Origin of the sequence: Nocardia sp. CY41, from assembly GCF_009829325.1 — a bacterium.
Lineage (GTDB): Bacteria > Actinomycetota > Actinomycetes > Mycobacteriales > Mycobacteriaceae > Nocardia.
In genome coordinates this window covers 1-48,742 of sequence record NZ_VUOS01000011.1, presented here as the reverse complement: position 1 = coordinate 48,742, position 48,742 = coordinate 1, and the positions used below count along the sequence as shown (strand labels likewise).

46 protein-coding genes are annotated in these 48,742 nt (G+C 68.1%); 28 read left to right on the top strand and 18 right to left on the bottom strand.

What is annotated here, in order from left to right; genetic code table 11:
• Positions 1-133: transposase (locus GVY64_RS13650; protein WP_442939577.1), on the bottom strand; the 133-nt coding region annotated here is incomplete at its 3' end.
• A gap of 112 nt (positions 134-245) precedes the next feature.
• On the opposite strand from GVY64_RS13650, the gene GVY64_RS13645 reads away from it, so the two are divergent.
• Together GVY64_RS13645 and GVY64_RS13640 are read left to right on the top strand one after the other, a co-directional pair.
• Complete coding sequence (locus tag GVY64_RS13645) at positions 246-497, top strand: hypothetical protein (RefSeq protein WP_159841255.1); 252 nt, start codon at positions 246-248, stop codon at positions 495-497.
• 241 nt (positions 498-738) lie between these two features.
• Positions 739-1,143: a hypothetical protein gene (locus GVY64_RS13640; protein ID WP_159841253.1), complete on the top strand. Its 405-nt coding sequence runs from the start codon at positions 739-741 to the stop codon at positions 1,141-1,143.
• Between the two features lie 186 nt (positions 1,144-1,329).
• Here the strand turns inward: GVY64_RS13640 and GVY64_RS13635 are convergent, their stop codons facing one another.
• Positions 1,330-1,842, bottom strand: coding sequence for a TIGR04338 family metallohydrolase (locus GVY64_RS13635; protein ID WP_159841251.1), 513 nt, complete (start codon positions 1,840-1,842; stop codon positions 1,330-1,332).
• 106 nt (positions 1,843-1,948) lie between these two features.
• Complete coding sequence (locus GVY64_RS13630; protein WP_159841249.1) at positions 1,949-2,797, bottom strand: DUF2786 domain-containing protein; 849 nt, start codon at positions 2,795-2,797, stop codon at positions 1,949-1,951.
• A 306-nt stretch (positions 2,798-3,103) separates the two neighbouring features.
• Between GVY64_RS13630 and GVY64_RS13625 the strand changes: the two genes are divergently transcribed.
• The 6 genes from GVY64_RS13625 to GVY64_RS13600 all read left to right on the top strand — a co-directional run bounded on the left by GVY64_RS13625 (position 3,104) and on the right by GVY64_RS13600 (position 10,199).
• Positions 3,104-4,405, top strand: a complete 1,302-nt coding sequence (locus tag GVY64_RS13625; protein ID WP_159841247.1) for an ABC transporter substrate-binding protein — start codon at positions 3,104-3,106, stop codon at positions 4,403-4,405.
• A 44-nt stretch (positions 4,406-4,449) separates the two neighbouring features.
• A complete protein-coding gene (locus GVY64_RS13620) occupies positions 4,450-5,478 on the top strand; it encodes a carbohydrate ABC transporter permease (RefSeq protein WP_159841245.1) in 1,029 nt (342 codons plus the stop codon).
• On the top strand, positions 5,478-6,371 hold the full coding sequence (locus GVY64_RS13615; protein WP_201298006.1) for a carbohydrate ABC transporter permease: 894 nt from the start codon (positions 5,478-5,480) through the stop codon (positions 6,369-6,371). The genes GVY64_RS13620 and GVY64_RS13615 overlap by 1 nt, the downstream gene beginning before the upstream one ends.
• 407 nt (positions 6,372-6,778) lie before the next feature.
• A complete protein-coding gene (locus GVY64_RS13610) occupies positions 6,779-9,055 on the top strand; it encodes a transglycosylase domain-containing protein (RefSeq protein ID WP_236566812.1) in 2,277 nt (758 codons plus the stop codon).
• A gap of 250 nt (positions 9,056-9,305) precedes the next feature.
• Positions 9,306-9,764, top strand: a complete 459-nt coding sequence (locus GVY64_RS13605; RefSeq protein WP_159841243.1) for a GyrI-like domain-containing protein — start codon at positions 9,306-9,308, stop codon at positions 9,762-9,764.
• 9 nt (positions 9,765-9,773) lie between these two features.
• On the top strand, positions 9,774-10,199 hold the full coding sequence (locus GVY64_RS13600; RefSeq protein WP_039803156.1) for a GyrI-like domain-containing protein: 426 nt from the start codon (positions 9,774-9,776) through the stop codon (positions 10,197-10,199).
• Positions 10,200-10,268: 69 nt separating this feature from the next.
• Here the strand turns inward: GVY64_RS13600 and GVY64_RS13595 are convergent, their stop codons facing one another.
• From GVY64_RS13595 to GVY64_RS13580, 4 genes are all read right to left on the bottom strand, one after another.
• Positions 10,269-11,369: an inositol-3-phosphate synthase gene (locus GVY64_RS13595; RefSeq protein WP_159841241.1), complete on the bottom strand. Its 1,101-nt coding sequence runs from the start codon at positions 11,367-11,369 to the stop codon at positions 10,269-10,271.
• Positions 11,362-11,919, bottom strand: coding sequence for a PadR family transcriptional regulator (locus GVY64_RS13590; RefSeq protein WP_039803160.1), 558 nt, complete (start codon positions 11,917-11,919; stop codon positions 11,362-11,364). The genes GVY64_RS13595 and GVY64_RS13590 overlap by 8 nt, the downstream gene beginning before the upstream one ends.
• A 112-nt stretch (positions 11,920-12,031) precedes the next feature.
• On the bottom strand, positions 12,032-12,823 hold the full coding sequence (locus tag GVY64_RS13585; protein WP_159841239.1) for a DUF1707 SHOCT-like domain-containing protein: 792 nt from the start codon (positions 12,821-12,823) through the stop codon (positions 12,032-12,034).
• Between the two features lie 4 nt (positions 12,824-12,827).
• On the bottom strand, positions 12,828-13,916 hold the full coding sequence (locus tag GVY64_RS13580; protein WP_159841237.1) for a DUF1707 SHOCT-like domain-containing protein: 1,089 nt from the start codon (positions 13,914-13,916) through the stop codon (positions 12,828-12,830).
• Between the two features lie 112 nt (positions 13,917-14,028).
• Between GVY64_RS13580 and GVY64_RS13575 the strand changes: the two genes are divergently transcribed.
• From GVY64_RS13575 to GVY64_RS13565, 3 genes are all read left to right on the top strand, one after another.
• Entirely contained in the window at positions 14,029-14,448 is a 420-nt protein-coding gene (locus tag GVY64_RS13575; protein WP_063016743.1) for a DUF5318 domain-containing protein, read from the top strand.
• A gap of 708 nt (positions 14,449-15,156) precedes the next feature.
• Entirely contained in the window at positions 15,157-17,325 is a 2,169-nt protein-coding gene (locus GVY64_RS13570; protein ID WP_159841271.1) for a transglycosylase domain-containing protein, read from the top strand.
• 215 nt (positions 17,326-17,540) lie between these two features.
• On the top strand, positions 17,541-19,223 hold the full coding sequence (locus tag GVY64_RS13565; protein WP_442939576.1) for a glycosyltransferase family 87 protein: 1,683 nt from the start codon (positions 17,541-17,543) through the stop codon (positions 19,221-19,223).
• Positions 19,224-19,243: 20 nt separating this feature from the next.
• Here GVY64_RS13565 and GVY64_RS13560 read toward each other — a convergent pair whose 3' ends face one another.
• Together GVY64_RS13560 and GVY64_RS13555 are read right to left on the bottom strand one after the other, a co-directional pair.
• Positions 19,244-20,812, bottom strand: coding sequence for a TerD family protein (locus GVY64_RS13560; RefSeq protein WP_159841233.1), 1,569 nt, complete (start codon positions 20,810-20,812; stop codon positions 19,244-19,246).
• A 27-nt stretch (positions 20,813-20,839) separates the two neighbouring features.
• A complete protein-coding gene (locus tag GVY64_RS13555; protein ID WP_159841231.1) occupies positions 20,840-22,243 on the bottom strand; it encodes a TerD family protein in 1,404 nt (467 codons plus the stop codon).
• A gap of 181 nt (positions 22,244-22,424) precedes the next feature.
• Here GVY64_RS13555 and GVY64_RS13550 point away from each other — a divergent pair, with 181 nt between their 5' ends.
• From GVY64_RS13550 to GVY64_RS13530, 5 genes are all read left to right on the top strand, one after another.
• On the top strand, positions 22,425-23,048 hold the full coding sequence (locus GVY64_RS13550) for an AIM24 family protein (RefSeq protein ID WP_159841269.1): 624 nt from the start codon (positions 22,425-22,427) through the stop codon (positions 23,046-23,048).
• A gap of 8 nt (positions 23,049-23,056) precedes the next feature.
• Complete coding sequence (locus GVY64_RS13545) at positions 23,057-23,755, top strand: AIM24 family protein (RefSeq protein ID WP_159841229.1); 699 nt, start codon at positions 23,057-23,059, stop codon at positions 23,753-23,755.
• A 7-nt stretch (positions 23,756-23,762) separates the two neighbouring features.
• Complete coding sequence (locus tag GVY64_RS13540; RefSeq protein WP_063016753.1) at positions 23,763-24,527, top strand: AIM24 family protein; 765 nt, start codon at positions 23,763-23,765, stop codon at positions 24,525-24,527.
• 90 nt (positions 24,528-24,617) lie between these two features.
• Entirely contained in the window at positions 24,618-26,117 is a 1,500-nt protein-coding gene (locus GVY64_RS13535) for a hypothetical protein (RefSeq protein WP_159841227.1), read from the top strand.
• Between the two features lie 136 nt (positions 26,118-26,253).
• Complete coding sequence (locus GVY64_RS13530; RefSeq protein WP_159841225.1) at positions 26,254-27,099, top strand: hypothetical protein; 846 nt, start codon at positions 26,254-26,256, stop codon at positions 27,097-27,099.
• 1 nt (position 27,100) lies between these two features.
• Here GVY64_RS13530 and GVY64_RS13525 read toward each other — a convergent pair whose 3' ends face one another.
• Complete coding sequence (locus GVY64_RS13525) at positions 27,101-27,898, bottom strand: MBL fold metallo-hydrolase (protein WP_159841223.1); 798 nt, start codon at positions 27,896-27,898, stop codon at positions 27,101-27,103.
• 47 nt (positions 27,899-27,945) lie between these two features.
• Here GVY64_RS13525 and GVY64_RS13520 point away from each other — a divergent pair, with 47 nt between their 5' ends.
• Positions 27,946-28,374, top strand: a complete 429-nt coding sequence (locus tag GVY64_RS13520) for a MerR family transcriptional regulator (protein WP_159841221.1) — start codon at positions 27,946-27,948, stop codon at positions 28,372-28,374.
• 240 nt (positions 28,375-28,614) lie between these two features.
• Positions 28,615-28,872, top strand: a complete 258-nt coding sequence (locus GVY64_RS13515; protein ID WP_159841219.1) for a hypothetical protein — start codon at positions 28,615-28,617, stop codon at positions 28,870-28,872.
• Here GVY64_RS13515 and GVY64_RS13510 read toward each other — a convergent pair.
• From GVY64_RS13510 to GVY64_RS13490, 5 genes are read right to left on the bottom strand one after another with little or no spacing between them, the layout of a single operon-like run.
• The gene (locus GVY64_RS13510) at positions 28,844-29,632 is read right to left on the bottom strand and encodes an HAD family hydrolase (protein WP_159841267.1); all 789 of its coding nucleotides are present in this window, start codon (positions 29,630-29,632) and stop codon (positions 28,844-28,846) included. The two genes, GVY64_RS13515 and GVY64_RS13510, sit on opposite strands and share 29 nt — an antisense overlap.
• Positions 29,633-29,691: 59 nt before the next feature.
• The gene (locus tag GVY64_RS13505; RefSeq protein WP_236566811.1) at positions 29,692-30,831 is read right to left on the bottom strand and encodes a cysteine protease StiP family protein; all 1,140 of its coding nucleotides are present in this window, start codon (positions 30,829-30,831) and stop codon (positions 29,692-29,694) included.
• Positions 30,828-32,276 (bottom strand): phosphoribosyltransferase family protein, encoded by a 1,449-nt coding sequence (locus GVY64_RS13500; RefSeq protein ID WP_159841217.1) that lies wholly within the window; start codon positions 32,274-32,276, stop codon positions 30,828-30,830. Before GVY64_RS13500 ends, GVY64_RS13505 begins: the two co-directional genes overlap by 4 nt.
• Complete coding sequence (locus tag GVY64_RS13495) at positions 32,273-33,487, bottom strand: HpcH/HpaI aldolase/citrate lyase family protein (RefSeq protein ID WP_159841215.1); 1,215 nt, start codon at positions 33,485-33,487, stop codon at positions 32,273-32,275. The genes GVY64_RS13500 and GVY64_RS13495 overlap by 4 nt, the downstream gene beginning before the upstream one ends.
• A gap of 13 nt (positions 33,488-33,500) precedes the next feature.
• Positions 33,501-34,718 carry a hypothetical protein gene (locus GVY64_RS13490; protein ID WP_236566810.1) on the bottom strand — a complete coding sequence of 406 codons (1,218 nt, stop codon included), beginning with the start codon at positions 34,716-34,718 and terminating at the stop codon, positions 33,501-33,503.
• Positions 34,719-34,863: 145 nt separating this feature from the next.
• Between GVY64_RS13490 and GVY64_RS13485 the strand changes: the two genes are divergently transcribed.
• From GVY64_RS13485 to GVY64_RS13475, 3 genes are all read left to right on the top strand, one after another.
• Positions 34,864-35,439, top strand: coding sequence for a TerD family protein (locus GVY64_RS13485; protein WP_062966714.1), 576 nt, complete (start codon positions 34,864-34,866; stop codon positions 35,437-35,439).
• 159 nt (positions 35,440-35,598) lie between these two features.
• The gene (locus tag GVY64_RS13480; protein WP_159841213.1) at positions 35,599-36,699 is read left to right on the top strand and encodes a DUF475 domain-containing protein; all 1,101 of its coding nucleotides are present in this window, start codon (positions 35,599-35,601) and stop codon (positions 36,697-36,699) included.
• 94 nt (positions 36,700-36,793) lie between these two features.
• Complete coding sequence (locus tag GVY64_RS13475; RefSeq protein WP_159841211.1) at positions 36,794-37,417, top strand: TerD family protein; 624 nt, start codon at positions 36,794-36,796, stop codon at positions 37,415-37,417.
• A gap of 1 nt (position 37,418) precedes the next feature.
• On the opposite strand, the gene GVY64_RS13470 is transcribed toward GVY64_RS13475, so the two are convergent.
• A complete protein-coding gene (locus GVY64_RS13470) occupies positions 37,419-38,318 on the bottom strand; it encodes a DMT family transporter (protein WP_236566809.1) in 900 nt (299 codons plus the stop codon).
• Between the two features lie 85 nt (positions 38,319-38,403).
• Between GVY64_RS13470 and GVY64_RS13465 the strand changes: the two genes are divergently transcribed.
• A complete protein-coding gene (locus GVY64_RS13465) occupies positions 38,404-38,937 on the top strand; it encodes a CGNR zinc finger domain-containing protein (protein WP_159841209.1) in 534 nt (177 codons plus the stop codon).
• Here GVY64_RS13465 and GVY64_RS13460 read toward each other — a convergent pair.
• On the bottom strand, positions 38,934-40,322 hold the full coding sequence (locus GVY64_RS13460) for a hypothetical protein (RefSeq protein WP_159841207.1): 1,389 nt from the start codon (positions 40,320-40,322) through the stop codon (positions 38,934-38,936). The two genes, GVY64_RS13465 and GVY64_RS13460, sit on opposite strands and share 4 nt — an antisense overlap.
• A gap of 216 nt (positions 40,323-40,538) precedes the next feature.
• Here GVY64_RS13460 and rpsF point away from each other — a divergent pair, with 216 nt between their 5' ends.
• The 5 genes from rpsF to dnaB all read left to right on the top strand — a co-directional run bounded on the left by rpsF (position 40,539) and on the right by dnaB (position 45,454).
• The gene (gene rpsF, locus GVY64_RS13455) at positions 40,539-40,826 is read left to right on the top strand and encodes a 30S ribosomal protein S6 (RefSeq protein WP_159841205.1); all 288 of its coding nucleotides are present in this window, start codon (positions 40,539-40,541) and stop codon (positions 40,824-40,826) included.
• An 88-nt stretch (positions 40,827-40,914) separates the two neighbouring features.
• The gene (locus tag GVY64_RS13450) at positions 40,915-41,451 is read left to right on the top strand and encodes a single-stranded DNA-binding protein (RefSeq protein ID WP_159841203.1); all 537 of its coding nucleotides are present in this window, start codon (positions 40,915-40,917) and stop codon (positions 41,449-41,451) included.
• A 57-nt stretch (positions 41,452-41,508) separates the two neighbouring features.
• On the top strand, positions 41,509-41,760 hold the full coding sequence (gene rpsR, locus GVY64_RS13445; protein WP_043700357.1) for a 30S ribosomal protein S18: 252 nt from the start codon (positions 41,509-41,511) through the stop codon (positions 41,758-41,760).
• 17 nt (positions 41,761-41,777) lie between these two features.
• The gene (gene rplI / locus GVY64_RS13440) at positions 41,778-42,230 is read left to right on the top strand and encodes a 50S ribosomal protein L9 (RefSeq protein WP_159841201.1); all 453 of its coding nucleotides are present in this window, start codon (positions 41,778-41,780) and stop codon (positions 42,228-42,230) included.
• Positions 42,231-42,859: 629 nt separating this feature from the next.
• Positions 42,860-45,454, top strand: a complete 2,595-nt coding sequence (dnaB, locus tag GVY64_RS13435) for a replicative DNA helicase (protein ID WP_268895623.1) — start codon at positions 42,860-42,862, stop codon at positions 45,452-45,454.
• Between the two features lie 130 nt (positions 45,455-45,584).
• Here the strand turns inward: dnaB and GVY64_RS13430 are convergent, their stop codons facing one another.
• On the bottom strand, positions 45,585-46,769 hold the full coding sequence (locus tag GVY64_RS13430) for an NAD(P)/FAD-dependent oxidoreductase (protein ID WP_159841199.1): 1,185 nt from the start codon (positions 46,767-46,769) through the stop codon (positions 45,585-45,587).
• A gap of 249 nt (positions 46,770-47,018) precedes the next feature.
• On the opposite strand from GVY64_RS13430, the gene GVY64_RS13425 reads away from it, so the two are divergent.
• Positions 47,019-48,677, top strand: coding sequence for a cutinase family protein (locus GVY64_RS13425; protein WP_159841197.1), 1,659 nt, complete (start codon positions 47,019-47,021; stop codon positions 48,675-48,677).
• Positions 48,678-48,742 lie beyond the last annotated feature (65 nt).

The window sequence follows — 48,742 nt, the reverse complement described above, 5'->3', positions numbered from 1 at the left end:
AACCGATCCCGGTGAACAGCACGAACAAGATCCCTTGCAACACCAGCCGGTCGTCCATCCGCGCCGGCCCCGGCGTGCCTGGTGCCCGGACCGGCAGTAGCGGTTCGATCACTGTCCACAACTCGTCTTCCACGATCCACGGGGCCGCCACGACGAAACATACTGCACCGCAACGAGAATCACCGCCACTCAACAGAACCTGTTAGGGGCTCTAAGCGAAGAACATCGGGGCGGTCGTAGGTGGCGTGCTGGCGGTCTTGCTGACCACGTGTGTGGCATTGCCCGCCGCAGACGCGGCGCCCGGGCCGGGCGACGCGAACTGCCATGTGGACGCCGTGAAGGCCATGAATCCGCACAATTCCAAGGGCACGCCGACCGACATCGTCGGAAAGGGCAGCATCAAGTGCACGGCGGACATCGACTCGCTGTACATCGATGTCGAACTTCAGCGCAAGGAAGGTGGGAACTGGAAGCGGGTCGACGGCGGCCACAAGTGATCAAACCCACCGCGGGGACCAAAATCATTGCCCAAGGCACCACCACCTGCGCGGACGGGAGTACCGGACGGCTGCTCGCGGGGGCGGAGTGTACGGGGAACTACCCTCGCAATCCTCGGCGTGGAAGTACTCGGACACGGTGGTGAATCCGTGCGGCAAGTAGTGCCGAAGCGGGGCAAGGTTGCGAGTGGGCTGGGAGGCCGGGGTGAGCGGGACGGAATGGGAGATGTTCTGCTCGGAGGTGTTCGCCATCGCCGAGCGTTACGCCATCCAGACGTTTTCGAATCCCGGCACCCTGGTGCTCTCCAGCGGATCCTCGTCCACGGAAGCCGAAGCGCGCGGTGCCAATCCACACATCGAACTGGTGGATATGGGCGACGCCGCGGTGCGCATCGAAACGGGCTGGTGCGTCCGCGCCATCGCCGACTACGAAATCCAATTCGAGGACAAGCCGTCCCAGGCGGCCGCGGCGGTCGAGGCGATCATTCTCGGGGGCGCCGAAGAGTATGTGATCACCGATGACGACGACCGGTGGGTGGCGTTCGGGTGGTGTATTCGGGGCAAGGATTCCCTGATGTCGCGACCCCCGCACATCACCTCGGGACGAAAGGCGGTCCGTCGGCTCCTGCCGTGGAGGTCGGCGTGACCGTGCGGCCAGGAGCTCGACCGAGCCGACCCAGCTGCCGTCGGTGCAGCGTGCCCAGCCGTGGAGCCGACCGGGCACGGTGGCGGTCGAATCGAGGCCACCGACCTTCACGCGCATCGGCACCTTGTCGCGTCCGAAGCCGTTGGGTGGAACGGTGGGAATGGCTTCGGATATGCGGCGGCGGGCTCAGCCGATCCGGACGCCACAACCCAGCATCGTGGTTCGCAGCAGCAATGCCGCTTCGGGGCCGACGACGCCGTCGACGAGTTCGACGTACCGGTCGCAGAACTCCGGGCCGTGCGCGGCCACCGACCCGGGCGTGGGCTCCAGGTGATGCGCCAGTTCGTGCAGGATCACCAGTTCCCGCAGCGCCCAAGCGGTGCCGCCGGTGTGCAGCGGGACCGCCAGGACGTTCCCGGCCGCCTCGTAATGCGCGGCGGTCGCCCCGGCGCGCGAGCGGACGCGCACCGCCACGGCGGCCCGCTCCCAACGCGCCCGCACCCAATTGAGCGCCAGCACTTTGTCCGTATAACTCTGTACGGATTCCACCGAGGCGAAGCGGCGCTCGATCGGCAGCGTGAGCTGCGAACCGTACAGCTCGACGGTGCGCGCACCGTGCTCGGCCGCACGATCGAACACCCCGCGTACCAACTGCTCGGCGTCGTAGACCTTGGCGCGCTGGCTGTCGCGCACAGTCATCGCCGCGTGACCGGTCGCGCGGCGGCGAGCAGCAGCCGATCGCCCGCTCGCGCCGACGGCACGCGGTTATCTCCGCCTCGCTCACCGCCCGTGCTGTTCACACTGGTCAACTGCCGCCCTCGGCGGAGGTCAACCTCGCACGGGCAGCCGGGAGTTCGGGCGAGGTTCCGATCCGGGCGGCCCTGCCCGCACGGTCCCCCGCCGCCCGCGCCGCCGCGGAATGCCCTGCCGACGCCTGCGGTCCACGCCAGGTGCCGCGCGCCTCCGAGGTCTTCGCGTAGAAGTCGGTGAGCTCGATCTCCTTGTTCCGCAATGCCAACGCGGTCCCGGCCGCATCGGCGTCCTGCGGCAACACCTCGGCTTCGACCTCCGCCTTCACCTCGGCCAACCGCCGCCCGATCCGCGCGGCGAACGCCATCTGGAAATTCAGCCGCGCCGTCACACCCGCGACCGGCGCCTGCACCCGCCGCCGGACCTGGCGGCCCCACCGCTTCTCCACCACGATCTTCTCGACCGTGGCCGATCGATACGCGCCCGATTTGATGTACTGGTCGGACGCGCGCACCATCTGCACGAGCAGGCTGGCGTACAGGGCTTCGCAGGTGTCGATGTCGGAGTCGAACCCGTAGGCGTAGACCTGCGTCGAGGTCCGGGCGACATCGCAGCGCACGTCGTTCGCCGCCGCGATCGCGACGAACAGCTGCACATAGGTACGCAACCCACGTTTGCCCGGCTCGCCGATCGGGATGACCCGCTGCACCGGCGTCGGCCTGCGCTCCCGTCCCGCGATATGCGCCCGCGCCACCGCCAGATCGATGGACGACTTCGTCGCCAGCCGCTGAGCCGCCGCGAGAAACGCCTCGGCCTCGTGCTCGTTGTCGGTCGATTCGGCCTTGCGCAGCAGCCCACCGATGCGGGTGAGCATCCGATCGGGAACCGCGTTCGGCGAAGACATCGCGCCCAGCCTAGTGGCTCACCCGAACAAAGCCCGACCGCGGCGCCGCACCGCCGCCCTTACGCCGACAAGCAGCCGGAACGGGGCCGCACGACCCCCGGCCCCAGCCACCGATTCGATCAGCTCGGCCACCGTCGGTTCGGCGTGCGGACCCCCTCCTGGAAAGCGAACACCGCAGACGCCGCCCCGCGGGTGCGCGGGCTCGACTTAGCGCCACTGTCCCGCACGCCGGATCGACACCATGTATCTTGCCTTGTGCACCGGCAGGGTGTGCTGCCGCTCACGAACGATCCTGGAGTGTTTGCGATGGCTGTTAAGAAGGTGACGTCCCTACGTTCGTCGCTCGTGCCACGGGCCGCGGTGGCGGTCGCTTCGGTCGGGCTGCTGACGGCGACGTTCACCAGCGCCTGCTCCAGCGACAGCGGCGGCAGCCCGACCAGCCAGAACCTCACCGGGCGCGGCCCGATCACCTACGTCGAGGGCAAGGACACCACCGAGACCGGCGCGGTCAAGCAGCTGATCGAACGCTGGAACGCCGCGCACCCGGACGAACCGGTGACGTTCAAGGAGCAGTCGAACGACGCCTCGCAGCAGTACGACGACCTGGTCGAGCACATGCGCTCCAAGCAGTCGAACTACGACGTGGTCGCCCTCGACGTGCCGTGGACCGCCGAGTTCGCCGCCAAGGGCTGGATCCAGCCGCTGAAGGACTCCTTCGCCATCGACACCAGCGCGCTGCTCTCCCCGCCGGTCGCCAGCGCCACCTACAACAACACCCTCTACGCCGCGCCCCGCAACACCAACGGCGGCCTGCTGTTCTACCGCAAGGACCTGGTGCCGAACCCGCCCAAGACCTGGAACGAACTGCTGGCCCAGTGCCCCATCGCGCGCCAGCAGAACATCGGTTGCTACGCGGGACAGTTCGCCCCCTACGAGGGCCTGACCGTCAACGCGGCCGAGGTGATCAACGCCTACGGCGGCAGCTTCGTCGGCGCCGACGGCAAGACGCCCACGGTGAACAGCCCGCAGTCCCGCGCCGGACTGAAGGTCCTGGTCGACGCCTACAACAACGGCGACATCCCCAAAGAGGCCATTACCTTCAAGGAGCCGGAGTCCAGCAACGCCTTCGCACAGGGCAAGCTGATGTTCCTGCGCTCGTGGCCGTCCACCTTCGGTGACGTCGGCGGCGAGGCTTCCGCCGTGAAGGACAAGTTCGCGGTCGCCCCGCTGCCCGGCGAGAACGGCGTCGGCGCCTCCACGCTCGGCGGCTACAACGCGGCGATCAGCGCGTACTCCAAGAACAAGGCCACCGCGCTGGACTTCCTGCGCTTCCTGATCAGCGAGGACGCGCAGCACATCGTCGCCGCGGGCGCGCTGCCCTCGGTGCGCGCGTCGATGTACGACGACCCGGCGCTGATCGCGAAGATGCCGTACTTGCCCGCGCTCAAGGACTCCATCGCCAGCGCGGTGCCGCGCCCGGTGACGCCGTTCTATCCGGCGGTGTCCAAGGCCATCCAGGACAACGCTTATGCTGCGTTGAACGGAACCAAGTCCGTCGACGACGCGATCACCGGCATGCAAAAGGGCATCGAAACCGCCGGATCGTGAGCGGTTGAGCGCAACGGACCCGACGAACCCGCAGGAGAGAAACGGTGTCGGATCCTTCGGGAACGGCGACTAGCGTGCCGAAAGACGACGAGTTCGTTCCGCCCGGACGCGGCTTTGCCGCGAAACTGGCGCTGGAACTGCGACGCGCCGGAAAAGCCTGGTTGTTCGTCACGCCCGTGCTGATCGCACTCGCGGTCGTCATCGGGTACCCCGTGATCCGGGCGCTGTGGATGTCCTTCCAGAAGGACCCCGGGCTCGACCCGGCGACCGGCATGTTCGTGGAGGGCGGCACCGCCGGATTCGCCAACTACACGCACTGGCTGCTGCAACAGTGCCAGGTCGCGACCGGCGAGACGGTGGCATGCCCGACCGGCAACCTCGGCTCGCAGTTCTGGCTGGCCATCGGCACCACCCTGTTCTTCACGGTGGTGACCGTCACGCTGGAAGCGACGCTCGGCCTCGGCATGGCCATGGTGATGGGCAAGACCTTCCGCGGCAGGGCGCTGCTGCGCGCGGCCGTGCTGATCCCGTGGGCCATCCCCACCGCCGTCACCGCGCGGTTGTGGGAGTTCATGTTCCAGTACGACGGCGTGGTGAACCGCGTCCTCGGCACACACATCCTGTGGACCTCCGACGCGTGGCCGTCCCGGTTCGCGGTGATCGCGGCCGATGTCTGGAAGACCACGCCGTTCATGGCGCTGCTGCTGCTGGCCGGTCTGCAGGTGATCCCGGCCGACGTGTACGAGGCGGCGCGCGTCGACGGCGCGTCGGCCTGGCAGCGGTTCACCCAGATCACACTGCCGCTGCTGAAACCGGCGCTGCTGGTCGCGGTGCTGTTCCGGACGATGGACGCGCTGCGGATGTTCGACCTGCCCGCGATCATGACGCTGGGCAACCCGTCCACTCGGACGGTGTCGATCCTGGTGGTCGATCAGGTCCGGCAAGGCCCCAACAGTGCGGCCGCGTTGTCCACGATCACCTTTCTTTTGATCTTCGCCGTGGCGTTCGTGCTGGTGAAGGTGCTGGGCGCCAACGCGGTTCGCACCCAGGAAGAACAGCGGGAGGCGCACTGATGTCCGTGCAGACGGTGCAGAAGCCGGTGACCGACGAGTCCGCCGCTCAGCCGGTCCCGTGGACCAAGCGCCTCGGCTCCGTGCGGGTCTATCTGGGCGCGCTGATCGTGCTGGTCTGGGGTCTCGCGCCGTTCTACTGGATGGCGGTCACCGCGTTCCGCGACCCCGACTACACCTTCGACAACACCCCGTGGCCGACGCACGTCACGCTGGAGAACTTCCGCAACGCGTTCGACACCAGCCGCGGCAACGACTTCGGCAAGGCGCTGGTCAACAGCATCGTCATCGGCTCCATCACGACGGTGATCGCGCTGGCGATCGGCGTGATGGCCGCGTACGCGCTGGCCCGGCTCACCTTCCGCGGCAAGTACGTGGTGTCCGGCCTGATCCTCAGCGCCTCGATGTTCCCGGTCGTCGTCCTGGTGACGCCGCTGTTCCAACTCTTCACCAACCTCGGCTGGATCGGCCGGTACCAGGCGATGATCATCCCGAACATCTCCTTCGTGCTGCCGATGACGGTCTACATCCTCGCGTCCTTCTTCACCGAGCTGCCCTGGGAACTCGAAGAAGCCGCGCGGATCGACGGCGCCACAAAACTGCAGGCATTCCGCCTGGTGATGCTGCCATTGGCCGCTCCCGCCGTGTTCACCACCGCGATCCTGGCGTTCATCGCCGCGGTCAACGAATACCTGCTCGCCCGTTTGCTTTCCAGCGACAAGACCGAGCCGGTCACCGTCGCGATCGCCCGCTTCTCCGGCAACAACCCGCTGGTGCAGCCGTACGCCGCGATCATGGCGGCGGGCACGATCGTCACCATCCCGCTGGTCATCATGGTTCTGCTCTTCCAGCGCCGCATCATCTCCGGTCTCACCGCGGGCGGTGTCAAGAGCTGAGTCTTCTGGCAGCGCCTGCGGCGCTGCGTGTTCTCGGCCCCTTGATGGCTCGTGTTCGAGCGACCGCCGCTTGCTCCTTCGTCGCCTACGCGGCGGCCGCTCGAACACGAGCCGGGCCGCGAACGGCACATGCTCGGTCTCGCTTCGCTCGAAACCAGTAGTTGCGGCTATCTGGTTGCGTCAGTGCGAACCACCGGCTGAAGGGCCGCGGTGGCGTCACGCCCTTCGGGAACTACCTCGTGGGAACGGCCTTGTCGAACTCGCCCAACGGGGAACGCGGTCGAGTACGGGCGTGTCGATCGTCCGGAAAGTGGAAAGCCGGTAGGGAACGAGCGGGGTAAACTCTGCGTTCGACGCTCTTTTCCGTTCGTTCGTGCAGGTGAGTTCGTCCGACGCTCCGGGAGGAGATGATCGTGAGCTCGTTCCGCAGACCGCGAGAACGTAGACGCGGCGCCAAGGGGGGACCCAAGACCGCGCCGTATGCCTCGATCGCGGGCTGGACGGAGCGGCCGGGCGCGGCGCGACCGAACACGCGCAACCGGCGCGAACGCGCGGCGGCCCGCCGGAAATCGCGGCCGCCCACCGCACCCTCGGTGACCGAGCCGAACCGGCCGCCACGGAGCAGAGCCGAACGCTTTCGCCGCCTGCTGCTCGCCTTGTTCATCCTTTTCGGCGTGGTGCCCGCGCTGCTGTCGGTCCTGGCGTACTGGAGCGCGGAGATACCGGATCCGAATGCGGTGCAGACGAATCAGATCGCCACGATCCTCGCGGCCGACGGCAGCACGGTACTCGCGAAAATCGTTCCGCCGGATGGCAATCGGACGCCGGTTCCGTTGTCCGACGTGCCACGGCCGGTGCGCGACGCGGTGCTGTCGGCGGAGGACCGCAACTTCTACAGCAACCCCGGCTATTCGACGTCCGGCTTCCTGCGCGCCGTGCGGGACAATCTGCTCGGGAAGGACAATGCCGGCGGCGGCTCCACGATCACCCAGCAATACGTCAAGAACGCGTTTCTCGGCTCCGAACGCACGGTCACCCGCAAGATGCGCGAGCTGATCATCGCGGCGAAGATGGCCCGACAGTGGAGCAAGGACGACATCCTCGCCGCGTACCTGAACACCATCTACTACGGCCGCGGCTCCTACGGCATCGCCGCGGCGGCCAAGGTCTACTTCGACAAGCAGGTGAACCAGCTGACCCTCGCGGAGGGCGCGGTGCTCGCGGCGCTGATCCGGACGCCTTCGATCCTGGACCCGGAAACCCACCTCGCGGATCTGAAGGCGCGTTGGCGCTACGTGCTCGACGGAATGGTCGAGATGGGCGTGCTGGCGCCGGGCGACCGCGACGCCGCCACCTTTCCCCCGATCATTCCGCTGACCCGTATTCCGGACGAGGACGTGGCCCGCGGTCCGGAGGGCCTGATCCGCAACCAGGTGGTGCGCGAGTTGCGCGACTCCGGCATCAGCGAACGCGACTTGAACAAGGGCGCGTTGCAGATCACCACCACCATCGATACCCGGGCACAACAGGCGGTCCTGGACGCGGTGCGCGATCGGCTCGGTGCGCAGCCACCCGAATTGCGCGCCGCGGTGGTGTCGATCGATCCGCGTTCCGGAGCGGTGCGCGCGTACTTCGGCGGCTATGACGGCCTCGGTTTCGACTTCGCGCAGGCGCCGTTGCAGACCGGTTCGGCGTTCAAGGTCTTCGCGGCGATCGCCGCGCAGCAGCAGAGCATCCCGTTGTCCCGCGTGCTGGACAGCTCCCCGGTGACCGACCGGGGCACCCGGATCACCAATGTCGACGGCGAGTCGTGCGGCAAGTGCACCATGGCCGAGGCGCTGAAACGCTCGCTGAACACCAGCTTCTACCGGTTGACCATGACGATGTCCGACGGTCCGCAGGCCATCGCGCAGGCGGCGCACGCGGCGGGCATCCCGGAAGAGCTGCCGGGCGTGCCGGGCAAGACCCTGACCGAAGACGGCGGGCGACCGCTGAACGGGATCGTGCTGGGGCAGTACTCGGTTCGCCCGATCGATATGGCCTCCGCCTACGCCACGATCGGCGCGTCGGGCGTCTACCACCAGCCCTACTTCGTGCAGCGAGTGGTGACCGGTGACGGGCGGGTGCTGCTGGATCGCGGCGGCGACAAGATCGGCAAGCAGCCGCCCGGGGGCGAGCAACGTATCTCCCGGACGATCGCGGAGAACACCGCCGAGGCAATGCTTCCCATCGCGGCATACTCCAACGGGCACGCGCTGAAGAACAACCGTCCCTCGGCCGCGAAGACCGGTACCACGCAACTGGGCACCAGCGACCTGAACAAGGACGCGTGGATGATCGGCTTCACGCCGTCGCTGTCCACGGCGGTATGGATCGGCACCGAGCGGTCACAGGCGATCCGCACCGCCCGCGGAGCCGACATCTACGGTTCCGGCCTGCCCGCCGACATCTGGAAACAGGTCATGGACGACGCGCTGGACGGCACCCCGATCGAACAGTTCCCCGGCGCCCAGGCCCCGGGCAGGCCGAGTCCGACCAAGCCGCCCTCGGGCGGGCCCTACGACATCCTGAATCCACCGCAGCAGTCTCCGCAGCGCGAACCCGCCGTCATCATCCCGTCCAGCCCTCAACCGCCCAGGGAGGTGGAGATTTTCCCGGGGCTGAGCATTCCGGTTCCTGGATAGCGATGATGCTGTGACCTTCCGTCGCCCGGCGGAACGCATGACATGGCAGCATCGTTTGCCAGAGTGAGAGCGAACAGCGAGTGCGTCGGAACGGGCCGACGCCGAAACCGCGGAAACGATGCGGAAGGATATGCGCTCGAGCGACGACAGCGCGGCGCGAGCGACGGGCCCGGAGGCGGTAGCCTGCGCACCATGGAGGGCACCGGGAGCGACGCCGATTGAGGACAGACGAGACATAGGGGCTACGCCGGTGGATTTCAATGTCGTTGACCAACCCGAGACGCTGGTGGCGGGAACAGTGCTTCGCAGCCCCGCGCTCGCGGTCGAGGGACCGCGCCGCGCGAAAGTAGAAGAGGCGTGGAAGCGCAACCTGGCCCGCAAGCTACCGGGGCCGCCGACCACGGCATATGTCGACCACGCGCCGGAGATCAATTCGTATCTGACCCACATCGTCGGCTACCGCTGCCACAGCTTGGCCGACCTGCAGCCCGGCGACGTGCTCGCCCGGGTGCCCGCCGGGCGCTTCGCCCGGTTCATCGCCAGCGGGGACAACCTCGGCGACACCATCGTGAGCATCTGGCGAGCGGTCTGGGACGCCGAGGCCGCGGGGCGGCTCGTGCGGGCCTATACCGGCGACTGGGAACACTATCCGGACGCACGGACGGTGGAAGTCTTCGTGGCATTGGCAGACGATCAGGGCAACGGGTAGGAACAGACAGTGGACTTCGAGATCGTCACTCTGCCGCAGAGCATGGTTGCCGGCCTGACCGTGCCGCTGGCCGGTCGCGAGGTGACCGCGCGTGACCTCGACCTGGTGAACTTCACGTGGGATCGGTACCTGGCGCGGGAGAAGAACGTGCCGCGGGTGGCCGCCTACATCGGCCAGAACGATCACGCCGTCGCCGTGCTCGGCTACGAAATCGGCGGGATGGACGAATTGGACCCCGGCGACGTGCTCACCATCATCCCGCAGGGCCGCTACGCCAAGTTCGTCGTCGCCGACAAGCCCTACGACCTGCTGCGCACCGCCTGGGCCCAGGTGGCGAAGGCCGAGAACGCGGGCACCATCACCCGCTCGCACACCGCTGAGGTCGAGCGCTACACCGGCCCGGCCTCGGTGGAGGTCTACGTCTCGCTCGATTAGCGCGGATGCCGTACAACGCAGCCGGCCGGAGGTTTCACCCTCCGGCCGGCTTGCGTCGGGGTCACCGAATCACTCGGCTCCGATGATGAAGGCTTCCAGCTGGGCACGCGCGATGTCGTCGGCGAGCTGCTGCGGCGGGGACTTCATCAGGTAGGCCGAGGCCGGGATGACCGGTCCGCCGATGCCGCGGTCCTTGGCGATCTTCGCCGCGCGCACCGCGTCGATGATGATGCCCGCGGAGTTCGGCGAGTCCCACACCTCGAGCTTGTACTCCAGGTTCAGCGGCACGTCACCGAAGGCGCGACCCTCCAAGCGGACGTAGGCCCACTTGCGGTCGTCGAGCCAGCCCACGTGGTCGGACGGGCCGATGTGCACGTCGTTGGCGCCGAGCTCCTTCTTGAGGTTGCTGGTGACGGCCTGGGTCTTGGAGATCTTCTTCGACTCCAGGCGCTCGCGCTCGAGCATGTTCTTGAAGTCCATGTTGCCGCCGACGTTGAGCTGCATGGTGCGATCGAGCTGCACACCGCGGTCCTCGAACAGCTTGGCCATCACGCGGTGGGTGATGGTCGCGCCGACCTGGCTCTTGATGTCGTCACCGACGATCGGGACACCGGCCTTGGTGAACTTCTCCGCCCAGACCGGGTCGGAGGCGATGAACACCGGCAGCGCGTTGACGAACGCGACACCCGCGTCGATCGCGCACTGCGCGTAGAACTTGTCGGCTTCCTCCGAGCCCACCGGCAGGTAGGACACCAGCACGTCGACCTTGTTGTCCTTCAGCACCTGCACCACGTCGACCGGCTCGGCCTCGGACAGCTCGATGGTCTCCGCGTAGTACTTGCCGATGCCGTCGAGGGTCGGGCCACGCTGCACGACGACGTCGCTGGGCGGCACGTCGGAGATCTTGATCGTGTTGTTCTCGCTGGCGAAGATCGCCTCGGCCAGGTCGAAGCCGACCTTCTTGGCGTCCACGTCGAACGCGGCGACGAACTTGACGTCGCGGACGTGGTAGGGCCCGAACCGCACGTGCATCAGACCGGGAACGGTCGAGGACTCGTCCGCGTCCCGGTAGTACTGCACGCCCTGGACCAGCGAAGAGGCGCAGTTACCCACACCTACGATGGCGACGCGAACCGCTGTGGCGTTGTCAGCCTTCTCGTTGTCACTCATGGCCGATATTTCCCTCTTTCTGTGGTGCCGCCTTCGTCGATTGCTCCGCCGCAATCAACTCGTTGAGCCAGCGCACTTCGCGCTCGCTTGATTCGAGTCCGAGTTGATGGAGCTGCCGGGTGTAGCGATCCAGGGACCCGCTGGCCTTCTTGATCGCCTCCCGGAGCCCCTCTCGGCGCTCCTCGACCTGGCGCCGCCTGCCCTCCAGGATCCGCATCCGCGCTTCCGCGGGAGTGCGGCTGAAGAAAGCCAGATGTACGCCGAAGCCGTCGTCGGTGTAGTTCTGCGGTCCGGTGTCGGCGAGCAGTTCGCTGAACCGCTCCCGACCGGCCGGGGTCAGTTGGTAGACCCGTCGCGCACGGCGTGTCGTCGCGCCCGCGGGAATCTCCTCGGCGATCAACCCGTCCGCCTGCATGCGGCGCAGCGTCGGGTAGAGCGATCCGTAGGAGAAGGCACGAAACGCCCCGAGCAGGCCGGTCAGCCGCTTGCGCAGCTCGTATCCGTGCATGGGCGCTTCCAGGAGCAGCCCGAGGATTGCCAGCTCGAGCACCGGGCTTCACCCCCTGACTGTGTTCAGACCTAACCGATGGATGCGACTATCCACTATATCGGAGCGATACATCTGTGCACAGACGTCTCCCCGCGGTGAACGACTTGCGGACTCAGCGCGGGAAGATCGCGAGCGGCTCGCCCGCGAAAGTGACCTTCGCGTATCCGGAAGCGCCGCCTCGGCAATCCACGTGGATATCGACCACGGGACCGGGGTCGACCGCGCCGGGCGAGTCGAACTGCAGGCTGACGTGACTGATCACGCCGTCCGGGCACCGCACCGTCTGCGGCGCACCGGCCAGCAGGCGGGCGATGGCGGGCACGTCGACGGCGGCGAGGTCGAAGGTGCGCGTCCCCGCTTTGCGCTCGGAGGCCCGCGAGGTGTCGAAATCGCCGTCGTAGCGGTAGTCGCCGGTCTGGGCCGCGTTGCCGGGCTTCTGCCGGTCCACCAGGGCATACTTCGGGTACAGGGTCACATCGTCGGCGATCAGGTCCCCGAATTCGGCCCGATATTCCGCGAGGAAGTAGGACAGGCCAGCACCGGTGGTCATGTCGGGAACCTTCTCCGACGACCCCGGCAGATCGACGCCGCAACGGCTGATCCCGCCCACCATCGCGCCCGCGACCAGGGCGGCCGCGATCATCGAGACGGGCGCCTGCCAGCGCCGCGGTCGCCGCCGGTCCACGCGGACCACCGGGGCGTTCGCGAGGTCGTCGGGAATCTGTAGATCATCGATCAATGCGTCGAGCTCGCCGAAGGATTTGGCGCGCATCGCTTCGGCGGTGCGCGCGGAATGCTCGCTCGCGGTCAGCTGTCCGTCGGCCAGCGCGGCGTCGAGCAGACCGCACACGTCGGCGCGGTCGGTATCGCGGGCGCGGATACCGCTGTATCGGGTTGTCGCCATCGTCCTACCCTTTGAACGGCGAGACACGGCGAATCTCGCCCGCCGGAGTCATCGTGAAGTACCCGCTCTCCCTGACCGAGTTGCTCACGTGGACGGTGACGAGGGGTTCGGCGTTGGTCCTGGTATCGGGCATGCTCACCGAGAAGTGCGTCACGACGCCGCCCGGCACCCGGACGATCGTGGCCGCGTCGGCGAGCGCCCGGCCGATCGCCTCCGGAATCAACGCGCCGAGATCCACCGACGGCGTGTCGGCCTTGCGCGTCTCGATCTGCCGGGACTGCGTGAATCCACCGCGGTAGTCGTAGGCGACCTTCCGGTTCGCCTGCCCCGGCACCGCCCGGACGAGCGAGGCGAAGTCCTCGTGCATATACAGCTCATCGACCTGGAGGTCGCCGAATTTCCGCTGGTAATTACGCAGGAACGTGGCGATTCCCTCGGTGGTGTGCGGGCTCGGCGTAGGGATGACCAACGGTTGCACCGTCGCTTGCTCCAGCACGGGCATCGCCTGCGCCTTCGGGTGCGGTTCCTCCGCTTCCCGGGTGACCGCGAGAAACCCGGCGCAGGCGGCCAGGACCGCGGCCACGGTCACCCCAGCTGTGTACCACCCGCGGCGTGATCGCGGCGGCCGCGGCGCCGGGGCGATATCACCGGGCCGCTGCAAGTCCGAGACCAGATCCCGCAGATCACCCAGGGTGCGCGCCTCCCGGGCGAGTTCGGCGAGGGTGTCGTGCTCCTCTTCGGACAGCTGGCCGTCGACCCGGGCGGCGTCGAGCAGCTCGCGAGTAGTGGTGCGATCGGCATCGCGCGCCCGGGTGTGATCGGGATAACTGGCTCCGGATGCCGAGCGGCGCAGGCGTTTTCGCGTGCTCGCCGTGCGCTGCGAAGTGAACCCCCGCACCGTGGCCCGGCTTTGCAGATCGGCGGTGAGCGCGGCCAGATCACCGAGCGTTTTCGCCGCCGCGGCCTGCGCGATTCGGTCGTGGTACTCGTCGGCCCCGAGCTGCCCCTCCGCGTAGGCGGCATCCAGCAAGCCGGACGCGGCGGCGCGGTCGAGGTCACGCGCTCGCGTGCGCCCGGATGATGCGGTGGACACAGACGGATGGTAGCCCGGGTGCGGCCGCGCCGCGCTGGATCGCAGCCGGTCGGGACCGGCCAATCCGCACAGCCCGGGGCGGGGCGATTCCAACACCGCTACTCTGGTTCTCGTGCGAATTCAGCGGCAAGTTGTCGACTACGCCCTCCGGCGCCGGTCGCTGCTGGCTGACGTCTATGCGGGCCGGGTCGATGTCGCCGAGGTGTGTGATGCGAATCCTTATCTTCTGCGTGCGGCGAAGTTTCACGGCCGGGGTAGCGAAGTCACCTGCCCCATCTGCCGCAAGGAACAACTGACCCTCGTATCCTGGGTCTTCGGCGACGGCCTCGGGCCGGTCGCCGGGTCGGCTCGCACACCCGAGGAGCTTGCGCGACTCGCCGAGACGCGGGAAGAATTCTCGGTTCATGTCGTCGAGGTATGCCGGACGTGCAGCTGGAATCATCTGGTGCAGTCCTATGTGCTCGGTTCCGCGCCGGCGCCGCCGCGCCGCCGCACCGGGACACGCGCGAACCGGCGCACAGCCGCCGAATGAAGTGCCTGGGTCATCCCCGTCGGCTGACTCGGGGAGCAGGCACGCGTCCGCCGCGGTGACGACTACCGCTGATAGCCACCTGGACCGCTACGAGTTATGGAGATCTTGTCAGTGAATTCGCCCTACGAGCCCTACGGCGATGAGCCACATGGCGGTCGTCCTCCGCAGAGTTCACGTCCAAGTCCCAACCCGTACCAGAATCCCCGTCCCGGGCCGCCGCCCGGCGCCCGTCCGGGTCAGCCGTCGGGTGGGCGTCCCCTCCCCGGCGAGCCGCGTGGTCCGCAGCCGCCGCGCCGTCCCGGCCCCCCGCCGAACGGGCGACCGCCGGTTGGCGGTCGCCCGCCCCAGCCGGGCCGTCCGCCGCAGCCGAACCGCGGCGTGCCCAACGGCGGCGCGTCCGGCCCCCAGCAGACCCAGCGGATCCAGCGGCCGGGCTCGCTGACCGAGGCGGTGGCCGAGCGCGACCGGCGCGGTCCCAGCACCGGCGCGCGTCCGGCCACCGGTGGGCGTCCCGCGGTGGATCGCGACGGACGTCGCGTCCCCGGCAGCGGCCCGACCACGGGTGAGCGCAGGCAGGCCGCGGGCGGACCGCCGTCCGGCCCGCCGCCGCGCCGTGGCGGCGGCAACGGCTCCGACGGACCGGGCCGGCGCCAGCCCGCGCAGAAGAAGAAGTTCCCGTGGCGGATCGTGCGCCGCACGCTCTACGTCATGATCGCGCTGGCCATCCTGGTGCCCAGCGGCATTTTCCTGGCCGCGTACACCACGGTGTCGGTGCCGCAACCGGGCGACCTGAAGACCAACCAGGTGGCGACGATTCTCGCCTCCGACGGCACGTCGGTCATCAGTAAGGTCGTCCCGCCGGAAGGCAACCGGACCGACGTCACCATCGACCAGATCCCGCCGCACGTGCGCAACGCGGTGATGGCGGCCGAGGACCGGGACTTCTACACCAACCCCGGCTTCTCGATCTCCGGCTTCGCGCGCGCGGCCAGGGACAACATCCTCGGCAAGGAAAGCGCGGGCGGTGGCTCGACGATCACCCAGCAGTACGTGAAGAACGCGCTGGTGGGTGACGAACACTCGCTGACCCGCAAGATGCACGAGCTGGTCATCTCGGCCAAGATGGCGCGGCAGTGGAGCAAGGACGAGATCCTCGCCGCGTACCTGAACACCATCTACTTCGGCCGCGGCGCGTACGGCATCGACGCGGCGTCCAAGGCGTACTTCGGCAAGCCGGTGCAGGAGCTGACCATCGCCGAGGGCGCGGTACTGGCCGCCACCATCCAGCTGCCGTCCAGCCTGGACCCGGAGAAGAACCCGGAAGGCGCGAAAACCCGCTGGAACTACGTGCTCGACGGCATGGTGTCCCTCGGCAGCCTGAACACCGCCGAGCGGCAGGGCCTGCAGTATCCGCAGGTCGTCCCCCTCGCGTCGACGCGCGACAAGGAACAGGACTCCGGTCCCGAGGGCTTGATCAAGACGCAGGTGCTCAAGGAACTCGCCGCCGCGGGCATCAGCGAGCAGCAACTGAACACCGCCGGCCTGCAGATCACCACCACGATCGACCCGAAGGCTCAGCAGGCGGCCGTGGACGCCGTCAACAAGAACATGGACGGCGAGCCGGAGAACCTGCGCACCGCCGTGGTCTCCGTCGACCCGCGTACCGGCGCGGTGCGCGCTTACTATGGCGGCAACGACGGCCAGGGCTACGACTTCGCCAACGCGGGTCTGCAGACCGGTTCGTCCTTCAAGGTCATCGGCTTGGCGGCGAACTTGGAGCAAGGCGTCCCGCTCTCGCAGCTGTACGACAGCTCGCCCCTCACGGTGAACGGCATCAAGATCACCAACGTCGAGGGCGAGCAGTGTGGCATGTGCACCATCGCCGAGGCGCTCAAGCGATCGCTGAACACCAGCTTCTACCGGATGCAGCTGGACATGCAGAACGGGCCACGCAAGATCGCCGACATGGCGCATAAGCTCGGCATTCCGGAGACCATCCCGGGCGTGGGCAAGACACTCACCGAGTCGGACGGCTCCGGGCCCAACAACGGCATCGTGCTCGGTCAGTACCAGGCCCGCCCGCTGGACATGGCCTCCGCCTACGCCACGCTGGCCGCCTCCGGCGTCTACCACGCGCCCCATTTCGTGACGAAGGTCGTGACCGCCGACGGGCAGGTCCTGCTCGATCGTGGTGAAGTGGCCGGTGAGCAGCGCGTCTCGGCCGCGGTGGCCGACAACGTCACCGCCGCGATGAAGCCGATCGCCGGCTACTCCCGCAATCACGGGCTGGCCAACGGACGGGAATCGGCTTCGAAGACCGGTACAGCGCAGCTCGGCGATACAGGTGAGAACAAAGACGCCTGGATGGTCGGCTACACGCCCTCGCTGTCGACCGCGGTGTGGGTGGGCACGGAGCAGGGAGACCCCTTGCGGAACGCCAGTGGCGGCATGATCTACGGATCGGGCCTGCCATCGGATATCTGGAAGGCCACCATGGACGGTGCGCTGAAGGGCACCACCAACGAGACCTTCCCGAAACCCGCCCCCATCAAGGGTCAAGCCGGTGTGCCCGAGTGGTCAGCTCCCTACACACCGCCTTCCACGGTCGATACCCCGCTCCTGCCTCCGGTCGTGGTCGCACCGACGCAGGTGGAGATCCTGCCTGGCATCACCATCCCGGTTCCCGGCGTCCAGCCCGCACCGCAGCAGCAGCGCCCGCAGCAGCAGCGGGAATCGGACTCGGGCCCGCTGCCCGGCCAGCCCGTGGCGCCGTCCGACGGGTCGTCGCCGACGGCCACCGGCTCACCCAGACCGGGCAACAGCGGCAACTCGAACAATGAAGGCACGACCGGAACCGCGCCGACACGGGGCCGATAGTTCGCTGTCACGCAGGCCGGGGCCGACCTCATCAGGTTCGGTCTCGGCCTGTGTCGTACCCGGGGGACTTCGCGCGACTCGCTGTGCCGTCCGCGGAAGGCAACGCGTGGTGGGTGTAGACGACTCGATCCCGACCGCGGGCGGCACTCCGGGTAGCCTCGGGATCCGTGACCGATCAGCAGCTGGTGGAGCCACGGAGGAATGGGAGGGCACCGCTGTCGGACCAGGTGAAGCCCGGTGGGGCGTACTACGCGGCCCCGGCTCCGCTCGCATCCGATCTGCGATCGGCGGATGCCCGAGACCGGCCGAGTCGCAACGACTCCCTCGCCGCGCAACTGTCCACGGTGATCGGCGGGCCGGTCGGTGATCACGCGCTGATCGGGCGGGTGCGGTTCTGGACGCCCATGCGGGTGCTGCTGGCGTTCACGGTGGTGTTCCTGGCGCTGGGCTGGTTCGGCAAAGCAGGTTGCATTCAGCAGACCGACGGCGCGGACGGTCCGACTCTCGACTGGAACAACGGCCGCCAGTACGTGGCGATGTGCTACTCGGACACCGTCCCGCTGTACGGCGCGGAAAGACTGAACGAAGGCGCTTTCCCGTACAAGAAGCAGTGGACCGAGCAGACTCCCGACGGTGGCCGGGAGACGCGATACATGGAGTATCCGGTGCTCTCGGGCCTGTACCAGTATCTCGCGATGCGGATCGCGAAGAGCTGGGACGTCGCGCCGCTGCCCGGTGCGCTGCAGGTGGTGATCTACTTCAACGTCGTCGCGTTCGGTCTGGCGATCGCCTGGCTGATCACCGTCTGGGCGTCGGCCCTGCTGTCCGGCCGCCGGATCTGGGACGCGGCGCTGATCGCCTGTTCACCGCTGGTGATCGTGCACGCGTTCACCAATTTCGACGCGCTCGCGACGGCCTTCGCCGCGACCGGCCTGCTCGCCTGGGCGCGGCGCAGACCGGTGGCCGCGGGCGTGCTGCTCGGGCTGGGCGGCGCGGCGAAACTGTATCCGCTGCTGCTGCTCGGTCCCATCATCGTGTTGTGCCTACGTACCGAAACCATGCAGCGCACGCCGCGCACGCACCTCGGCCTGCGGATTCGCGACATCGACGGCTGGCACACCTTTCTGGCGTGGGTGCGTGAAACGCCCTACCGCATCCAATTCCTCAGCGCCCGTCCGCTCGGCGCCGCGTCCGTCACGGTGTGCGCCACGCTGGCCACCTGGCTGGCGGTCAACCTGCCGATCGCCGCGCTGTTCCCGAACGGCTGGCGAGAATTCTTCCGCCTCAACACCACCCGGCACGCCGACCCGGATTCCATCTACAACGTGATCTCGTCGTTCACCGGCTGGCCCGGCTTCGACGGCGTGCTGACCCACGGGGAGCAGCCCGCCATCCTGAACGCCGTCTCGCTGCTGGCCTTCGTCGCCGCCTGCGCGGTGATCGCCTACATCGGCCTCACCGCACCGCGGCGGCCGCGGCTGGCACAACTGTGTTTCCTCGTGGTCGCGGCGTTCCTGCTGACGAACAAGGTGTGGAGTCCGCAGTATTCGCTGTGGCTGGTGCCGCTCGCCGTCCTGGCACTTCCGCACCGGCGCGTCCTGCTGGCCTGGATGACCATCGACGCCCTGGTCTGGGTCCCGCGCATGTTCTACTACCTCGGTCTGGACCGCAAGGGCCTGCCCGAACAGTGGTTCACCGGCACCGTCGCACTGCGCGACCTGGCGGTACTCGGGCTGTGTGCGGTGATCGTGCGGCAGATCTATCGGCCGGAGGAGGACCTGGTGCGGCGCGACTTCGTCGACGACCCGGTCGGCGGGATCGTCGACCGCATGCCGGACCCGCTGCTGGCCTGGCTGCCGGAGCCGCTGCGACCGCGACCGGCGGTCGCCCGCGGCTGACCGGCCGCGGGCTCAGGCGCTCACCTGGTGTGCAGGAAGCGGGCCTGCCGCTCCGGTTCCTGCGGCAACATGTCCAGATCCAGCTGCCACGCGCTACCGGTCCACGGATCGAACAGTGGCGTGCCGTCGACGGTCGGCAGGTGGCGGCACGACTGCGACAGCATCGCGACGGTGGTGTCGGCCGAATCGGATTCGTTCGCGCCGACGATCACGATGGACAGTCCGATCAACTCGCCCCGCGTGATCAACGCGCCGATCCGCTGGGCGTCCGAACTCTGGTAGCCGTGCGGGAAATCCGCCGCCAACAGCACCCGATGCTCGGCGGGTGGCGTGAAGGCGCCACTCGTGTAGGCCAATTCGGCGAGTTCGGCCGCGTCGACCAGCGCCTGCAACCGCTCCGAGATGTCGGCGTGGTCGGTGATCGGCGGGCCGTTCAGCACCGGAGCGAGCAGGCCGGTGAAGCCGCTGAACGCGTCGGTGAGATCGATGATGTCGACCAGCGTCCGCCGTTGCGGCGCCGTGGCGAGCAATCGCGCCAGCAGCGCGCCCACAACGGGCGCGACCGCGCGGGTCGATTCGGCATCGATCCACAGCGGCCGGTTCAGCGGCACCGGAACGCAATACGGGATGCGCAGCGATCCCCGGTCGAGGGCGTACAGCTCACCGAGCCGGATGCCGTCGCTCGGCGCAGGCGGCTTGTCCCAGGCAGGCGAGTCCCACGACGCCAAAGCGCGTGGCAGCATCCGGTCGGCCTCGGCGAGTTCGCCCTTCAGCTGTTCGGCGTCGCGCTGGTGGTTGTGCTCGGCGGTGCCGACGAGCTCGTCGTGCCGTTGCTGCGCGACGCGACGCGCCTGCTCGGCTTCGGGAGTGTTCCTGGTCGCCGGATCCGAGACGGCGAGCGACAGTTCGTTGTCCAGCCGCTTGGCCGCGTACTCCCGCGCCGAGACCAGCGCGGCGGCCGACCGCGCGGCGTCCTCGAACACCATCCACAGCCGCTCCAAGCCGTGACCGACTTCCAGCGGCGCACCGGCGGCGGCGATCTGCGCGTCACCGGCCAGTGGGCCGGCCATGGTGTGCGTGCCGGGTTGCCCCGGCTCCGGGGACGCACCGTCGACCTCGACGCCGTGCGCCGTGAGCAGCACGGCCAGCCCGCCCGCGTAGCCCTGGCCCACCGCGCGCAGTTTCCAGGCCGGGCCGCGCCGGTACACCTCCAGACAGATCAGCGCCGTCTCACCGGACGACGGCGTGATCGCGAACTCCGCGGTCGTGCTGTCGTTCTCGAACAACGTGGCGGTGACCGGCCCGAGGCCGTCCGCCCGCGCGGGGGCGGCCGGGTCGGCGCTCACCACCAGCAGCACGGCCTTCGCGTCGGCGCGTACCTCGGTGAGCGTGATCGTGACCCCGTCGGCGGCCAGGGCGACCCCTGGCGTGGCGGGCTGGTTGTAGAAGACGAAATCGTCGCTGGAGAAAACCTTCAGGTTCTCGGCGACGACCAGCGCGGAAACATCGAGGGCAGCCTCGGCTTTCGCGCTGAAACGAACGACCTCACCGGTCAATGGGATGTTCTGACCGGCTTGCAGTTGAATCACCGTATCCGCCCCGCTGTCCGCCGCCGGTCAACCGTTGACGAGGAACCGGCCGAGTTGCGGCACCGCCTCACCCGGATGCTTGGCCTGGAAGCCCTCACCGAGCGCCTGCAATTTCCAGTCGTTGCCCACCCGGTACAGCTTGGACATCGCCATCGCGGTGAACGGCATGCCGCCGGCGAGGGTGTACCTGGCCAGTTCGCCGTTGTTCGTCCCGTCGACCAAGCGGCAGAACGCGTTCTGCACCTGCTCGAAGGTGTGGCCCTTGTAGGAGGTGACGACGAAGACCAGCGTGGTGATGTGCGCCGGGATGCGGGTCAGGTCGACCAGGATCATCTCGTCGTCGCCCTCGCCCTCGCCGGTGAGGTTGTCGCCCTGGTGGCGGATCGAGCCGTCCTTGGAGGTCAACTGGCCGTAGTAGGCGACGTCGACCGGGTTCATGTCGGCGAACATGATGACCGACGCGTCGAGGTCGATGTCGACCGTGCGGTTGCCGAACATGCCGCGACTGCGCACCGGATCCCAGCCGAGGCCCATCTTGACGAAGGTCAGCGCGGCGCCTTCCTTACGCAACGTCACCCGCTGGCCCTTGACCAGGCTGACCGGGCGGTCCTTGCTCAGGCTGACCTCGGCGGGCTGTTGCGGCGGCTGCGGCGGCTGGCCGGGCTGCTGGTAGCCGGGGGCGGGCGGCGGCGGGTAACCGGGACCGGGCGGCGGGTAACCGGGCCCGCCCTGCGGCGGCTGACCGGGGCCGGGCGGCGGGTAGCCGGGGCCAGGCGGGTAACCGGGCCCGGGCGGCGCGTACTGCGGCGACTGCTGCTGGGTCGGGTACGCCGGGGTGGTCGGCGGCGGGTAGTTCGGCGGCTGCTGGACCGGCTGCTGCGGAGGCGGCGGCGGGGCCTGCGGCGCCTGCGCCGGCTGGGCCGGAGCGTCGTCGACCGTCACACCGTGATCGGTGACCAGCGCGGCGAAACCGCCGGCGTACCCCTGTCCGACCGCGCGCACTTTCCACGCGCCCTGGCGGCGGTAGAGCTCGAGCGCGATCACGATCGACTCGGTGTTCAGTCCTTCGATCCGGTACTCGTACAACCGGTTACCGGCCGCGTCCGACACGATCGCGGTGGGGGCGGGGAACTGGCCGAAGTTGCTGTTCGCGTCGTCCAGCGTGATCACCGCGCGAATCTGGTCGATGTCGGCGGGCACCGCGTGCAACGACACCGCCAGCGACGCGGGCTGTCCCGCGGGGGCGGGCTGCAGGTTGACGCCGGGACCGCTGGGCTGGTTGAAGAAGACGAAGTCGGCGTCGGAACGGACCTTGCCCCGCTCGGTGACCAGTAGTGCCGACAGATCCGCCGGAGCCGAGAGCTGGACGGAAATCACCACGTCGTTGGTGGCCAGCGGACCGTTCTGGCCCTTGGCGAGTGTTGCGGACAAGTTCGACCCTTCGCTTGTCGGTGCGTTCGCCTGACACTCTACGAGAAACGCGTTGCGCGGCGCTTGTACTGGACGGCCGCGCTGCCCCGACACCCGCGAATGCATCGGTTAGGGTGACGGCACGCAGATGGAATACGGCGGTCACATCGTGTTCCCGATCGAGACAGCAGGCAAACATCGCATGGCGCAACTGTTCGAACAATCGAAGAAGGTGATCGAGGCTCACCTGTCCGGGACCAGCCTCCGCGCGATCTCCGGTTCGATGATCGCCTACGAAGGAAACGTGCAGTTCAAAGCGGCCGGTTTCGGCGGGGGCGACGGCGTGCTCGCCGGGCTGAAGCGCCGGGCCACCGGCGAGAAACTGTCGCTGATGGAATGCGCCGGGCACGGCAGGGTGTTCTTCGCGGTCAACGGCCAGCACGTCACCGTGGTGAACCTGAACAACGAGACGCTGCAGGTGGAGTCGCAGCAGTTGCTCGCCTTCGCCGGAAACCTGCGCACCGACGTACGCTTCGCCGGGTTGCGCGGTGCGTCCACCGGGCAGGGCCTGTTCACCACGACCGTCTCCGGCCAGGGTCAGGTCGCGCTGCTCTCGGCCGGTGGCCCGCTCATCCATCTGGAGGTCTCCCCACAGTATCCGCTGGTGGTGGATCCGGACGCGTTCGTCGCCGCACGCGGGAACCTCAACCAGTCCTTCGTCACCGACGTGTCGTGGCGCAGTTTCGTCGGCCAGGACGCGGGCGAGGCGTTCTCGTTGCGCTGGGACGGCCAGGGCGTGGTGTCGATCCAACCGGCGGAACGGTAGGGCGAGCGGTGTTCGAGAAGGTCAACGGCAAAGTCGTCAAGGTCGACGTCGGCATGGCGGGTGGGGTGGTCGCTCGCAACGGCGCGATGCTGTTCTATACGGGCGCTGTGTCTTTCGCGCCGCATCAGATCCCGGGCGCCCAGGGCATGGGCGGCATGGGCGGGCTGATGGGTCTCGCGGGCCGTGCGATGGCGGGTGAACACGAGCGCACCATGCTCGCGCAGGGCAACGGCGTGGTCCATTACGGATTCGCCGGCCTGGAGGTTCACGTGGTGCACCTGCAGCCGGGTGCGACGCTACGCGTCGAGGCATCTCGGCTGCTGGCCAACACCGCCGGGTTGCAGAGTTCGGTGGTCTCCGTCATGAGTTCGGGCGGAGGGGGCGGGGGCGGCGGCCTGATGGGCGCGCTGCGCGGCGCGGCCTCGGGCGCGTTGACCGGCCAGGGCATGTTCACCACCCAGCTGTCCGGGCACGGCGCCGCGGTGCTGCTCGGGCACGGCGGATTCCTGGAACTGCAAGTGGGCGGGCCGAATCCGATCGTGGTCGACCCGCAAGCCTTCGTCGCCGCCTACGGCAACGTGCAGACCGAGCTCAAGTCGGCGCTGAGCTGGCGCGACGCCGTCGGCCGTGGCTCCGGGGAGGCGATGCAGCTGCATTGCGTCGGGCAGGGCGTCGTCTACGTGCAGGCCTCCGAAGAGAAGTTGTGAGCAGGGTATGTCCCAGATCCTCAACCCCATGAATCTCGGTGAGAGCGACAACATCCCGGGAAACAGCTACGCGTACTGCATCGACCTGAACAAACCGTGGTTCATGCGCAAGGGCGCGATGATCGCCTATTACGGCGACATGCGGTTCCAGATGCTCACGCACGGATTGCAGGGCGGGCTGCTGCATATGGTGTCGCAGCAGTTCTCCGCGCCGTTGTTCACCGGCGATTACGTCGTCGCGGAGGGGCACGGCAAGCTGATCATCGGCGACCGCGGCTACGACATCAATTCCTACGATCTCGAGGACAACGGCAACCTGACCATCCGGGCGGCGAATCTGCTGGCCTTCGAGCCGGGCCTGTCGCTCAACCAGTCCATCGTGCCCGGGTTCCTCACCCTCATCGGCACCGGCAAGTTCCTCGCCTCGTCCAACGGCCCGGTCATGTTCGCGGAGCCGCCGCTGCGCGTCGACCCGGAATCACTGGTCGGATGGGCGGATTGCCCCTCCCCCAGCCACCACTACGACGAAGGATGGATCTCCAACTTCCTGGCCGCCGGTGCGGCGCGCTTCGGCGTGAACTCCGGTGAGGAGCGCCAGTTCGAGTTCACGGGTGCGGGGACCGTGCTGATCCAGTCCAGCGAGAAGGTGCTCAGCGATTCGATGCTGGTGCGGACCATCGAGGGACAGATCCAGAGCGGCATCACCGTCGGCGGCCTGCAAAGACTGCAAGGGCTCATCGCGCAGCAGCTCGCCGGCCAGCAGCAGTACTGACTCCCGGACCGGTTCCCGGTCGCAGCCGGGGCCCGCGTGATCACCCGCGTGGGGGATTCGCGGCCCGCCGGATCTGGATACCGTTCATTCGTGTTTCACATCCTCTCCTCCCAGGTCCGGCGCGCGGCGCTGCCCGCGGCGCTGCTCGCCGCAGTAGCGGTTCCCGCCGCCGCGGTGCCGATCCCTTCCGTTCCGGCCGCGTCGGAACCGCCGCGCTTCGTCGGTGCCGCCGCGAGCGGTGACCCGGTCACCGGCATCCCGCCGGTCCCGCAGAACCCCCATCTGGCGCCGAACGGGAATTCGGGCGTCCACAACGACGGGTGGATGAGCGACACCTATACCCGCCCCGGTCCGCTCGGCCGGGCGCCTCGGACCGATTCCCTGTTGCTCGGCAGCGAGTGCGGTTCGGTGGCGTTCGACCGCGCCGGCCGAATCGTCACCACCTGCCTCGGGCTGCAACCGGGGCTCTATCTCATCGACCCGGCGACGATGACTGTGCTCGGCAAACATCCTCTGCCCGGCAAGAGCCCCATCGATATATTGCAGCCCGGCGCATTCAACAATTTCGTCGGCGGCGGGTACTTCTACCTCGACGACGAGGACCGCGCTGTAGTGGGCACCAGCACCGGGCACATCCAAGTGTTCGCCGAGAATGCTGCCGCCGACGGCTTCTCGCTGGTGCGCGACTACGACCTGACCGGCGTGCTGCGCCAGGGCGAGACGCTGAACTCGGCGCTGCCGGATTCCAACGGCCTGATCTGGTTCGTGGCCAAGACGAACGGCGTGGTCGGCACGCTCGATCCGGATACCGGTGCGGCGCGGGTGGTTCGGCTCGGAGCGGGCACGGAGAACCAGATCGAGAATTCGTTCGCGGTCGGCGCGGCCGGTGAGGTGTACGTCGCCACCAACCGGCGACTTCTCCGTTTCGACGCCGGACCCGACGGCGCACCGCAGATCACCTGGCAGACCACCTATGCCAACAGCTACCAGCGCAAGCCGGGCCAGGTGGACGACGGATCCGGTACCACCCCCACAGTGCTGCCGGACGGCTATGTCGCCATCACCGACAATGCCGATCCGATGAACATCGTCGTCTACCGCACGGCGCCGTCGGTCGCCGAACGGCAGGTCTGCGCGGTACCGGTGTTCGAACCCGACCGTGGTGCCACGGAGAATTCGTTGATCGGTGCGGGGCGCTCGCTCATCGTCGAGAACAATCACGGGTATTCGCATCCCGACGCGGTCGCGTCCGGAAAGACCACCACTCCGGGGTTCGCCCGTGTCGACATCGACGCCGACGGCAACGGCTGCCAACTGACCTGGACCAACTCGGTCGAAGCCGCGCCCACGGTGGTACCGAAGCTGTCCCTGGCCACCGGCCTGATCTACACCTATACGAAAGGCGCCGACCCGAGCGATCCCTGGTACTGGACCGCCCTCGACTACCGCACCGGCGCGACCGTGTGGAAACAGTTGTCCGGCACGGGTCTCGGCTTCAACAACAACTACGCCGGAATCGCCATCGGCCCCGACGGCGCCGCCTACCTCGGCACGCTCGGCGGACTGGTGTCGATCCGCGACGCCGAGTAGGCCGGTAGACGGATCGCGTCAGGATAACTCGGTCCGATAGGCCAATCCTGTACGCGTATCGAAGGATTCGCGACGGATCGGTGAACTCGTCCCGATGTTCCCCGGCGCCCGGTGACGGTCGTCGGAGAATCGGGGAATGGCTGACTTGGCGCTTTCGCCGCAGCGTCGCACGGCGCTGACGGACCTGGTCCAGGACGAATCCAGTTTCGCGACAGCGTATCCGCGGGTCGCCGATTATTGGGCCACCGCGGGCCGGCTACCCGGTACCGGCGACGACATCGCCGACGCCACGTTCGACCTACACCTGCTGCACTACATGACGGGTGGCGTGAGCACGAACCCGTATTGGGACATCGTCGCCGCGGCGGTGTCGCCCGCGCCGAGGGAACGCGGGAACCGTGCGGAGGTGAACGGCGGAAATCCGAAAGGCAGTGCCCGGCTCGCCTACGCGCAGATCCTCCTGCAAGCCGCCTACGCCTACGCGATCCCCTCCCCCGCGACGCTGCGGTGGGTGGCGGATGTAGCGCAAGGCAGGCCGATCCTCGAGGTCGGCGCCGGGCGTGGCTACTGGGCGCATCAGCTCACTCGAATCGGTGCGCTTACCAGCGCTTTCGACTCGCATCCGCCCGACCGCACGATCAATACCGCGTTCCCGGCCGCGGCGGGACAAACCACGACCTGGCATCCCACCGCCACGCCGCCGTCCTCCCCAGCCGAGCTGGTCGCCGCGCACGCCGACCACGCGCTGTTCCTCTGCTGGCCGCCCGGCTGGGAGAACCCGATGGCCTCCAGCACCCTCGCCGCCTACCAGGAGGCGGGCGGTTCGTCGCTGATCTACGTCGGCGAACCGCGCGGCGGACGCACGGCCGACAGCGCGTTCTTCGACATGCTGGAGGCCGGATGGACGGTGCTCGACCAGGACCAGGACTACGTCTCCTGGTGGAACCTCGGCGATCGGGCGCAGTGCTGGCAGCGTCGGTGAGTCAGCTCGCGCGCTGGAACTCCCACGGGTCGTGCGCGCTGATCAACGTGATCTCGTGACCATGATCGCGGCGTAGTTCGCGCAACCGCGCCTGGGTGCCCAGCCGCAGGTCGTGGTGGACCTCGGAGCCGGTCTGCACGATGTCGAGCACCGGGTGCGGCTGCGGAGCCGGGTCGAGTTCGCGGTGGTAGTAGTACGCGTCGCCGCAGTGCAGCAACCAGCTGTCGCCGGCGCGGACGGCGACACCGGTGTGGCCCGCGGTGTGCCCGCCCAGCGGGATCAGCTGGAAGTCGTCGGGCAGGTCCTTCGGCTGGATCGCGTCGAAGCCGAACCACTTCCCGGTCGGGTCCGACGGATAGGTCACCCAGTGCGGGTCGTGCGCCCAGTGCGCGGGGCGGTAGCGGAAACTCGGGGCTTCGGCCTGCGCCGCCGCCAGCTCGGCGGCGAGCACATGGACCCGCGCGTGCGGGAAGTCGGGCAGTCCGCCGCAGTGATCCACGTCGAGGTGGGTGAGGACGATGTGCCGGACGTCGGCGGGGTCGTAGCCGAGCCGCTCGACCTGCCGGATCGCGGTCTCGTCTTCGGCGAGCACGGGCTGGGCCATCGTGACCCAGTCCGTACCGAGGGTGCCCGCCGGGTCGCGCACGTCATCGAGTCCGATGCCCGTCTCGATCAGGACCAGTCCGTCGGACGCCGTCTCGACCAGCAAGCAGTGGTTCACGGCATGGGCGGGGGCGGGGCCGTCGTAGGTGGCTTCGATCTGCCGCACCGAGCCGCAATTGAGGTGATGGATTGTCATGCGAGCTAGTCTGTGACTTGAAGCGCGGTTCAAGTCAAGGAGACGAGATGACCGACCTGCTCGATATCGCCGAGGTCGGCGCGCAAACCGGCCTCGCCCCCTCCGCCCTGCGCTTCTACGAAAAGCGCGGTCTCATCGCAGCGACCGGCCGCAACGGCCTACGCCGCACCTACCACCCCGACATCCTGAACCGCCTCGCCCTCATCTCCTGCGCCCGAGGCGCCGGTTTCACCCTCGCCGAAATCGCCCGCTTCCTGCGCGCCTCCCCCACCGACGCCGAACTACGCACCCGCATGGCGGAAAAAGCACGAGAACTCGACAACGACATAGCCCGCCTCATCCGCATGCGCGACAGCCTCCGCCACGCCTCCACCTGTACCCACGACCCCTTGGTCGAATGTCCGGACTTCAAGTCCACCTTCGAGCCGACCTCCAGCGCTGTGGAAGCAAGCGAATCCATCCCGATCGGCCGATAGGCGGACACGACTATCCGCTGGTCGAGTCGATCCGGAATGCCTTTCCGTCGATGACTAGGAAAGGTTCGCCGGCGAATCCGTACTCATCCGCGACCGACCACGTCCCATCGGCGTGCTCCATCCAGGCGGCGGGACCGCCTTGTTGGCCCCTTCCCTGCCCGTCCACGGCTAATCCTCCGACAACCCGAAACTGTAGGCCGAGGCGGACAGGTACTGCTTGCAGCCGGGACCGTGGCCGCAGTGGACATTCGCAACGAAGCGCGCTTGCTCCAGAGATCGGAAGGATCCATCGACTGCGCAGTTTCGGTGCATCCTGCGCCAGGGCTCGGTGTCGGCTTCATCGAGCTCGAGACCATGGTGGCTGAATCGGAGCCGGCGGAAGCGCTGGAGGTAGTGCGGTCCACACTTCGTCAACTCGGAATCGCGGACACCGACCTCACCGCCGAGCAATACACGGATGCCGTGCTGGCTACTCGGCGGAAGCCGGAGCTCCCTTGATGAACCAGTTGATGATCTCCTCGCCCGCGAGGATGCCGGTGGCTCGGGTGATGGTGAGATTGGGGTGGGTCCAGTTGAGTTGTTCGAGTTCGCCGTGGCGGGGGCGGATGGCGGAGTCGGCGGCGCGGAGCATTTCGGCGTCGAGGGCGCCGTCGCCCGCCGCGAGTGTGCGGGCCTCGTCGGCGAGTTCTCCGCTTTCCCAGAGACGCTTGCGCACCTCGGCGACCGCGCGGCTCTTGCAGACGACCTGCGGCATCGTATAAATCTTGCGGCCCTGCTGGGATGCGGACCAACCGCGTGGACGACACCATTCGTCCCACTCGGCCAAGAACCCCTCGGGCACCTCTTTGGGGTGCACCACCAGGTAGCAGAACAAATGGTCGGCCACGCGGAACTTCGTGACCCAAGAGTCATCGATGCGGGTGTGCAGTTCTTTGCTCACCTCGGACAACGTGGCGCCCCCCGCGCGAACCTGGGCGTCGATGGCGATGCGCCAGCTCAGGTCGGGTACGCCGTCGACCAGGATGTTCCCGCCGTTACTGGTGATCGCGTAGCGCCACGGCGCTCCGGGCAGCCGGATGCGGTCGAACTGTTTGATGGTGCGGGTGGTGGTGGGAATGACGGCGGCGGGTTCGGTCAGGGTCTGCATCCGCAGCGCCGCGGTGGTCGTCATGAACGACAGCGGCGCCCCTTCCAGATGCTCCACGCAGACCGTCGGCACGTCGGCGGCGGTGCTGAAGGCGTTACGCGAGTAGATCATCGTCCGGTCCAGGTCGGTCGCGATCAGCGCACGTCTTCGGTGGGCTCTCGGAGATAGGTTCACTGCTGCACGTCCTTGATCAATCCCATGCACGAATATGCCAGGTCGGGGACGACGTCGACCGGGACACCCCGGGACGCGGCGAGCAGGCGGATGTGCGCGTGCTCCGGCGCGTCCGCCTCACGCACCAGCACCCGCCACGGCACCCGCCGCAGCAGCACCCGGGTGGTCTCGCCGACGCCGGGTTTCACGAAATTCACGCTGGTGATGCCGTACTGCTCGCGCACCTGCTCCACGGACGCCCAGCCGGTCCAAGTGGGCGTCCGGTCACTCGCGCGGATCTCGGCGACCTGCGCGGGCACCCGGTCGCGGATCGCGTCGAAGGCGCCGCTCACGGTGTCCAGCAGACGCCCGGACACGTCGTCACCGGCCAGTTCGCGGTAGAACTTGGCGCCGTGGAAGTCGTCGGGGCCGATCAGCGTGTCGTTCAGGACGGTGCGCGAGACCAAACCGGATACCGTCGAATTGAGGCACGCCGAGGCGATCAAGAAGTCGTCGCGCGTGCCGTAGGTGCGCACGCAGTGCCCGGGATCGGCCAGTACCGCCAATTCGTCGTCGAACCGGGGGCCACCGGCCGCGTGATAGGCGTCCAGTGCCTCGGTGAGCTCGCGGGTGATCGCCCCTTTGCCGGTCCAGCCGTCGACGAACACGACCGAGGCCGGGTCGTGATGCGCGGCCAGATAGTCCAGCGCCACCGCGTCGATGCCGCGATCCCGCACGATCGACACCGCATAGTGCGGCACCTCGAGACTCGCCCGCCGCGAACGCAGCCAACGGCGCATCAGGATGCCGACCGGCGTGCCCGCTCGGGCCAGCGACACCAGGACGATGTCCGCGCCGCGTTCGGCGACGACCAGTTCCGACACGGTCGCCACGGCCAGCGCGAGCCGCTCGGCGCTGGTCGCGAGCACCTCGTCGAACAGCGACCGGTACGCCGCGTCCGGCTGGTACTCGATCGGCAGCGACTCCGCGTAGTGCGCCTTCCCCGCCTGGATCCGCCGTTCGCGCTCGGCGACGTCGGCCTCCAGATCGACGTCCGAGAGGTCCTTCAGCAGCCAGGAGACCTCATCGGCCGCGTAGGAGCCGAACTCCGGTCCGTGCAGCGGCGTGGGTAGCGCACCCACCCTGGTGCTCGTCACGCTCGGCTCCCCTGCGCCGCCTGCGCGCGTTCGGCGTGCAGCCGCCGCGGGTCCGCCTCCGGCAGCACGGCGAGCAGCACATCCGCCCCGGAGGCGGTCAGCACGTCGACCAGCCCGTGCTCGGCCATCAGCTCCGCCGTGTCGGCCGGCGAGTCGACCACGACGACCAGCACCGGATCGGTCGCCGAAGCGTCACCCTCGGCACCGCTGCCGACACCGTCATCAATGATGCCGGCATCGGCACCGAGCGGCGGAGCGACGAGCAGCGCCGGATCGGCCTCGAACCGGTCGAGAGTCCCGGGCCATTGCGCGTTGTACAGGTAACGCGGCGCGGTATCGCCAGGCTCCGGCGCGATGAACCGGAACCCCCGCCGCAGCGGATACCCGGGCTCGTCCAGCACGTACGCGGGCGAGCGCGTGGTGGTCTGGAAACGTGTGGGCGTCCCCGAATCGGCGAGCAGCACCGCCAACCGCAGCGGCAGGTACATCAGTTCCTCGTGCCCGAGCACGATGACGGCCCGGCCCGGGAAATCGGCGTCGAGCCGGGCGGACAGCACCTGCCCCGCGTCCAGCAGCGCGGTCTCGAACGCGTCGGCGTCGGCGGCGAGGATGCCGTGCCTGCCGCCCTCCGGAACAGCAGCGGGCCAGGGGATCTCGACCCGCCCGAACGAACCCGCCTGTCCGGCGGTCGGATTGAGCCGTGGTTCGGGCAGCGCCCGCACCGCGTCGACGAGACCGGGAGGCAGCGACGCGCGGCCGGTGGCGAGGCAGACCGTGTCGATGCGGGCGCCGAGTTCCGCCGCCGCGGCGTCGAATTCGGCGCGATCCGCCTCCGCCCGCAGATCGACCAGCGACGCGAGAACGTAGTGCGCCCGTGGCGCGAAGGTGTGCAGCGCGCGCACCGCGTCGATCGCGGTGGCGCCGGTGGAGATCTCGTCGTCGACCAGCACCAGCGGCAGATCGTTGACGAAGATGTCGGCCGGCGCCGGTTGCAACAGGTGCGAGGTGGCGTGCGAATGCCCCTCCTCGAACCCGGCGAGCGTCGGCGCGTGCGGCACCGCGCGCCGGGTCGAATGCAGGTAGCAGTGCGCGCCGATCCGGGCGGCCACGCAGTGGCCGAGTCCGGTCGCGGTCTCGGCGAACCCGAGCACGACGGCTTCGCGCGCACCGAGCACCGCGCGCACCAGGTCGCCCAGCTGATCGCCCGCGCCGAGCACCACGCGCGGATCGGTGGGCAGGTGCTTGCCGAGCACGGTGGAGACCAGCAGATGTGCCCGACGCCGATTGTTGTGGCGAACGCCCGGTTGCACCAGCGCGGTGATCGGCAGCCGCGCCGAACGCAGCCGCTCCGGGCCGCCGTCCGGATCGTGATGCAGCCCGATGCCGAGATTTCTTGTCGCCCAGAATATTTCGTTGTGACCGAGGTCGGTCGAAGTCCGGCTCATACGGTGACCAACGCCGTCAGCAGATCCACGAAGGAAACTCCCTTGTTCGCCACGCCGAACACCCGTGCACGCAACAGCGTCTGCCGCGCCCAGCTGCGATGCGGCCGCATCTCGTTCATCTTGTTCCGGTAACCGGAGGCCGCCACGCCGCCGACGTCCTCGCGCAGGATGTCCAGCGCGTCCGAGTACTCCTCGTGCGTCACCACCGACAGCGCGTGCACGGCGGCCACGTGCGACGGGTGGATCACCGTCTTGCCCTGGATGCCGTTGGCCCGGTCCAGCGTGATCTCCCGCAGCAAGCCGTCCAGATCCCGGCTCACCAGGTACTGCCGGAACGGCACCGCGTCGGATTCCTCGAACGGCGCGGTCCGCAGCAGCGGCCGGAACATCCGTTCGTGGTCGGCGAAGTACTCCCACACCGGTCCCGTGATGACGAAACCGGTGCCGTCCGCGCGCCCCAGGTAGTTCACGATGTCGGCGATCACGTCGGCGACCACGCGCACGTCATAGATCGTCAGGTCGCGATCGCGCCGGATGCCGAACGTCGAACACATGTCCGTCGCGCCGACCCGTACCGCGAGCACCCGGTCCCGGTGCGCGGCCAGCAGCGCCGCGATCTGGGTGAGCTCGTAGTCGCGGGTCTCCCGGTGCACCAGCCCCGGCGACTCCAGCACCGGCATTCCGTACAGCGGCCGGTCCACCCGCTGGGCCGCCACGTTCAGCGCGTTGAGGTACTTCGGGCCGGTGACGCTGTCGAACTTCGGGAACACGAAACCGGTCAGCACCCTGGCGCCCGGTCCGAGTTGCTCGATCAGCTCGGTGATCGTGTCCGCGTCGCGCACCCGCACGAACAACAGCGGGTTGGCGTCGTGGCTGCCCGCGAGCAGATCGAGCGCGGCGACGGTCTGTTGCTTGGCGTACTCCACCTCGTGATCGGCGACCGCGTCTTCGAGGTCGATCACCATCGAACACACACCGTGCTCGGCGCGCCTGCCGACCGTCAGCGCGAGATCGGGCCTGGTCGCCGGTGCGTACAGCGTTGCGCCGAGCCCGATCGCGAGCAGCTCGCGATCGGTGTGGTCGTCGCCGAACGGTTCGGGCTGCCGGTGGAACAGTCGTCTCGCCTCCGGTCCGTGCAACTGCCGGAAGTGGCGCAGCGGCATGCGTTTCCGCAGGCAAACCTCCTGCTGGACGGCGATGCCTGCGGTCATCGTTGCCCCATCCTCATTCTCGTCGTGGTCCTGCTTGTCTTCTCATTCGATCCACTACCCCGGCTATGAAATCGGTGACGGCATCCAGTTCCGCCACATAGGCCCAGTAGTCGGGGTGACGCCCCGACAGTGTTTCGCTGATTCGGTCGATCCGCGCCGCTTGCGCGTCGAGCACCGAACCCCATTCGGCGACCAGCCCGCGGCTCACCGCGAGCATTTGCGCGTCCCGCAGCCGGAATCGTACGGCCTTAACCTGTTCTTGCGGGTCGGACCGAATCGCACGCAGCAGGGTCAGCCGCTTGGTGACGGCGTCGACTCGCTGCTCGGCCTCGGCTAGGTACCCGCGCGCGGATGTGGTCAGATCAAGTGCTAACTCCGGATCGTTCGCCACCGCCGCCGCACGTGCCCTGCCGAGGGCCGCGTCCGCGGCCTCGATGGCTCGCTGGCTTTCCCGCTCATTGTTAGCCAGATCGGCCGAACTCGCAGCATTGAACTCGCGCAGCAGCGCCGAGAACGCCTGCGGAACCCCCTCCGCCCTGGTCCGGACGGCGGCAAGGCGGGTTGTCACGGACGATATCGCGGTGTTCGCCGCCCCGGCCCGAGATGGGGCTTGCGCCAGGGCATCCGCCAGCTCGCCGGTGGCCGCCTGCAGCCGGTTCGCGGCCTCCCGTACCGTGCTCGTGGGTGCGCCCGCACCCGCCGCCTCCAGTGTGACCAGCGCCTCATCGACGGCGGCGGCACGCAGGCGCACCGACGGATAGTGCTCGAACTCCGATTCGGCGGCCCGGGCGCGCACACCGGCCGCGGCGGCCGTCACCTGCTGCACCAACTGCGGCACCGCACCGAGCACGGCCACCGCCTCTTCGAGCTTGCCCTGGTCGCCGCGGTAGAACTCGTCGACCGCGCGCGCCGCGTCGGTCAGCTGCCGTACCGCGGCGTCGACGCGCTCCCGGCCCTGCGGGACCGGCGGGCCGCCCTGCTGTGCGGCCTCCAGCTCCGCGCTCAGCGTCAGGTACACCTCCGCCGCGCCATAACATCTGTGCCGCACCGGTTCCCAGCGCGCGCCGATCCGCCGCTCCGGGAAAATCTGCTCGGCGGCGTGCACCGCCGCCTCGGCCGCGCTCTGCCGCCGGTCCATGTCGAGGAACGCCGTCGCCAGGGTGGCGCGGGCGTGTTCGATCCACTCGTCGTTTCCCGACGAACGGAACCAACCGCGCCTACGCCCTGCCACGCCCCGATGGTAGGAGATGTTCCTGTTCGCCGGGGGTTACGCCGGTTCCTACGCAAGTTCGCGGAAACCTACTACTGTCGTATGGCGTACCCGGCGATTCGGACATGCTGGGAACCAATGACGGACTATTGAAAGGGAATCCCGCATGGGTGTCAGTTTGTCCAAGGGCGGCAATGTCTCGCTGACCAAGGCGGCGCCTAACCTCACTGCTGTTGCGGTCGGCCTCGGGTGGGATGTGCGGACCACCACCGGTACCGACTTCGACCTCGACGCGAGCGCCATCGCGACCGGCGCGGACAAGAAGGTCCTGTCCGACCAGCACTTCGTCTTCTTCAACAACCTGCGGTCGCCTGAGGGCGCGATCGAGCACGCGGGCGACAACCGGACCGGTGAGGGCGAGGGCGACGACGAGGTCATCAACGTCGACCTGGCGAACACCCCGCCCACGATCGAGAGCATCTTCTTCCCGGTCTCGATCTACGATGCCGACTCCCGGTCGCAGTCCTTCGGTCAGGTCCGCAACGCCTACATCCGCGTCGTGGACCGCAGCAACGGCGAGGAGCTCGCCCGCTACGACCTGACCGAGGACGCCTCGACCGAGACCGCGATGGTCTTCGGCGAGCTGTACCGCAACGGCGCGGAGTGGAAGTTCCGCGCGATCGGCCAGGGTTACGCCTCGGGTCTGGCGGGCATCGCCCGCGACTACGGCGTGAACGTCTAAGGGACACTTCGCTGTTCGCAGGGGGCCCGGTGACGGGCCCCCTCGTCGTGCGACCCAGGCATGCCGGCGCCCTGGGAGCGCGTTGGACAACCGGCGATCCAGCAGCCACGCTGGTAGCAACCGTCGCCGCCTCGTTTTTCACTCACGAAAGGTCCCAGCGTGGTCCTGCGCATATTCGGCATGTCCCTCGTCATCACGGTGCTGTCCCTGGTCGTGGCGGTGTTGTACGGCGGCCCGACCGCCCTCGCGCTCGTCGCGATCCTCGGCATCCTGGAGGTGTCGCTGTCGTTCGACAACGCCGTGATCAACGCCACCGTGCTCGAACGTATGAGCGCCTTCTGGCAGCGGATCTTCCTCACCATCGGCGTGTTGATCGCGGTGTTCGGCATGCGTCTGGTCTTCCCGCTCGCCATCGTGTGGATCACGGCCGGACTGAACCCGGTGGAGGCCTTCGACCTGGCCCTCAATCCGCCCCCGGGCGACGCGCTGACCTTCCCGGACGGCAGCCCGAGCTACGAGAAACTGCTCACCGACGCGCACCCGCAGATCGCTGCCTTCGGCGGCATGTTCCTCGCGCTGCTGTTCCTCAACTTCATCTTCGAGGAACGCGACATCACCTGGCTGAGCTGGCTGGAGCGGCCGCTGGCCAAGGCGGGCAAGCTGGACATGCTCTCCATCGTGGTCGCCGGCGGAGGGCTGATCCTCACCGCGGAGTACATCGCCGACGAGGCGCACCGCTCGACCGTCCTGGTGGCGGGGCTGCTCGGCATGATCACCTACATCGCGGTGGACGGCTTGGGCTCGATGTTCCACACCGAGGAGCACACCGAAGGCGGCCCGTCGGAGCTGGCCAAGGCCACCGGTAAGGCGGGCTTCTTCCTGTTCCTCTACCTGGAGGTGCTCGACGCCTCGTTCTCGTTCGACGGCGTGATCGGCGCGTTCGCCATCACCTCCGACCCGATCATCATCGCGCTCGGCCTCGGCCTGATCGGCGCCATGTTCGTCCGGTCGATCACGGTCTACCTGGTTCGCAAGGGCACGCTGTCGGAGTACGTCTACCTGGAGCACGGCGCGCACTGGGCGATCGGCGCGCTCGCGGCGATCCTGCTCGTCTCGATCGGCGTGCACATCAACGAGCTCGTCACCGGCCTGGTCGGCGTCGCGTTCATCGGCGCGGCGTTCGTCACGAGCATCGTCCGCAACCGCCGAGCGGACGAGGAGGAACTGGACAGCGAACCGGAACCGACGCCGGTAGGCTGATCTCCGGCAAGCAGCCCAAGACCCGTTGCGGCAGCGGCCCCATCCCCACGGATGGCCGCTGCCGCTCTCATTTCCACAGAGGGGGGATCGCGCCATGGCGATCGACGACAACCCCGGCGGCGTCAACCTGTCCAAGGTGACCCTGTCGAAGGCGACACCGAGCATCAACCTGACCAAGCCGGGTGAGCAGCAGGGCACCATGCGGGTCAACCTGAACTGGTCGAGCGGATCCAGGGGCTTCTTCCGCCGGTCCAAGCCCGTGGATCTGGACCTCGGCTGTCTCTACGAACTGTCCAACGGCGCCAAAGGCGTGGTCCAGGCGATCGGGAACAATTTCGGCACGCTGGAGGGCGAGCCCTATATCCGGCTCGACGGCGACGATCGCAGCGGTTCGGCCGCCTCCGGCGAGAACCTGCACATCGATCTGGCCCGGCCGGAGCTGTTCCGGCGCATCCTGATCTTCGCCTTCATCTACGAGGGCGTGCCCAACTGGGCCGCCGCCGACGGCGTGGTGACGCTCTATCCCACAGCAGGCCCGCAGGTCGAGATGCGCCTCGACTCTCCGGTGGACGGCGCCCGCTCGTGCGCCATCGCCCTGCTGCAGAATCAGGGGGCCGGGATCACCGTGCATCGCGAAGTGCACTACGTCGACGGCGCCCAGCGGGAACTCGACCAGGCCTATCAGTGGGGCATGCAGTGGCAGAGCGGGCGCAAGTAGGTCACCGCGCCGCGGGCACCGGCCTGCGCGCCACGGCCGCCGATCCGGTCGGCGTGCGCGCGGCGAACACCAGACCGACCAGGCCGATGCCGAGCCCGGCGACGGTCGGCAGCCGCAGCGGCTGATCGATCAGCAGCCAGGCCAGGATCGCGGTCACGGCGGGCGTCGCGAAGAACAGTTTGCCGACCCTGGTCGCGTCCCACCGCCGCAGCATGGCGTTGAGCAGCAGGAACGCGGCCATGGAGTTCACCAGCACCATCCAGACGAGCGACCCGGCGAACCGGCCCGCGTCCCACACCTGGGTCTGGCCCGACACCCAGACCAGCGCCCCGGCGATCGGCGCGCTCACCGCCACGTGCAACGCCGTGGAGGCTCTCGGATCGACGGCGGGCGCGAACCGCTTCTGATAGACGGTGCCGATGCTCAGACCGAGCAGTCCCACCACGCACAACAGCAGTCCGGTCGCGGAGAAGTGGGACTGGTCGAACACGGCCAGGGCGACCCCGATTCCGCCGATGCCGAAGCCGAACCACTGCCGCAGCGTGACCACCTCGCCGATCAGTCCGGCGCACAGCGCGATGACCACCGGATTCAGGCCCTGCACCAGCGCGATCACCGCCGCCGAGACATGCTCGGCCATCGCCGTGTAGAAGGCTCCGAACTGGACCATCTGCATCAGCAACCCAGCGACGAGCACGTGCCGCAGCGTGCGACCGCGCGGCCACGTGGCATGCGCGAGGACCGCGTACGTCATGAGCAGGACCCCTGCGACGGCGAAGCGCACGAACAACACCATCAGCGGCGGCGCGGCGCCCACCCCGATCACACCGGCGATGAACGCGCTGCTCCACAACACGACGAACAGCGGTTGCGCGGCCGCCATCGCGAATCGACTCTGCACGGAACCTCCCTACAACTAACCACCTAGGGTGGTTATCACGGTCGCATCCGCCGAACTAACCTGTCAAGGCGGTTATCATGCGAGGGTGTTCACCTTTGTGAGCGGCAACCTCGCCCTGGATTTCGCGGGCACCGTCAAGGCACGGTCGTCCACGTTCGAGGACATTCTCGCCACCCCCGCCGTGCTCGCCGACTGGATCGTCGCCGCGGGGCTGCTCGACCGCCCCCCGCACAGCGACGCCGACACCCTCGCCCGTGCGGTCCGTCTGCGCGAGGCGGCTTACCGCATGGCGTTCGCCGCCGCCGAGGGACATATCTTCGATGACGCCGACCGTCGGACGGTCAACGCGTTCGCCGACGCCGCACCACCGTCGATCAGCCTGCGCGCCGACGGCACGGTCGTCCGCTCCGGCGACGCGGACGCGGCGCTGGCCGCCATCGCCCGGTCCGCGATCGAGCTATCGGGTAGCGGGGCACTCGTCAAAGAGTGCGGCCGACCCGCGTGCACCCGGCTCTACGTGGACACTTCCCGCGGCGGCTCGCGCCGCTGGTGCGACATGACGCTGTGCGGCAATCGCGCCAAGAGCGCCGCCTTCCGGGCCCGGCACGGCGGGCCTTAGACGACCGGGACCAGATTGCGGGGGTCGGACCGCGGCAACGGGGACGACGCCGACCGGCTCCCGCGCGGCAACGCCCACAGGAACACGAAGAACAACACGACGAGCAGGCTCGCGCGCCCCCACACCCCGAACTCGACGACATTCTCCATCTGCTCGACCGCGGTGCCCGAACCCATCGAGTAGAAGTACCGGAACACCCCGATGCCGATCGCCGCGTCGGCGACGAGATAACTGCCGATCAACCACCACGGCACCTCGAGCAGCACCAGGAACGGCACGAGCCATAGCGTGTACTGCGGTGAATGCACCTTGTGGAACAACAGGAATCCACACAGCATCGCGCCGCTGACCCCGACCCAGGGGAACACGCCTGTCGCCCGGTAACGCATCCCTCCGAGCCACATGGCCAGCGCGAACGCCGCGAGCACGAGCAGCGGGGAAGCGACCGAGACCACTTGCTGGAATGCCGCCTCGCTGCGCGCGTCCGGACCGAAGATCGGCCGAAGTCCCCAGTACCAGATGGAATTCGTGGTGATGTCGGCCTGCCGCAATTGCTGGAAGGTGATCGACGCGCGCCAGCCCTCGTACCCCGCGAGCGCGAACGGCAGGTTCACCGCGACGACGGTGCCGATCGCCGCGGCCGCGGTGAGCAGAGCGCCTCGGACGTCCAGCCTGCGCTGCGGCCCTTCTCCCGCACGCTCGCCCCCGGTCAGCACATACGCCAGCAGGGGTAACACGAAGATCCCCGGGTACAGCTTGAGACAGAATCCGAGCCCGAGCAGCACCGCGGCCACGATCCCCCTGGTCCGCACGGAGTACCGGGTCGGCGCCGCCATCACGTAGACGGCCGCTACCGCGGTGCACACCACCGGGAGCTCCCAATTGTGGAACGCGTACAGCACCAGCGGCGGGCCTGCGGCCCACAACAGGGCGGCCCAGCCGGCCAGGCGAGCCAGCATCCACGCGGTCAGCAGGGCGAACGGCGCCAGCAGCAGCGCCGAGTACCGCAGGAAATCGGCGTCGTTGTGCGCGCCGATCGCGCCGAGCCACATCAGCACACCGCTGAGCACGGGGTACTCCACCGCGCCGCCAACCAACGCGCCGTCGTCGGTGATGCCGCCGGTCACGTAGGGGAAGACGTGTTCGTTGATGTCTCTGCCGAGCCAGAGGAACTGGATGTCCGAGTAGCAGACGTCCGAGTCCTTGACGACATCGAAAACCGTGCTGCGCCCGTCCCGGTCGAACGGCGCCCCAGCACAGCGCGCCTTGTTCGCGTACGCCAGGGCGAGGACGAGACCGCAGAGCAGCACCACCACCACGGCCAGCGCCGCACGGCGTCGCACGCGACCCGCGGGCAGGTCGCTGGCGACGAGTCCGGTCGGCATGGATCCACCCTAAGCGGACGGTCCGGGCGGTGCCGCCGTTCCCCCTTCCTACGGAGGCGAACGCGCGGAGCGGCCGCGTGCGCGCCCGGACCGCACGCCGGGGCGATTTCACTGCTCAGCTGCCGCTCATGTAGCCTGTTCGGGTTGCTGACGCAACGACCCTCCTGCCACGGACCGTCCGTGGCCGTTTCCTAGTCCACAGGAGGTGATTGGTCCGTGCGTCATTATGAAGTGATGGTCATCCTCGATCCGAGCCTGGACGAGCGCACTGTTGGTCCGTCGCTGGACAACCTGCTCAGTGTCGTTCGCACCGAGGGCGGCAAGATCGACAAGGTCGACATCTGGGGCCGCCGCCGGCTCGCCTACGAGATCGCCAAGCACGCCGAGGGCATCTACGCCGTGGTCGATCTGACCGCCGAGCCCGCCACGGTGAACGAACTCGATCGCCAGCTGGGTCTCAACGAGACGGTGCTGCGCACCAAGGTTCTGCGCCACGACAAGTAGTCCGGCAACCCTCGTTTGCGTCGGAGCCTGTGCCTAGGCTCTAGCGCAACAGCGAGACGCGGACTGCACACCGAGCAGGAGGAACCACATGGCAGGCGACACGGTCATCACCGTCATCGGAAATCTGACGGCCGACCCGGAGCTTCGATTCACACCGGCGGGACAGGCGGTGGCGAATTTCACCGTCGCGTCGACTCCCCGTGTGTTCGACCGTAATTCGAACGAATGGAAAGACGGCGAAGCGCTGTTCCTGCGCTGCAACATCTGGCGTGAGGCCGCGGAGAATGTCGCCGAAAGCCTGACCAGAGGTTCCCGTGTCATCGTGAGCGGACGGCTCAAGCAGCGCTCCTACGAAACCCGCGAGGGTGAGAAGCGCACGGTCGTCGAGCTCGAGGTCGACGAGGTCGGTCCCTCGCTGCGCTATGCCACCGCGAAGGTCAACAAGACCAGCCGTGGCAGCGGTGGCGGCGGCTTCGGGTCCGGGTCCGGCGGCGGTGGCAACTACGCCTCCTCCGGTGGTGGCGGTGGGCGTTCCGGCGGTGCCGAGGACGACCCTTGGGGCAGTGCGCCCGCGGCCGGCTCCTTCGGGGGCGGCGGCCGCATGGATGACGAACCGCCGTTCTGAGAACGGCCACAGCGGCCCGCTCGCTTCGGGCCATCAATGATTACGGAGTACAAGACCATGCCTAAAGCGCCCGCGCGCGAAAAGGTGCTCAAGAAGAAGGCTTGCTCGTTCTGCAAGGAGAGCAAGACCGGAACCGTCACGATCGACTACAAGGACACGGCGTTGCTGCGCAAGTACGTCAGCGACCGCGGCAAGATCCGCGCCCGCCGCGTCACCGGCAACTGCGTCCAGCACCAGCGCGACGTCGCGGTTGCGGTCAAGAACTCGCGTGAGGTCGCTCTGCTGCCTTACGTGTCGACGGCTCGCTGAGAAAGGGAGGCACGCAAATGAAGTTGATTCTGACTGCTGATGTGGACAACCTCGGCGCCCCCGGCGACACCGTGGAGGTGAAGGACGGCTACGGCCGCAACTACCTGCTGCCGCGCGGTCTGGCGATCGCGGCCAGCCGTGGCGCGCAGAAGCAGGTCGAGGGCATCCGCCGGGCGCAGGAAGCCCGCCGGGTCCGCGACCTGGACCACGCCAACGAGCTGAAGCAGGCCCTCGAGGGCCTCGAGTCGGTCTCGCTGGCGGTCAAGACCGCTGGTACCGGCAAGCTGTTCGGCTCGGTGACCCAGTCGGACGTCGCGGCTGCCGTCAAGGCGGCGGGTGGCCCCGTCGTCGACAAGCGCAGCATCGAGCTGCCGAAGGCGCACATCAAGACGACTGGCAAGCACGTCATCGTGGTGCACCTGCACCCGGACGTGGCGGCGAAGTTCGACCTCACGGTCACCGCCGCCTGATCGAAGCAGAGCATCGAGGACCACTCCCGTCTCAGCGATGGGAGTGGTCCTCGGCTGTGCCCGGTCATTCGAGGTCGATTATTAGCTGATCGATTGCCGAATGTTCGAGAGCGTCATCCGGGACAATCGGGGCGGTACACGACCTCGCGGCTGCGCCTTATTCGTCCAGCCTGTGGATTACCGACGGAACCGACCGTCCGCAATGTGATTCAAGTCATATGCGGCTCACGTTCTGTTAACCCAACACGCCCGGCTGTTCAACTCGACCGACACGCCGGTACTTCGTTAATCCACACCTGGAAAAACGCGAAAGCGCATATCTATCTGCGCGTTTAACCTTGCCGACCTGCGTTTTCCCCAAGTTGTACACAGGGCCTGCACACGGTTTGGTGAACTTTCCCCAAGTTATCCACAGCTGTGTGCACAGCGCGGTTTGGTCCATGCCCATCGGGTCGCCTAGGTTCGTCGCATCGCCGCCCGCGGATCGCTCCGCGTCGCGTGCGCGGGCGGGTGCCGCGGCGGTAGCTGGAGCCCTGGTCAACGGCTTTCCCAAACGTGTCGGTGCCCGGGAGTACAACGAGTCGACAGGGTGGAACCCGGTCGTGGGGTAGAGAGGACGGTCGAGTCTGGTGACAACCACCGATGACCGCGGGCACACGGACTTCCCGCCCGAACCTCCCGGCGAAGACTTCGGCCGCCAGCCGCCGCACGACATGGCGGCCGAGCAGTCGGTGCTCGGCGGCATGCTGTTGAGCAAGGACGCCATCGCCGACGTCGTCGAGGTCCTTCGTCCCGGCGATTTCTACCGGCCCGCGCATCAGGCCGTCTACGACACCATCCTCGATCTCTACGGGCGCGGCGAACCCGCCGACCCGGTGACCGTCGCCGCGGGCCTCGACCGCCGCGGCGAACTCAAGCGCATCGGCGGCGCGCCGTATCTGGTCACGCTCACCCAGACCGTGCCGACCGCGGCCAACGCCGGTTACTACGCCGAAATCGTTGCCGAGAAGGCCATTTTGCGCCGCTTGGTCGAGGCGGGCACCCGCATCGTCCAGTACGGCTACGCGGGCGCCGACGGGCAGGACGTCGCCGAGGTGGTCGACCGCGCCCAAGCCGAGGTCTACGAGGTCACCGAACGCCGCACCAGCGAAGATTTCCTCCCCTTGGAGGAACTGCTCCAGCCGACGATGGACGAGATCGACTCCATCGCCAGCCGCGGCGGCATCTCCCTCGGCGTCCCCACCGGTTTCACCGAACTCGACGAGATCACCAACGGCCTGCACCCGGGCCAGATGATCATCGTCGCGGCGCGGCCGGGCGTCGGTAAGGCGCTGGCAGTGGACACTCCTCTGCCCACGCCCACCGGGTGGACCACCATGGGCCAGGTGCGAGTCGGCGATGAGCTGCTGGATGCCGATGGCTTGCCTACCCGAGTCGTCGCGGCCACCGAGGTCCTGGCCGGGCGCCCGTGCTATGAAGTCGAGTTCTCCGACGGCACCGTGATCGTCGCAGACGAGCAGCATCAATGGCGCACCGAAACCCGGGCTTCCCGGCGCTCGAAGCGGGCTCGCGCCGAGGTGCGTACCACCGCCGCAATCGCGAAGACGCTGCGCTGTGACACCGCCGATCGCAGGCTCAACCATTCGATCGCCAATAGCGCTCCGCTGCAGTTGCCTTCGCGTACGTTGCCCGTGCCTCCCTACACACTGGGTGCCTGGCTCGGCGACGGAACGTCCGCCGCAGCACAGCTCACCTGTGCCGATCCGGAGATCATCGCGCGCATCGAAGCCGAGGGGATCGTCGCCGTGCCGTCGCGATCGGCTCGGCTGCGCTATCAGCTGAGACTGCCGGCCCCCGACCCGGTCGCCGCCCGCGAGTGCGTGGTGTGCGGAAAAGAATTCGTGCCTTTCACCAGCGAGATCCGCACCTGCGGCCGCAGCTGCGGCGGTAAGGCGCGGTTCCATTCGGCTCCGGTGCCCCCACCGCGCTGCCCCAATTGCGGCGAACGGTCGATCGGGCTGCGGCTGTGCCAGAAATGCCGGAACACCGTCGGTAGCCTGCAAGCGCGTCTGCGGGGGGTCGGCGTCTTGGGGAACAAGCACATTCCCGTCGACTACTTGCGAGCGTCTGAACAGCAGCGCCGTTCCCTCCTGGCAGGACTGCTCGACACGGACGGCACGGTGACCCACGGCGGCTCCGTGCAGTTCTGCGTCACCAATGCCCGACTGGTCGAAGATGTGCAAGAGCTGATCGTCAGCCTCGGCTACCGCTGCCAGGTCTCCACCAAACGAGTCCCGGGTCGCTCAGAGGAATCGTCCACCGCGTACACGATCACGTTCGCCACCGACGACCAGGTGTTCGGCCTGCATCGAAAGGCCGCGCTGCACAAAGAACGACGTGCGGCCCGCAGCACCGTGCGATCGAACTCGCGTTTCGTCGTCGACGTGCGCCGGATCGACAGCGTGCCGGTTCGCTGCGTCGAAGTGGACAACGCCGACCACATGTATCTGGCCGGGCGGTCGATGATCCCGACGCACAATTCGACGCTGGGAATGGATTTCATGCGTAGTTGCTCGATCAAGCACGGCTTGGCGAGCGTCATCTTCTCCCTGGAGATGAGTCGCACCGAAATCGTCATGCGGTTGTTGTCGGCGGAGGCGAAGATCAAGCTCGGCGATATGCGGTCCGGCCGGATGAGCGACGACGACTGGACCAAGCTGGCCCGGCGGATGAGTGAGATCAGCGAGGCGCCGCTGTTCGTGGACGATTCGCCCAACCTGACGATGATGGAGATCCGCGCCAAAGCGCGGCGGCTCAAGCAGCGCCACGATTTGAAACTCGTGGTTGTGGATTACCTCCAGCTGATGACGTCCGGCAAAAAGGTGGAATCACGTCAGCAGGAAGTCTCGGACTTCTCCCGTAATTTGAAACTGCTGGCCAAAGAACTCGAGGTGCCGGTGGTGGCGATCAGCCAGCTCAACCGCGGTCCCGAACAGCGAACCGACAAGCGTCCCATGGTGTCCGATCTCCGCGAATCGGGATCTTTGGAACAAGATGCGGACATGGTCATCCTGCTGCATCGTCCCGACGCTTTCGAGCGCGACGACCCGCGCGGCGGCGAGGCGGACCTGATTCTGGGCAAGCACCGTAACGGCCCCACCGCGACGATCACCGTGGCCCACCAGCTGCATCTGTCCCGCTTCGTGGACATGGCGCGCGGGTGATGTCCCGGTCGTCACGGACCGGTTCGTCTCCATGCCGCGTGCCGAAATAGGCTGGTCCCGTCCCATGGTGGGGTGAAAGCAGGGCGGGCCGCGTCGGATCCGTCCGACACGGCCCGCAGCGGGCGCGGCCTCACGCGGTAGGGGCGCGGTTCGGCTCGGCTGTGGTGATGTGACGACGGCGGGACGGGAGCATCGTCGTCGGGTGCGAGATGCTCCAGGCCGCGCTCTTGCAGATGAGCTCTTTGACGCGCGCGGCCGCCCAGCCGGTGAGTGCGGAGGATTTGGGCTGATCGTCGGGGGTGACCCACTGCACGACGGCGTCGCGGCGACCGAGGCTGATGCACTGCCCGGTGTAGCCGATCTCATTGCGGGGGATTTCGCGACCGGTCAGGCGTGCGGCGATGGCGTCGGCTGCCTGGTAGGCCGTAGGGACTCCCGAGGCGCAGGACATGCGCAACGGATCGCCGTTCGCTCCAGGGGCGAGCGCGGCGTCGCCGACGGCGTAGACGTCGGGGTGCGAGACCGACCGCATCGTGTCGTCGACGACGATCTGCCCGGTCGCCGACACCTGCAACATGGTGGCCGCAGCGATCGGATGGACAGCGAAACCGGCTGTCCACACGGTCATCTGGGCCGGGATCGTCCGGCCGTCGGCGGTGACCGCGCCGGTCGGCTCGACGCGGGCGATCTCGGTGTTCTCGTGCACATCGATACCGAGCCGGTCGAATGCCTTGCGCAGGTGCTGCCGGGCCTTGTCGCCGAGCCAGTCCCCGAGGCCGCCGCGAGCGGCGAGGGCGACGGCGAGATCCGGTCGTGCTTCGGCGATCTCGGTGGCGGCTTCGATGCCGGTCAGACCACCACCGACGACCAGCACGGTCGCGCCGGCGTCCAGGCTTGCCAGACGGTCTCGCACCCGCTGCGCGGACTGCTTGCCCGCGATGTCGTAGGCGTGCTCGGCCACGCCGGGAACGCCGTGGTCGGCGGCGGCGCTGCCGAGGGCGTAGACGAGGGTGTCATAGGCGATCTCGCCGGGGCCGTCGGCGGCGGTGACACTCACGGTCTTGCGTTCGGCGTCGACCGCGGTCACCCGCGCGAGTCGCACCCGCACGCCGGTACCCGCGAAGACGTCGGTCAGCGGGCGGCGCTCGAGATCCTGGCCGGTCGCGTACTGGTGCATGCGGACCCGCTCGACGAACTCCGGATCGGCGTTGACGAGGGTGATCTCGACATCGGCGGGGTGCAGCCGCTTGGCGAGGCGACCGGCGGCGTTGGCTCCGGCGTATCCGGCGCCGAGGACGACGATGCGGTGGGTCATGGTCTCACTCCTGTCTGGGTGGTGTTCGCTTCCTGAACCGGCCAGCGGCGCGAACCCTGACAGAAGTGCGGTGTGATCTGAGTCACTGGACACTGAGAGTCGGATTCCGTGCCCGGACATCGCCCGGGGAGTGTGGTGCGCCCCATCCGAGTAACGCTCGGACCCCCTACCACGACGTTCTCGGTGACGTATGGCCCGTCGGGGGGCTTGTCCGTCCACTTTGTCGGTGTATGGAATGGAAAACAGGACATGGCTCTTCGCGAGTTCTTCGCGCGGCATCGCATAGCTTCGGCCGCTGCCGCCCCGGCGGTATTGGGGGTGGCGGCGGTTGTCGCCGCCTCGCTGGCACTGACGTCGTCGCCGCAAACCAGGGATACGCAGCTCACGACGTCCGTCACGGAATGCCGCGACATGGTCACCATCTCGGTGGCCGGTCGCAACGACACCCCGGTCGAGGGGACCACCAAGATGCTGGTGGACGCCAACGGCAACCCGCTGCCCGCCGCGCTGTCCGGCGACCACAGCAGTGAGTGGGTCGATCCGGTGGTCAACGCGCCCGCCGACGACGTCGATCCGGACGCGTACGCCGCGGTCTACATCGCCTATCCGGCGAACATGGCCACCTACGAGGACGCGGTCGACGCCGGTGTCGCGAACACCGAGCGGGTGATGCGGGAGATCGCGCAGGCGTGCCCCGACACCAAGTTCTCGATCGTCGGATACAGCGAGGGCGCCGATGTCGTCCGCCGTGTCGCGATGAAGATCGGTCACCAGGAACCCGGCCAGGACGGGTCCTACGAAGTCGTCGATCCGGCCGATGTCGTCGGTGTCGTCATCCTGGCGGACTCGGGCCGCTCCGCGGGAGACGGGCCGTTCCCTGGATCGAAGGACCCGTTCGGCAACCCGGACGGCTTCGACCAGCAGTATCAGAACGGCACGAACCCGGTCCCCGGCCGGGGCGCGGTGCAGGGCACCAGCGGTGACTTCGGTGCGTTGAACGGCAAGATCGCGTCGTTCTGCTCGGACGGCGATCTGACCTGTTCGGCGCCGCAGAACATCTCGCTGCTGCAGTTGGTGGTCAACGTCGGCAGGCAGCTGAACGTCGACGCGCTGGAACGCGACGGGTTGACGCCGGCGACCGGGCAGGACGTGGCGGTGGTGCTGGGCCGGATCGCGTTGGCGGCGTTCGCCGACATCCAGTCGCAGCCGAACTGGATGCAGAGCGACGAGACCTTCCTGGAAGTGCTGCTGCGGGTCTCGGATCCGGCGTACAAGCCGGGGGAGAAGAAGGCCCCGGCGAAGGCGGATTCGATTTCGACCGCTGAGATGTCGCCGTTGGCGTACCTGCCGCAGAAGGTGCTCAACGAGATCGTCGGCCTCATCGTGACGAATCAGAACACCATCCCCGTGATCATGAGCGACCCGTACAACCTCACGCTCGGTCCGAACCACACCGGTCACCACTTCGACTACTGGGACGATGCCGACCCCGCCGCGGGCAAGCCGCTGACCTCGGCCGAGTACGCGGCGGCCTGGCTCACCCATCTGGCGAAGCAGGCACAGGCCGGTAAGCAGGTCGACCCGACCTCCAAGCCGCAAGAAGCCGATCTGGCGGCCGTGTACAAGGCGGTGGAGACCACCTCGGCGACGCCGACCACCGAACCCGCCAAGGCTTCGACCACGTCGGCGACGTCCACCAGCGCCGCCCCCACGACGACCGGCAGCACGAGCAGTCCGACCACCACGGTCGCGCCGACCACGACCACGACACCGGCGGCCACCACTCCGGCCCCCTCTCCGGTCGCGGCGCCGGTCGAGACGACCAAGCCCACCACCGCTGAACCGACGACAACCACAACGCAATCCGCGGCCCCGGCTACCAGCACGACCGCGAAAGCATCGAATTGACCGACCCGTCGGGGGGCGGGCGCCACCCCGGGGGGCGGGAGCCCCCCCCCGGGGGGGCCGGGCCG

Bases quoted from the DNA above. Each gene is read 5' to 3' on its own strand.
- GVY64_RS13500 (WP_159841217.1), bottom strand. From the start codon at position 32,276: ATGAGCCGGACTTCGACCGACCTCGGTCACAACGAAATATTCTGGGCG.
- GVY64_RS13495 (WP_159841215.1), bottom strand. From the start codon at position 33,487: ATGACCGCAGGCATCGCCGTCCAGCAGGAGGTTTGCCTGCGGAAACGC.
- GVY64_RS13425 (WP_159841197.1), top strand. From the start codon at position 47,019: ATGGCTCTTCGCGAGTTCTTCGCGCGGCATCGCATAGCTTCGGCCGCT.
- GVY64_RS13520 (WP_159841221.1), top strand. From the start codon at position 27,946: ATGACCGACCTGCTCGATATCGCCGAGGTCGGCGCGCAAACCGGCCTC.
- GVY64_RS13475 (WP_159841211.1), top strand. From the start codon at position 36,794: ATGGCGATCGACGACAACCCCGGCGGCGTCAACCTGTCCAAGGTGACC.
- GVY64_RS13625 (WP_159841247.1), top strand. From the start codon at position 3,104: ATGGCTGTTAAGAAGGTGACGTCCCTACGTTCGTCGCTCGTGCCACGG.
- GVY64_RS13610 (WP_236566812.1), top strand. From the start codon at position 6,779: ATGATCGTGAGCTCGTTCCGCAGACCGCGAGAACGTAGACGCGGCGCC.
- GVY64_RS13630 (WP_159841249.1), bottom strand. From the start codon at position 2,797: ATGTCTTCGCCGAACGCGGTTCCCGATCGGATGCTCACCCGCATCGGT.
- rplI (WP_159841201.1), top strand. From the start codon at position 41,778: ATGAAGTTGATTCTGACTGCTGATGTGGACAACCTCGGCGCCCCCGGC.
- GVY64_RS13460 (WP_159841207.1), bottom strand. From the start codon at position 40,322: ATGCCGACCGGACTCGTCGCCAGCGACCTGCCCGCGGGTCGCGTGCGA.
- GVY64_RS13430 (WP_159841199.1), bottom strand. From the start codon at position 46,769: ATGACCCACCGCATCGTCGTCCTCGGCGCCGGATACGCCGGAGCCAAC.
- GVY64_RS13570 (WP_159841271.1), top strand. From the start codon at position 15,157: ATGATCGCGCTGGCCATCCTGGTGCCCAGCGGCATTTTCCTGGCCGCG.
- rpsR (WP_043700357.1), top strand. From the start codon at position 41,509: ATGCCTAAAGCGCCCGCGCGCGAAAAGGTGCTCAAGAAGAAGGCTTGC.
- GVY64_RS13450 (WP_159841203.1), top strand. From the start codon at position 40,915: ATGGCAGGCGACACGGTCATCACCGTCATCGGAAATCTGACGGCCGAC.
- GVY64_RS13615 (WP_201298006.1), top strand. From the start codon at position 5,478: ATGTCCGTGCAGACGGTGCAGAAGCCGGTGACCGACGAGTCCGCCGCT.
- GVY64_RS13635 (WP_159841251.1), bottom strand. From the start codon at position 1,842: ATGACTGTGCGCGACAGCCAGCGCGCCAAGGTCTACGACGCCGAGCAG.
- GVY64_RS13550 (WP_159841269.1), top strand. From the start codon at position 22,425: ATGGCGCAACTGTTCGAACAATCGAAGAAGGTGATCGAGGCTCACCTG.
- GVY64_RS13525 (WP_159841223.1), bottom strand. From the start codon at position 27,898: ATGACAATCCATCACCTCAATTGCGGCTCGGTGCGGCAGATCGAAGCC.
- GVY64_RS13530 (WP_159841225.1), top strand. From the start codon at position 26,254: ATGGCTGACTTGGCGCTTTCGCCGCAGCGTCGCACGGCGCTGACGGAC.
- GVY64_RS13585 (WP_159841239.1), bottom strand. From the start codon at position 12,823: ATGGCGACAACCCGATACAGCGGTATCCGCGCCCGCGATACCGACCGC.
- GVY64_RS13485 (WP_062966714.1), top strand. From the start codon at position 34,864: ATGGGTGTCAGTTTGTCCAAGGGCGGCAATGTCTCGCTGACCAAGGCG.
- GVY64_RS13540 (WP_063016753.1), top strand. From the start codon at position 23,763: ATGTCCCAGATCCTCAACCCCATGAATCTCGGTGAGAGCGACAACATC.
- GVY64_RS13510 (WP_159841267.1), bottom strand. From the start codon at position 29,632: ATGATCTACTCGCGTAACGCCTTCAGCACCGCCGCCGACGTGCCGACG.
- GVY64_RS13595 (WP_159841241.1), bottom strand. From the start codon at position 11,369: ATGAGTGACAACGAGAAGGCTGACAACGCCACAGCGGTTCGCGTCGCC.